This window comes from Brevundimonas sp. 01N35 (assembly GCF_056399785.1).
The window spans coordinates 1-42,885 of record NZ_JBFTRZ010000016.1 but is presented as its reverse complement, the minus strand read 5'-3'; the positions used below and the strand labels follow the sequence as shown (position 1 = coordinate 42,885).

The following is a 42,885-nucleotide window of genomic DNA, read 5'->3' as shown; positions in this document are numbered from 1 at the left end:
ATGTCGGCGTAGTTCATCGCCTTCGCGCCGCCGGCCTTCGCCAGCGTCATCGTGATCGCAGCCGTCAGCGTCGTCTTGCCGTGGTCAACGTGGCCGATCGTGCCGATGTTGCAGTGCGGCTTGTTACGTTCGAACTTTTCCTTGGCCATTCTCTAGCTCCTGGGTCCCCGAACCGGGGGTCCTATTGGTTGGGGGATGAAGGCGGGCGGTCTGCGCGCAAACCGCCCGGGTTTCAAGTGCGCCCGTCGCGAACGACGGGTTGGCGATGGGTTAGGCGTACTTCTTGATCACTTCGTCGGCGACGTGTTGCGGCACCGGATCATAGTGGTCGTACTGCATGGTGAACTGGGCGCGGCCCTGCGACATGCCCCGGAGGGTGTTCACATAGCCGAACATGTTCGCCAGCGGGACGAAGGCGTTCACGACAGTGGCGTTGCCGCGCATGTCTTGACCCTGGATCATGCCGCGACGGCCGTTCAGGTCGCCGATGACCGAGCCGAGGTATTCCTCGGGGGTCACGACCTCGACCGCCATGATCGGCTCGAGCAGCTTCGGAGCGCCCTTTTCCTTCAGTTCGCGGAAGGCGGCGCGGGCCGCGATTTCGAACGCCAGCACGCTGGAGTCGACGTCGTGGTACTTGCCGTCCGTCAGGGTCGCCTTGAAGTCGATCAGCGGGAAGCCGGCCAGCAGACCGTTGTCCTTGACGGACTCCAGACCCTTTTCGACGCCCGGGATGTATTCCTTCGGCACGGCGCCGCCGACGATCGAGTTTTCGAACACGAAGCCCGAACCCGGTTCACCCGGTTCGAAGGTCAGCATGACGCGGGCGAACTGGCCCGTACCGCCGGTCTGCTTCTTGTGCGTGTAGTCGATGTCGACCTTGCGGCCGAGCGATTCACGATAGGCCACCTGCGGGGCGCCGATCGTGGCGTCGACCTTGTAGGTGCGGCGCAGGATGTCGATCTTGATGTCCAGGTGCAGCTCGCCCATGCCCTTCAGGATCGTCTGGCCCGACTCGTGGTCGGTCGAAACGGTGAAGGACGGATCTTCCGAAGCCAGCTTGGCCAGAGCCACGCCCAGCTTCTCTTGGTCGGCCTTGGTCTTGGGCTCGACCGAGATCTCGATCACGGGCGCCGGGAATTCCATCTTCTCGAGGATGACGGGCGACTTCAGCGGGTCGCACAGGGTGTCGCCGGTGCGGGTTTCCTTGAGGCCGGCCAGGGCGACGATGTCGCCGGCGTAGGCTTCCTTGATGTCCTGACGGTCGTTGGAGTGCATTTGCAGCATCCGGCCGACGCGCTCTTTCTTGTCGCGGCTGGAGTTCAGCAGCGACATGCCGGTTTCCATCTTGCCCGAGTACAGGCGGCAGAAGGTCAGCGAGCCGACGAAGGGGTCGTCCATGATCTTGAACGCCAGAACCGACAGGGGCTCGTCGTCCGAAGCCTTACGGGTGACCGGCTCTTCCGTCTTGTAGTCGATGCCCGGGGTGGCCGGGATGTCGACGGGCGACGGCAGGTAGTCGATCACGGCGTCCAGCAGCGGCTGAACACCCTTGTTCTTGAACGCCGAGCCGCCGAGGATCGGATAGAAGGCGCCGGTCAGGACGGCCTTGCGGATGCACTTCTTCAGGACTTCGACCGAGGGCTCTTCGCCGTTCAGGTAGGCTTCCATGGCGTCGTCGTCGAGTTCGACCGCGTTGTCGATCAGGTACTGACGAGCGGCGTTGCACTCCTCGACCATGTCGGCCGGGATTTCACGCACGTCGGCGTCGGCGCCGACGGTGTCCGTTTCCCAGATCAGGGCCTTCATCTCGACCAGGTCGACGACGCCCTTCAGGAAGTTTTCAGCGCCGATCGGCAGCTGGATCGGCACGGCCTTGGCGCCCAGACGGTCGCGGATCGACTCGACCGAAGCGTTGAAGTCGGCGCCGATCTTGTCCATCTTGTTGACGAAGACGATCCGCGGAACCTTGTACTTGTCGGCCTGGCGCCAGACGGTTTCGGTCTGCGGCTCGACGCCGGCGTTGCCGTCCAGCACCGTCACGGCGCCGTCGAGCACGCGCAGCGAACGCTCGACTTCAATGGTGAAGTCCACGTGGCCCGGGGTGTCGATGATGTTCAGGCGCTTGCCGCGCCAGAAGGCGGTCGTCGCGGCCGACGTGATGGTGATGCCGCGTTCCTGCTCCTGGTCCATCCAGTCCATGGTGGACGCGCCATCGTGCGTCTCGCCCATTTTGTGGTTCTTGCCGGTGTAGAACAGGATCCGCTCGGTCGTCGTCGTCTTGCCCGCGTCGATGTGGGCCATGATGCCGAAGTTGCGGTAGTCTTCGATGTTATGCGTGCGGGGCATTGGAGTTGCCTTCGGGGTGCTTCGCGGACGCGACGAGCGCCCAAGGTGATATCGGATAAGACAGCGCGGGCGATTTAGCTCAAACCGCCCGCGCCGGATAGTCTCAGATAAGCGCGCCGGATGGCGCTTTGAAGACGCTTACCAGCGGTAGTGGCTGAAGGCGCGGTTGGCTTCGGCCATCTTGTGGGTGTCTTCGCGCTTCTTGACCGCGGTGCCGCGGTTGTTCGAGGCGTCCAGCAGCTCAGCAGCCAGCTTTTCCGTCATGGTGTTTTCACCGCGCTTGCGCGCAGCGTTGACCAGCCAACGGATGGCCAGGGCGCGGCGACGGTCCGGACGGACTTCGACCGGCACCTGGTAGGTGGCGCCGCCGACGCGACGCGAACGGACTTCGACCGACGGCGCGACGTTGTCGAGAGCCGTGTGGAAGGTCTCGACCGCAGTGTGGTCTTTCTTCTTCTCGGCCAGGATATCGAAGGCGCCATAGACGATGTTCTCGGCGACGGCCTTCTTACCTTCGTACATGACGTAGTTCATGAACTTGGTGACGATCAGATCGCCGAACTTGGGATCCGGCAGAACTTCACGCTTCTGGGCGCGGTGACGACGCGACATGGATTATTCCTTGCAGTGCCCGGCAGACGCCGGGAAAATCTCTGTGGGTCCAGGCCAGCAGGCCTGAAGACGGTTCGCTTACTTCGGACGCTTGGCGCCGTAGTGCGAACGACGCTGCTTGCGGTCCTTGACGCCTTGCGTATCGAGCACGCCGCGCAGGATGTGGTAACGCACGCCGGGCAAGTCCTTCACGCGGCCGCCGCGGATCAGAACAACCGAGTGCTCTTGCAGGTTGTGGCCTTCGCCGGGGATGTAGCAAACGGCTTCGTAGCCGTTCTTGGCCAGACGGACCTTGGCGACCTTACGCAGAGCCGAGTTCGGCTTCTTCGGGGTCGTCGTGTAAACGCGGGTGCAGACGCCGCGACGCTGGGGCGAACCCTCCAGAGCCGGCACCTTGTTGCGGGTGGGCTTGGGCTTGCGCGGCTTGCGGATCAGTTGGTTGATCGTGGGCATTTCGAATTCGTCTCTTTTCGATGTGGAGGCGTGTGCCTTTCGGCCGGAGCGCCTCATGAGCCTTCTTTTGGACGCCGCCGAAGCGCCGCCCGGGTGTTGATCGAGCGAGCCGTGGCGCCCAAACGAAAAAGCCGGAACGCGCGCTTTGGGCGTTCCGGCGGGCACAGCCCGTCCGCTCGATTGTCACGATCTCAACGGACGGCGAACCGCCCACGTCTCGAAAGTGCGCGCCGTTTACGCGGGATGTGTGAACGCGTCAAGTGATTCACCCCCGCCCCGCCTCGCGGTCGGCCGCGACGGAAACCCCTGACGCTCCCGTTCATTCTCTGACACGTCTCGTCTCGCAGCCACAAGGCCGCCGTTCCATGACCGCAGCGCCGCCGCTCAACGACCCGTTGATACAGCCCCGGCGTCGCCGATGGGCCGGCAAGCGTCTGGCGTTGGGTCTGCTGGCCCTGCTGCTGGTCGCCGTGGCCGTGTGGTTCTTCTTCCTGCGCGGCGGCGAGACGACCGCTCCCTATCGCACCGAGGCGGTTCAGCGGGGCGATATCGTCACCAGCGTCTCGGCCTCGGGGACGCTGGAGGCTCTGGTCACCGTCGAGGTCGGATCGCAGATTTCGGGCCAGGTGACCCAGGTGCTGGTCGACTACAACGACCGGGTGAAGAAGGGCCAGGTGATGGCCGTCCTCGACCCGCAGAATCAGCGCTCGGCGGTCGACCAGTCCCAGGCGGCGATTCAGGCGGCCCAGGCCCAGGTGGCCACGGCCCAGGCGCAGGTCGCCCTGGCCCAGGCCGACTATGAACGGCAGAAATTCCTCTTTGACCGGGGCATCGTCGCCCAGGCCGTGCTCGACACCGCCAGCGCCACCCTGCGCACCGCCAACGCCGGCGTGCAGCAGGCCCGCGCCCAGGTCGCCCAGCAGCAGGCGTCTTTGCGCGCCAATCAGGCGACGCTGGGCCGCACTACCATCGTGGCTCCCATCGACGGCGTGGTCATCGACCGCAAGGTCGAGCCGGGTCAGACCGTGGCCTCCGGCCTCAACGTGGCCGTCCTCTTCACCCTGGCCCAGGACCTGTCGCGGGTTCAGGCTCTGATCAGCGTGGACGAGGCCGACATCGGCGCGGTCAAGGTCGGCCAGACGGTCAAGTTTACGGTCGACGCCTTCCCCAATGACAACTTCGTCGGCCAGGTCACGCGCATCCGCATGTTGCCGACGACCGCATCCAGCGTCGTCGCCTACACCGTCGAGGCCGAGGCCGAGAACCCTGGCGAGAAGCTGCTGCCCGGCATGACCGCCAACGCCGAGATCATCCAGCAGCAGTTGACCAACGTCCTGCGCGTGCCCAACGCCGCCCTGCGCTTCACCCCCGCCAGGATGCAGGCCCCGTCCGGTCAGTCGACGGGCGGCTCGCCCTTCGGCGTCGCGGGCGGTGGGCAGCAGCGCCAGGGCCAGGGTCCGGGTCAGGCCCAGGGCGGCGGACAGGGCGGCATGGCGGTCCGCATCGCCGATCAGCTCAACCTCGACGCCGACCAGAAGCGCAAGATCGAGCCGATCCTTCAGGCCGCCCAGGCCGCGACCCGCGCCGGAGGGCGTACGGCCGCAGCCGGTCGGAACGGCCCGTCCGGCCAGCGGCGCGGCCCTAGTCCGGCTACGGCCGCCGCCTTCAACAAGGCCTTCGACGAGATCAAACCCCTGTTGCGCCCCGACCAGCAGACCCAGCTCGAGACCCTGCGTGGTCGGTTCGCGGGCGGCGGCGGGCGCGGCGTGGTCTGGGTCCTGGTCGGCGACAAACCGGTCCAACGCTCGGTCCGCACCGGCGCCACCGACGGCAGCTATACCGAGATCACCGACGGCGACCTCAAGCCGGGCGATCAGGTCATCACCGGCGGCGGCCCGCGTCCCACCGCCCCCAGCGCCCAGGCCCAGCAGCAGGCCCAGCGTCGCGTCGGCGGCGTCGGCGGCATCGGCGGCGGCGGCGGCGGCCCGCCGCGTTGAGGACAGGTGCATGATCGAGATCGAACGCCTGACCAAGACCTACGTCATGGGCGACGACGTCATCAACGCCCTGGGCGGCGTCTCCATGGCTGTCGACCGAGGCGAGTATATCGCCATCATCGGCCCCTCAGGCTCCGGCAAGTCGACGCTGATGAACGTGCTGGGCGGTCTCGACCGGCCCTCCTCCGGCGCCTATCGGTTCGAGGGCGAGCCGGTGGCCGAGTTCGACGACGACCAGTTGGCGGGGTTTCGCAACCGGCGGATCGGCTTCGTCTTCCAGTCGTTCCAGCTGCTGCCGCGCCTCAGCGCCGTCCAGAACGTCGAACTGCCGATGATCTATGCCGGCATCCCCCCCGCCGAGCGCCGCGCCCGCGCCGTCCAGTTGCTGGAACGGGTCGGCCTGGGCCACCGGCTGAACAACAAGCCGACCCAGATGTCGGGCGGCCAGCAGCAGCGCGTCGCCATCGCGCGAGCCCTGGCCAACGCTCCCGACCTGCTGCTCGCCGACGAACCCACCGGCGCCCTGGACACCGCCACGGGGCAAGAGGTTCTGGAGCTGTTCGACGAGTTGAACCGCCAGGGCCTGACCCTCTGCATCGTCACCCACGACACCGAGGTCGCCGCCCGCGCCCGGCGCCGCGTAGCCTTCCGCGACGGGCATATCGTCAGCGATGAAAGGGGGAGCGAATGACCTTCCAACTTCCGCTCATCCCCCTCTCCCACGTCGTCATCCTCGGGCTTGCCCCGAGGATTCAGCCGCCCGCGCCCTCGACACCCACGCCCCTCCCGCCCCGCACCATTCAGCCCCTCGCCAGCCCCGCCCTCCGCGCGTGGGTTTCACAAACCGCTAGGTTCATTGCCCTGCGCGGAATCCCCTGACATGGACCAGCAAACCCACCCCGGCGCCGCCTCGATGCTCAAGATCACGACCGGCGGGATGAGCCCGTTTGAACTGGTCCGCTTCGCCATCGGCGCCATCGCCGCCCACCCCATGCGCTCGGCCCTGACGTCGCTCGGGGTCGTCATCGGCGTGGCGGCGGTCATCATGATGACCTCGGTCGGCCTCGGCGCGCAGCAGAACGTCGAGAAGGCCCTGTCCAGCCTCGGCACCAACATGCTGGTGGTGCGCTCGGGCGCCCCGCGCGGCGGGGGCGGCGGCTTCGTGCGCGGCGCGGGCGGCAGCGGCACCACACTGACGGCCAAGGACGCCGCCGCCATCGCCGAACTGGACGGGGTCAAGGCCGTCTCCCCCTCGGTCAACGGCGGGGCGCAGTTGATCTATGAGGGATCAAACTGGTCCACTCGGATCGAGGGCGTCACGCCCGACTACCTGATCGCCCGCGACCTCACCCTGTCGTCCGGCCAGATGTTCGACCAGGCCGCCGCCGATAGCGGGCGCAAGGTCGCCGTCCTGGGGCAAACCGTCGTCGGCAACCTGTTCGGCGAAGGCGTTGATCCCGTCGGCCAGCGCATCCGCGTCGGCCCCATCCCCTTTACCGTCATCGGCGTCCTGTCGCCCAAGGGCCAGTCGGGCTTCCAGGATCAGGACGACATCGTGGTCGTGCCTCTGGACGCCGCGCGTTCCCGCATCATCGGCCGCGGCCTGTCCGGCGACCAGATCAACCAGATCTACGTCAAGGCGACCGACAAGGACGCCCTCTATCAACTGGAGCAGGACGTCACCAACCTGCTGCGCGAGCGCCACCGCATCCAGCGCGGCGCCGACGACGATTTCAACGTCCAGAACCTGACCTCGATCCAGGAAGCCGCCCAGGCCTCGACCGCCACCTTCACCATCCTGCTGGCCGCCGTGGCCGGGGTGTCGCTGGTGGTCGGCGGGGTCGGCATCATGAACATCATGCTGGTCAGCGTGACCGAACGCACCCGGGAGATCGGCCTGCGCATGGCCATCGGCGCCCGGCGCAGCGACGTCCTGACTCAGTTCGCGCTGGAGTCCGTGGCCCTGTCGCTGCTGGGCGGGCTGATCGGCCTGGTCCTCGGCGTCGGCGGCGCCCTGTTGATGTCCAAGTTCGGCGACTGGCCCGCCGCCATCCCGGCCTGGGCCGCGCCCCTGGCCATCGGCTTCTCCACCTTCGTCGGGGTCGTCTTCGGGGCCTACCCCGCCTGGCGTGCGGCGCAACTGGATCCGATCGAGGCCCTGCGGCGAGAGTAGCGCCCATGCAACCCTATCTGTGAGATCGACGTTCCGCGATATTGGAGACTCGCCCCGATATTGCCATGCTTGCCTTGGCATCTTTCGCGACGAGGGTTGGGGGAAGCCGCTATGACCGTTGCAGTCCTGGCCGGAGCGCCGGCCCATCGTCCGCGTCCAGGCGTGCGGCGCGCCCTGATGGCGGGCGCTTCGGTGCTGCTGCACGTCGGCGTCCTGGGGTCCATGATCCTGCTGGCGGCCAGCGAAGACCAGGCCGTCCGCCTGCCCCCGCCGCCGCCCATCATCCAGTTGGAGATCGAGCGGCCACCGGTCATGCCGGAACGTCTGCGTCCGGTGGCTCCGATCCCGGTCCCGGTCCCGACGCCAGAGCCCCTGCCCGCGCCCACGCCATCGACCGAGGCGGCCCCGTTGGCCACGCCGATCCCGGCGCCGCAGGTCACGCCGACCCCGGCGGCGCCACAGCCGACGCCACAGGCTGCGCCCCAGACGACGGCCCAGGTGACGCCCGCGCCGACGCCTGCGCCGACGCCCATTCCGGCTCCGATGCCGATTGCGGTTCCGGTTCCGGCTCCGGTTCCGATTGCGGTTCCGGCTCCGGTTCCCGTGCCGGCCCTCAAGCCCATGCCGATGCCGCCGGCCGCCGCCGAACAGGCGACGCCCGCCCCGGCGCCCGTCGCGCCGATCCGTTCGCGCAAGAAGGACGAGGATGAGGCTCTCGACGGACCGCCCGCGGCGCCGGCCCCGCGCATCGCTGCTCCCGCGCCCGGCGCGCCCTCGGCCGCCGCCGCCGGCGTGCCGGGCGTTTCCGACGCCTGGCGCTTCGCCCCGGAAGGTCAGGACTCGCGCAACGCCCGCGCCTTGCGCACCTCGCCCGCGGGCTGTCGCTCGACCGAGATCCTCTCCCGCGGCGAACAGGCCATCTGCGACGAGCGTTTCAACGCCCGCGCGGCCGAGGGCGCGGCGCGCGGCGCGATCAGCGGCAGCGGCAACGCCCAGCGCGATGCCCGCTTCGCCCGCGAAGGCGCGCGCGAGATGCAACGCTATGAGGTCCAGCGCCGCCCCGTGTCGGGCGGCGTCGGCGTCTTGCCGCCCCAGGAATGCTACGGCTCGAACTTCGGCGTGGGCTGCGCCGGCGCCCACCTCCCTCCGTCCATGCGCCACGAAGCTACGACCAACATCAAGCAGGACAGCAACAAGCTTGAAGACCCGCGCTAGTCCTAGAGAGGGCGCTGCTTTCCTCCCCACTCTGTGGGGAGGGGGACCGCGTAGCGGTGGAGGGGCCTACGCCCCGCAAAGCAACAAGACGCCCCTCCGTCACGGACGCTCACGCGCCCGCGCCGCCTCCCCATCCGCTCCGCGAATAGGGAGGAGAACCGCCAGCGCGAAGGCGCGGTAAGCCCCAATCCGGCCTCAAGCAGCGCGAAGCGCGATAGGCCCAAAAGAAAAGAGCGGCGCTGTTTCCAGCGCCGCCCTCTTCAGTCTTCGGTTCCGAAAACGGATCAGCCTTCCGACTGCTCCAGTTCCAGGGCCAGATCGGCCGGCAGCGGCTCGATCGCATCTTCGCGGGCCTGGGTCAGTTCCGCGTCGCGCTCGTTCGCCAGCTTCTGCAGAGCCCGCAGATAGGCGCCCGTGCCCGCCGGGATCAGGCGGCCGACGATGACGTTTTCCTTCAGGCCTTCCAGCATGTCCTTCTTGCCGTGGACCGAAGCGTCGGTGAGGACGCGGGTGGTCTCCTGGAAGGACGCCGCCGAGATGAAGCTGCGCGTTTGCAGCGACGCCTTGGTGATGCCCAGCAGGACGGGCTGCGTGGTGGCCAGACGACCGCCGCGCTTCTCGACCTTCTGGTTTTCCAGAACGGCTTCGGCCACTTCGACGGTGTCGCCACGGATCAAGGTGGTTTCACCCGAATCCAGGACTTCGACCTTCTGCAGCATCTGACGGACGATGACTTCGATGTGCTTGTCGTTGATCGGCACGCCCTGCAGTCGGTAGACCTCCTGCACTTCGTTCACCAGATACTCGGCCAGCGCCTCGACGCCCTGGATGCGCAGCAGGTCGTGCGGATCCGGGTTGCCGTCGATGATGTAGTCGCCCTTCTGGATCAGATCGCCGTCGTGGACGGAGATGTGCTTGCCCTTCGGGATCAGGAATTCGACCGCCTCGGCCTGGTTGCCGTCGGCGTCCAGTTCCGGGGTGATCTTGATGCGGCGCTTGTTCTTGTAGTCGCGACCGAACTCAACGCGGCCATCCATTTCGGCGATGACGGCGCAGTCCTTCGGACGGCGGGCTTCGAACAGTTCGGCGACGCGCGGCAGACCGCCGGTGATGTCGCGGGTCTTGGCGCCTTCGGTCGGAACACGAGCGATGATCTCGCCCGGCTTGACCTCGTCGCCGTTGGACACGGACAGAACGGCGCCCACGGGCAGCAGGTAGCGGGCGTCAGAGCCCGAGGCCAGCTTGGCGTAGGTGTCGCCCAGGGTCACGCCCATGGCCGGACGCAGGTCCGAACCGCGGGGGCTGGCGCGCCAGTCGGAAACCACGCGCTGGGCGATGCCCGTCGCTTCGTCGGTTTCTTCGCGGACCGACAGGCCCTCGACCAGGTCTTCAAAGCGGATCACGCCGCCGACTTCGGTCAGGATCGGGGTGGTGTAGGGGTCCCACTCCGCCAGACGCTGGTTCTTCTTGATCTCGGCGCCTTCCTTGACGCGCAGACGGGCGCCGTACGGGACCTTGTGGGTCTCGCGGTCCTTGCCGTCCACGACCACGGTGACGACGACGTTGCGGCTCATGGCCACCAGGTCGCCGTGCGCGGCGGTGACGGTCGGGCCGACGATCTTGGCCTTACCGGCGTTGGTCGCCTCGTAGAACGAGGTTTCCGCCACCTGGGCCGTACCGCCGATGTGGAAGGTCCGCATCGTCAGCTGGGTGCCCGGTTCGCCGATCGACTGGGCGGCGATGACGCCGACCGCTTCGCCGATGTTGACGTTGGTGCCGCGCGCCAGGTCACGGCCGTAGCACATGCCGCAGATGCCCGCGTCGGCTTCACAGGTCAGGGCCGAACGGACCTTGATCGACTGGACGCCGGCCGCGTCGATGACCTCGATCTCTTCTTCCTGCAGGTAGGAATCCGCGGGGAACAGGATCTTGTCGCCGCCCGGCTCCTTGATGTCCTCGGCCGCATAGCGACCCAGGACGCGTTGGCCCAGCGAGACCAGCACGTCGCCGCCTTCGACCACGGCGCGCAGGGTGATGCCGCGCGTCGAGCCGCAGTCTTCCTCGGTGACGATCGAGTCCTGCGCCACGTCCACCAGACGACGGGTCAGGTAACCCGAGTTGGCGGTCTTCAGCGCGGTGTCGGCCAGACCCTTACGGGCGCCGTGGGTGGAGTTGAAGTATTCAAGGACGGTCAGGCCTTCCTTGAAGTTCGAGATAATCGGCGTCTCGATGATCTCGCCCGAGGGCTTGGCCATCAGGCCGCGCATGCCGCCCAGCTGCTTCATCTGGGCCTGCGAACCACGGGCGCCGGAGTTGGCCATCATGAAGACGGAGTTGATGTCCGGCTCCTGGCCCTTGATCAGGACGCGGGGCTGGGCGATCTCGGCCATCATCTCGTCGGCGATCTTGTCCGTGGCCTTGGCCCAGGCGTCGACGACCTTGTTGTACTTCTCGCCCTTGGTGATGAGGCCGTCAGCGTATTGCTGCTCGTACTCTTCGACCTGAGTGCGCGTTTCAGCGACCATCTGTTCCTTCTTGGCGGGGATGACGATGTCGTCCTTACCAACGGAAATGCCGGCCTTGGCGGCTTCGCGGAAGCCCAGCTGCATCATCTGGTCGGCGAAGATGACCGTCGCCTTCTGACCGCAGTGACGATAGACCTGATCGATCAGGTTACCGATTTCCTTCTTGGTCAGGTTCTTCTCAAGCAGGCGGTAGCCGATGTTGGCGTTGTGCGGCAGCAGCGCGCCCAGCTTCATCCGGCCCGGGGTCGTGTCGATGACCTTGGTGACGACTTCGCCTTCCGCATTCATCTCGGTCCAGCGCGCCTTGATCTTGGTGTGCAGGCCGACGACGGCCGCATCCAGAGCCGCGTCGATTTCCCCCATGTTGGCGAACAGCTTGCCTTCGCCCGGCTGGTTCTCCTTGACCAGCGACAGGTAGTACAGACCCAGGACGATGTCCTGCGACGGCACGATGATCGGCTTGCCGTTGGCGGGCGACAGGATGTTGTTCGTCGACATCATCAGGACGCGCGCTTCCAGCTGGGCCTCGAGGCTCAGCGGGACGTGAACGGCCATCTGGTCGCCGTCGAAGTCGGCGTTGAACGCGGTACAGACCAGCGGGTGCAGGCGGATGGCCTTGCCCTCGATCAGCTTCGGCTCGAACGCCTGGATGCCCAGACGGTGAAGCGTCGGCGCGCGGTTCAGCATGACCGGGTGTTCCCGGATCACTTCTTCCAGGATGTCCCAGACCTGCGGCTGCTCGCGCTCGACCATGCGCTTGGACTGCTTGACGGTGCCCGACAGGCCCTTGGCGTCCAGGCGCGCATAGATGAACGGCTTGAACAGCTCGAGCGCCATCTTCTTCGGCAGGCCGCACTCGTGCAGCTTCAGTTCCGGACCCACGGTGATGACCGAACGGCCCGAATAGTCGACGCGCTTGCCCAGCAGGTTCTGACGGAAGCGGCCCTGCTTGCCCTTCAGCATGTCGGCCAGCGACTTCAGCGGACGCTTGTTGGCGCCCGTGATCACGCGACCGCGACGACCGTTGTCGAACAGGGCGTCGACCGATTCCTGCAGCATCCGCTTTTCGTTGCGGATGATGATGTCGGGCGCGCGCAGCTCGATCAGGCGCTTCAGGCGGTTGTTACGGTTGATGACCCGGCGATACAGGTCGTTCAGGTCCGAGGTCGCGAAGCGGCCGCCGTCCAGCGGCACCAGCGGACGCAGTTCCGGCGGGATGACCGGCACGATCGTCAGGATCATCCACTCCGGCTTGTTGCCGGATTCCAGGAAGGCCTCGATCAGCTTCAGGCGCTTGGACGCCTTCTTGGCCTTCATTTCCGAAGGGCTGTCGGCCAGTTCGCCGCGGTGACGCTCGGCTTCCGCGTGCAGGTCGATGCCCATCAGCAGGTTGCGGACGGCCTCGGCGCCGATTTCAGCCGTGAAGCCGTCGTCGCCGTACTCTTCCTGGTAGCGGTAGAACTCGTCTTCCGTCAGCAGCTGGTTCTGCTTCAGCGGGGTCAGACCCGGCTCGGTGACGATGTAGTTTTCGAAGTAGAGGACGCGTTCCACGTCCTTCAGCGCCATGTCCAGCATCAGCGAGATGCGCGACGGCAGGGACTTCAGGAACCAGATGTGGGCGACCGGGGCGGCCAGGTCGATGTGACCCATGCGCTCGCGGCGAACGCGAGCCAGGGTGACTTCAACGCCGCACTTCTCGCAGATGATGCCCTTGTACTTCATGCGCTTGTACTTGCCGCACAGGCATTCGTAGTCCTTGGTCGGGCCAAAGATACGGGCGCAGAACAGGCCGTCGCGCTCGGGCTTGAACGTCCGGTAGTTGATGGTTTCCGGCTTCTTGATCTCGCCAAACGACCACGACCGGATCTTCTCCGGCGAGGCCAGGGCGATCTTGATCTGGTCGAAGGTCGGAGTGACCGGAACCGGGTTGAAGATGTTCAGGACTTCCTGGTTCATCTTTTTTCCTTCTGCGGGAATGCCCCGCGAAAATTCATTCAGAGAGGAGAACAGGCGGACCGCCCTCCCCCGCCGGAGCGAGAGAGGGCGCTTGATCCGATCAGCTGTTTTCCAGCTCCACGTTCAGGCCCAGCGAGCGCATTTCCTTGATGAGAACGTTGAAGCTCTCGGGAATGCCGGCTTCGAAGCTGTCGTCGCCGCGGACGATCGCTTCATAGACCTTGGTGCGGCCCGCCACGTCGTCGGACTTCACCGTCAGCATTTCCTGCAGGGTGTAGGCGGCGCCGTAAGCTTCCAGAGCCCAGACCTCCATTTCCCCGAAGCGCTGACCGCCGAACTGCGCCTTGCCGCCCAGCGGCTGCTGGGTGACGAGCGAGTACGGGCCGATCGAGCGGGCGTGGATCTTGTCGTCGACCAGGTGGTGCAGCTTCAGCATGTAGATGTAGCCGACCGTGACCGGACGCTTGAACTGCTCGCCCGTCTGACCATCGAACAGGATCGACTGACCCGAACGATCCAGACCCGCCGATTCCAGCAGGTTCTCGATGTCCGAGATGTGCGCGCCGTCGAAGACCGGGGTCGCGAAGGGCACGCCCTTGGACAGGTTCTTCGCCAGTTCGATCAGATCGTCCTCGTCCTGCGGCAGAGGGGTGTCCTCGCCGTAGATCTCGGTCAGACGCTGAACCAGCGCCTGCTTCTGACCGCCGTGCTGCCACGCTTCCAGCAGAGCGGAGATCTGCTTGCCCAGACCGGCGGCGGCCCAACCCAGGTGGGTTTCGAAGATCTGGCCGATGTTCATGCGCGACGGCACGCCCAGCGGGTTCAGAACGATGTCGACGTGCGTGCCGTCTTCCAGGTGCGGCATGTCCTCGATCGGCAGGATCTTGGAGATGACGCCCTTGTTGCCGTGACGGCCGGCCATCTTGTCGCCGGGCTGAAGCTTGCGCTTCACGGCCACGAAGACCTTGACCATCTTCATCACGCCAGGCGGCAGCTCGTCGCCGCGCTGCAGCTTCTCGACCTTGTCTTCGAAGCGACGGTCGAGCGCCTTACGGGCGTCCTCGAACTGCTTCTTCATGGCCTCGAGCTCGCCCATCGCCTTCTCGTCGTCGAGGGCGACCTGCCACCACAGGCCCTTGGACACTTCGGCCAGCTTCTCTTCGGTCACGTCGCCGCGGCCCATGCCCTTCGGGCCCGAGACGGCGGACTTGCCGAGCAGCAGCGGCTTCAGGCGGCCATAGACGTTGCGCTCAAGGATCTTGAGCTCGTCGTCGCGGTCCTTGCCGAGGCGTTCGATTTCGGCGCGTTCGATCGCCATGGCGCGCTCGTCCTTGTCGACGCCGTGACGGTTGAAGACGCGCACATCGACGACCGTGCCGGCGACGCCGGGCGGCAGACGCAGGCTGGTGTCGCGCACGTCCGAAGCCTTCTCGCCGAAGATGGCGCGCAGCAGCTTCTCTTCCGGCGTCATCGGGCTTTCGCCCTTCGGCGTGACCTTGCCGCACAGGATGTCGCCCGGCTGGACTTCGGCGCCGATGGCCACGATGCCCGCTTCGTCGAGGTTGCGCAGGGCTTCCTCGCCGACGTTCGGGATGTCGCGGGTGATCTCTTCAGGGCCCAACTTCGTGTCACGCGCCATCACTTCGAACTCTTCGAGGTGGATGGAGGTGAAGACGTCGTCGCGCACGATGCGCTCCGAGATCAGGATGGAGTCTTCGAAGTTGTAGCCGTTCCAGGGCATGAAGGCGACGAGGGCGTTGCGGCCCAGAGCCAGTTCGCCCAGGTCCGTCGACGGGCCGTCGGCGATGACGTCGCCGGTCTTCACTTCATCGCCCACGCGCACGATCGGGCGCTGGTTGATGCAGGTCGACTGGTTGGAACGCTGGAACTTCGACAGGCGGTAGATGTCGACGCCCGAACGGCCGGCGTCCAGTTCGTTGGTCGCACGGACCACGATGCGGGTGCCGTCGATCTGCTCGACCACGCCGTCACGACGGGCGACCACGACAGCGCCGGAGTCCACGGCCACGACCGCTTCCATGCCGGTGCCGACCAGCGGCGCGTCCGACTGCACCAGAGGCACGGCCTGGCGTTGCATGTTCGCGCCCATCAGTGCGCGGTTGGCGTCATCGTTTTCCAGGAAGGGGATCAGGGCGGCGGCGACCGAAACGACCTGCTTCGGCGACACGTCCATCATGTCGACGTCGGCCTTGGTCAGCAGCTGCGATTCACCGTTGATCCGGCCGGGGACCAGGTCCTCGACGATCTCGCCGTCACGCAGTTCGATGTTCGACTGGGCGATGACGTGCTTCGCCTCTTCCATGGCCGAGATGTAGACCACCTCGTCCGTGGCCTTGCCGTCCTTCACGCGACGGTAGGGGCTCTCGATGAAGCCGTACTTGTTGACGCGGGCGTGGGTGGCCAGCGAGTTGATCAGGCCGATGTTCGGGCCTTCCGGCGTTTCGATCGGGCAGATGCGGCCGTAGTGGGTCGGGTGAACGTCGCGGACTTCAAAGCCGGCGCGCTCACGCGTCAGACCGCCAGGGCCAAGCGCCGAAAGGCGACGCTTGTGGGTGATCTCCGACAGCGGGTTCGTCTGGTCCATGAACTGCGACAGCTGCGAGGAGCCGAAGAATTCACGAACAGCGGCGGCGGCCGGTTTGGCGTTGATCAGGTCGTGCGGCATGACCGTGTCGATATCGACGCTGGACATGCGCTCCTTGATGGCGCGCTCCATGCGCAGCAGACCGACGCGGTACTGGTTTTCCAGCAGCTCGCCGACCGAACGCACGCGACGGTTGCCCAGGTTGTCGATGTCGTCGATCTCGCCGCGGCCGTCCTTCAGGCCGACCAGGATCTGCAGCACCTTCAACACGTCGTCCTTTTGCAGGACGCGGATTTCGTCGGAAACCTCGGGGGTTTCCAGACGCATGTTCATCTTGACCCGGCCAACGGCCGACAGGTCGTAGCGCTCCGAGTCGAAGAACAGCGAGTTGAACATCGCTTCGGCGGCTTCCGGGGTCGGCGGCTCGCCCGGACGCATGACGCGATAGATGTCGAACAGGGCGTCTTCACGGCCCGTGTTCTTGTCCACGCGCAGGGTGTTGCGCATGTAGGCGCCGACCGTGACGTGGTCGATGTCCAGCACGTCGATGGTGGTGAAGCCGTGCTCTTCCAGCAGGGCGATCGACTCGGCGTCCAGCTCGTCGCCGGCCTCGGCGTAGATCTCGCCGGTTTCGTAGTTGACCGCGTCGGCGGCCAGATACTTGGTCAGCAGGGCGTCAGCCGCCAGCGACAGCGAGGTCAGGCCGCCATCGGCCAGCTTTTTGGCGGCGCGGGCGCTGATCTTCTGACCGGCTTGGGCGACCACTTCGCCGGTGTCGGCGTCGACCAGGTCGAACTCGGGCTTCACCCCGCGCCAGCGTTCCGGCTTGTAGGGCGTGACCCAGCCTTCGCCGCGCTTCTCGAACGGGACGGTCTCGTAGAAGGTCTTGAGGATTTCCTCGCCGTCCATGCCCAGGGCCAGCAGGAAGCTGGTGGCCGGCAGTTTACGACGACGGTCGATACGGACGAAGACCACGTCCTTGGCGTCGAACTCGAAGTCGAGCCACGAACCGCGGTACGGGATGACGCGGGCGGCGAACAGCAGCTTGCCCGACGAGTGGGTCTTGCCCTTGTCGTGGTCGAAGAAGACGCCCGGCGAACGGTGCATCTGCGAGACGATCACGCGCTCGGTGCCGTTGACGATGAAGGTGCCCTTGTCCGTCATGAGCGGGATATCGCCCATGTAGACGTCCTGCTCCTTGATGTCCTTGACCGAACGGGCGCCCGTTTCTTCCTCGGTCTCAAAGACGATCAGGCGCAGCTTGACCTTCAGCGGCGCGGCATAGGTCATGTCGCGCTGGATGCATTCTTCGACGTCGTACTTGGGGTCCTCGAACTCGTAGGACACGTACTCCAGGACGGCGCGCTCGTTAAAGTCCTTGATCGGGAAGACCGACTTGAAGACCGCCTCGATGCCCTGGTCCCGACGCACGCCGCTGCGCACTTCGCGCTGCAGGAACTGCTCGTAGGAAGCGCGCTGAACCTCGATCAGGTTCGGCATCTTCACCGCTTCGGGGATGCGCCCGAACGAGTGACGAATGCGCTTCTTTCCGGTGAACGAGGTGGCGGAGGCGATCTTACCCAGGGCGAGACCGTCAGTGGAGTTTGCCATTCTGTTTTCCCAATCGCGGACCGATGAGGGCCCGACGTCAATGCAGCAGCCACGGCCCGCCAACCCGGCGATCCGTGACCGTAATTCTCTCGGCGCCCACCCTCGACCCGCCAGGGGATCAGGGCGCCTCATATGCTCGCTCCTTGGGAAAGGAGCGACGCCTGCGCACCGGTCGGAGGGCGACAAACCGGGCCTCGGCGCTTTCGCGCGGGATTCATGGAATCTGCGGAGCGGCATATATACGCTGATCTTCGGCGAAATAAAGGCCTTCGACACAGTAAAACCAGCCGTCATCCCGGGGCGGCGCAGCCGAACCCGGGACCCAGGCGGCGGCCTACCGGCGCCGTCCTGCCAGGGTCAAACGCCTGGGTCCCGGCTCTTTGCTTCGCTGCGGCCGGGATGACGGCACGACCTCGTCGACACCGCCGTTCGTTATGCTAAGCCTAGCCTTATGAACCGCATCGTCCCGCCCGCGCTTGCCGCCGCCGCCTTCGCCCTGACCCTGTCCGCCTGCGCCACCATGCCAGCGACGACCGCCCAGGTCGCCCCGCAAGGCCCCGCCACCCAGGAAAACTGGGAAGTCGGCCAGACCGCCTACCTGATGTGGAACGGCCAGCAGCGCGGCTGGAGCGTCACCCCGTCGGGCCTGCAGTACCGCCGCGTCGGCAAGGCCAGGCCGAATGGCGTCCAGCCGACCGCCACCGATACGGTCAAAGTCCACTATCGCGGCACCTTCATCGACGGGCGCGAGTTCGACAGCTCCTATTCGCGCAACCAACCCGCCAGCTTCCCGCTGAACCGCGTCATCAAGGGCTGGACCGAGGGCGTCGCTCTGATGCGCGTCGGCGAGACCTATGAGTTCGTCATCCCCGCCGACCTCGCCTACGGCGCGCGCTGGGTCGGCGGCGAGATTCCGCCGAACTCGGCCCTGCGCTTCACCGTCGAACTGCTGGAAGTGAACCCGGCGGGCTGATCCCGCGCGAGGTTCCCGCCTCATAAAGCCCTCCCCCTCGATGGGGGAGGGTTGGGTGGGGGTGAAGGCCGGTCGTTTCAGAATATGGACGCGGGAGGCATCGCCGCGCCTCAGGCGCCACATCCTCAAAACGGAGCGCCCACACCCCCATCCCCGCCCCTTCCCCCATCGAGGGGGAAGGGAGACAATCGACACCCTTTTCCGCCCAGCCATCCTAACCGAGCCGTCCACTCCCTTGCTGCACAAGGGAGTGCCGTCGCGCCACGCCCGTTCAACGCACCCTGGCCGGCGCCGCGCCTACTCTTGCGGGCATGAGCATTCATCCCGAAACCCCGCCTCAGGCCCGCACCCGCCGCTCCGCCGATCTCTGGGCTCTGGCCCGCGCCGACTACCTGGCGGGCGGCAGCGCGCCCGAGGTGTGCGAGCGCCACAACCTCAGTCTCTCGACCTTCCGCCACCGCGCCCGCGTCGAGGGTTGGCGGCGCGTCGATCAGGTCGAAACGCCCGTGGACGCGCCCTTCACCGAGCCGCCCGTCACCTATGAGCGCGAATACGACCCCGGCGATTGGCGCAACTTCGCCGAGGAACTGGACCGCCCCGCCCCCATCGAGGGGATAAGGCCGCCGCACGACGACTACGAAGTCCACGACGGCTTCGGCACCCGGCCTCCCCGCGCCATGCCCGCAGCAGCACCCGATCACCCGAACTTCGACCTCCAGGGCCCGTGCGAAGTCCTGCTCGAGGCCTACGCCACGCCCGGCGAACTGGCCGACCTCGCCTGGCTCAACGCCGAGCAGGCCATCCGGTCGGGCCGCATGATCGAGGCGCGGGGCTGGACCCGAATCCACCGCGACCTCGCCGCGACCAGCCGCCACTCCCCCGAAACCCGCCTCGCCCATGCGCGCAGCGACCTCCTGCGCGTCGACAAGGAAAAGCGAAAGGAACGCGCCCGTCTGGAGGATCTCCAGCATCAGGTCGCTCTCGCCCGGCAAGCGGCGGAAAGGACCTGAATCGCCCCGAACCGCCCTGGTCATTGCACCAATTGCACTGTTTTTTTCGATGCACGGTGCAATCCCGCCCTCCCTCGCTTGACGCAGGGGGCGACACATTGTGGTCTGCGGCCCAGTTCGAGCCGCGCTGGGGCGGCCCTCGGGGAATTCCTGTCCATGAAGCGTTTCGTCCTGGCCGTCAGCGCCTCCGCTCTTCTGGTTTCGATGGGCGCGCCTGCCCTGGCGCAAGTCGGCACGCCCGCCCTGCCCGTCGCCCTGGCGCCGATCCCTCAGGCCAAGGACGTGGCCTATCCGGGCGTGATCAGCCTCGACGTCGACGCCACCGACATCGGCCGGCGGCTGGTGCAGGTGCGCCAGACCATCCCCGTGACCCAGGCGGGTCCGATGGTCCTGCTCTACCCGCAGTGGCTGCCGGGCAACCACAGCCCCTCCGGCCCGGTCGCCAATGTCGGCGGCCTGACCTTCACCGCCAACGGCCAGCGGCTGGAGTGGGTTCGCAACACGGCCAATCCCTGGGCCTATCAGATCGACGTCCCCGCCGGCGTCAGCCAGATCGAGGTCGCCTTCCAGTGGCTGACCCCGGTCGAAGCCCCCCAGGGCCGGATCACCGTCACGCCTGAGATGCTGAACATCCAGTGGGAGAAGGCCCTCCTCTACCCTGCCGGCTACTACTCGCGTCAGATCACCTTCAGGCCGACCCTGAAACTGCCCGCCGGCTGGAACTACGGCGCCGGCCTCGACACCGTCAGCTTCGAGAACGGCGTGGCGACCTTCGCCCCCATCACCCTCGACCATCTGGCGGACAGCCCGGTCTTCGCCGGCCAGTACTACCGCCAGATCGACCTCGATCCGGGCGGCCGCTCGCCCGTCCGCCTGAACGTGGTGGCCGACACCGCCAAGATGCTGGAAGCCACCGACGAGCACATTCAGCTGCACCGCAACCTGGTAGCCCAGGCCGACCGCCTGTTCGGCGCCCGCCACTACAACCACTACGATTTCCTGCTGGCCGTGACGGACAAGCTGGGCGGCATCGGCCTGGAGCATCAGCGCTCGTCCGAGAACAGCGTCGACGTCAAATACTTCACCGACCGCGAAGCCACCCTCGCCGACCGCGACCTGCTGGGCCACGAATACACCCACAGCTGGAACGGCAAGTGGCGCCGCCCCGCCGACCAGATGACGCCCAACCTCAACGAGCCGCTGCAGAACTCCCTGCTCTGGGTCTATGAGGGCCAGACGCAGTACTGGGGCCTGGTCCTGACCGCCCGCGCCGGCCTGATGACCAAGCAGCAGGCGCTGGACGTCCTGGCCATGACCGCCGCCAGCTTCCAGAACATCCCGGGCCGCCAGTGGCGCGCCATGCAGGACACCACCAACGACCCCATCATCAGCCAGCGCCGGCCCCAGCCCTGGGGCAGCTACCAGCGCAGCGAGGACTACTACCGCGAAGGCTCGCTGATCTGGCTCGACGCCGACACCCTGATCCGCGAGCAGACGGGCGGCAAGAAGTCGCTGGACGACTTCGCCAAGGCCTTCTTCGGCGTCGAGGACGGCAACTGGAACCCGGCCCCCTACACCTTCGACACCGTCACCTCGACCTTGGCCGGGGTCCAGACCAAGGACTGGGCCGCCTTCCTGCGCGAGCGTCTGGACGCGGTCGGCCCGACCTCGCGCGGCCCGCTCGACGGCATCGAGCGCGGCGGCTACCGCCTGGTCTTCAAGGAGCAGCCCTCCGGCTACATGGGCGCCCTCTACAAGGAGCTGGGCCGCAACGACTTCACCTATTCGCTCGGCTTCATGATGAACAAGGCGAACAAGATCACCTCGGTCCTGTGGGGCGGCCCGGCCTTCGAACAGGGCCTGACCTCGGGCTGGGAAGTCGTCGCCGTCGGCGGTCGCGCCGCCTCGGCCGACGCGCTCAAGGACGCCGTCACCGCCGCCAAGGGAACATCCGAGCCGATCGAGCTGATCCTCAAGAACGGCGACGTCTTCAAGACCGTCCGCTTCGACTACCACGACGGTCTGCGCTACCCGCAGTTGGAGCGGATCGAGGGCACGCCCGACCGTCTGGGCGACATCCTGTCGCCTCGCCGTCGATAGGAAACACCCCCAAAGCACCCTTCTCCCCTCGGGGGAGAAGGTGGCTCGCGGAGCGAGACGGATGAGGGGGCCGTCGGCTTCACACACGGCGCCAGCCGCCTTGCCGTTGATACCGCCCCCTCATCCGAGCGGCTCCGCCGCCCACCTTCTCCCCCAAGGGGAGAAGGATCAAAGGAACCAAGAGACCCATGACCCGACGCCTGCCCGCCGCCGCCCTCGCCCTGTTGCTGACCTCGGTCGCCTCGACCGCTCTGGCTCAGGACGCCTGGACCGGCCCGCAGGCGCCGGCGTCGCCCACGCCCCAGAACACGCCCCTGGCCCTGCCCCGCGCCCTGCCGCCGATCCCGGCCCCCACGGCCGCCGCCTACCCCGGCGTCATCCGCTATGAGGTCGACGCCACGGACGTGGAGCGCAAGATCGTCCGCGTCCGCCAGACCATCCCGGTCGCGGCCGGGCCTCTGGTCCTGCTCTATCCGAAATTCCTGCCGGGCAACCACGCCGCCACCGGCCCGATCCAGCTGATCTCCGGCGTCACCGTGACAGGCGGCGGAAGCCGTATCGACTGGCTGCGCGACACCATCGACCCCTACGCCTTCCACCTCGACGTCCCCCAGGGCGTCAATGAGATCGTGGTCGAGTTCCAGTGGCTGACCCAGCCCGACAACGCCACCTGGCGCGTGACCATGACGCCCGAGATGGTCAACCTGCAGTGGGAGAAGGCGCTGCTCTATCCCGCCGGCTACCGCTCGACCGGCATCACCTTCGCCCCGTCGATCCGCCTGCCGCAGGGCTGGAAATACGGCGTGGCGCTGGACACCGACAGCTTCACGGACGGCCTGGCGACCTTCAAGCCGACCGACCTCTACACCCTGATCGACAGTCCCCTGTTCGGCGGCGTCAACTTCCAGCGCATCGCCATCGATCCGCACCGGGGGAACGGCGAGGGCGCGGTTCACCTGAACATCGTCGCCGACGAGGCCAAGAACCTAGCCCCCACCGCCGAGCAACTGGGCTGGTTCGAGAACCTGGTCACCCAGACCGACCGCCTGTTCGGCGCCCGCCCCTATGACCGCTACGACTTCCTGGTCGCCGCCACGTCGAAGCTCGGCGGCATCGGCCTGGAGCATCACCGCTCGTCCGAGAACGCGGTCCCGGCCGACTTCTTCACCAACTGGGGCAAGAACCTGGGCAGCGTCGGCCTGCTGCCGCATGAGTTCACCCACGCCTGGAACGGCAAGCGCCAGCGCCCGGCCGACGAACTGACCTCCAACCACAACATCCCCACCCAGAACACCCTTCTCTGGGTCTATGAAGGCCAGACGGAATACTGGGGCGACGTGCTGACCGCCCGCTCGGGCCTGGCGTCCAAGGCCGATATCCTGACCAGTTTCGCCGAGGTCGCCGCCTTCTACGACAACCAGCCCGGTCGCGCCTGGCGCCCGCTGCAGGACGTCAACAACCACAACCTGCTCGGCTACCGGACCAGCAACCCTTACGCCTCGTGGATGCGCGGCACCGGCGACTATTACCGCGAGTCCCTGCTGATCTGGCTGGACGCCGACACCCTGATCCGTGAGGCCACAGGCGGCAAGAAGTCGCTGGACGACTTCGCCAAGGGCTTCTTCGGCGGCGACGACGGTTCCTACGCCCCGCGCGGCTATATCTTCGACGACGTGGTCGCCGCCCTGAACGCCGTCCATCCGCACGACTGGGCCGGCTTCCTGCGCACCCGCCTGGACGCGACCGGACCCGACGCCAAGGCCCCGCTCGACGGTCTGGCGCGTGGCGGCTACCGCCTGACCTATACCGACAGCCTGACCGCCGCCGAGAAGCGCATCCAAAGCGGCTGGGACAAGGACTTCCAGTACTCGCTGGGCTTCACCCTCTCAGGCGCGACGAACAAGCTGACCGGCGTCCGCTGGGGCGGCCGGGCCTTCGAGGCCGACATCGGGCCCGGCTGGGAACTGGTGGCCGTCAACGACGTCGCCGCCTCGGCCGAGATTCTGCGCGACGCCGTCACCGCCGCCAAGGGCACGGACGCGCCCATCGCCCTGCTGCTCAAGAACGGCGACCGCTACCGCACCGTCGTCTTCGACTACCACGACGGCCTGCGCTACCCGCGCCTGGAGCGAATCCCCGGCACGCCGGACCGGCTGGGCGACATCCTGACGCCCCGCCGCCGCTAGGAAACAGAAACGGCCCGGGAGCGATCCCGGGCCGTTTTCATATGGCTTAGGCCTTCAGCAGCGCCAAAAGCGCCTCGGCCGCCTCGCGCGACGAGGCCGGGTTCTGGCCCGTGACCAGCGTCCCGTCGGTCAGAACATAGGAGCCCCAGTCCGCGCCCTTGCTGAAGCGCCCGCCCCTGGCGGTCAGAACGTCCTCGACCAGGAAGGGCACGACCTGGGTCAGGCCCACAGCCTCTTCCTCGCTGTTGGTGAAGCCGGTGACCGGCCTGCCCTTGACCATCGGCTGGCCGTCGGCGCCCTTCACGTCCTTGAGAACGCCCGGCGCATGGCAGACGAAGCCCGTCGGCTTGCCGGCGGCGGCGAAGGCTTCGATCAGCGCGACCGACTGCGGATCATTGGCCAGATCCCACAGCGGGCCGTGGCCGCCGGGATAGAAGACCGCATCAAAGTCCCCGGCCTTCACCTCGGCCAGGCGTTGCGTGCTCGCCAGGGCGGCCTGCGCCTCGGCGTCGGCCTTGAAGCGGCGGGTGTCGTCGCTCTGGGCGTCCTCGGCGTCGCTCTTGGGGTCGACGGGCGGCTGCCCGCCCTTGGGCGAGGCGATGACGATCTCAGCCCCTGCATCCTTGAGCGCATAATAGGGCGCGGCGAACTCCTCGAGCCAGAAGCCGGTCTTCTGGCCGGTGTCGCCGAGCTGGTCGTGGGACGTCAGGACCATCAGGATCTTCATGGCGTCATCCTTTTCAATTGGGGACGCCACAGATGGGAGGCGGACAGCCGGTCCGCCACGCCCAAAAGAAAACGGGCCGGAGGTTTCCCTCCGGCCCGCTCGCTTGAAGTCTGCCTCCGGCCGAGGCCGGAAACCAAAACCCAGTCTTACTTGACTTGGATCTTGGCGCCGGCTTCTTCCAGCTTCTTCTTGATCTCTTCAGCGATCTGCTTGGAGACGTTCTCGACGACGTTCTGCGGAGCGCCTTCGACCAGGTCTTTAGCTTCCTTCAGACCCAGGTCGGTGCGGACGCCGCGGACTTCCTTGATGACATTGATCTTCTTGTCGCCGCCGTCGATCAGGACAACGGTGAACTCGGTTTGCTCTTCAGCAGCTTCAGCCGGGGCAGCAGCGGCAGCAGCCATGGCGACGGGAGCAGCAGCCGAGACGCCCCACTTTTCTTCCAGCAGCTTCGACAGCTCAGCGGCTTCCATGACGGTCAGAGCCGACAGTTCTTCAACGATCTTGGCGAGGTCAGCCATAGGGATATTCCTTCGGTAGGATGAGGTTCAGAGAGATTTGCAGAGATGACCGGGGTGCGGCTTAAGCGGCTTCTTTTGTCGCGTATGCGTTGAAGACGCGGGCCAGTTGGCCAGCCGGGGCTTGCAGGACGCCAGCAACCTTGGTCGCCGGGGCTTGCAGCAGGCCGATGAGCTTGCCACGCAGTTGGTCCAGCGACGGCAGTTTGGACAGTGCGTCCACAGCCTTCGCGTCCAGGACCTTCTCGCCCATGAAACCGCCGATGACGACGAACTTGTCGTTGCCCTTGGCGAATTCAGCAGTGACCTTCGCAGCGGTGACGGGATCCGAAGCGTAGGCGATGCCCACCGGACCCTTGAACAGATCGTGGTAGGCGCTGCCTTCCTCGAAGCCCAGCGCCTTAAGCGCCAGACGGTTCTTCACCACCTTGAATGCTCCGCCTTCTTTACGAAGGCGCAGACGCAGGTCGGTCATTTCCGCAACGGTCAGACCCAGGTTGTGGGTCACGACCACGGCGCCCGCGTCGGCGAACACGCTTTTCAGCGATTCGATCGACTCGGCTTTTTGTGCGCGGTCCATTGCGGTCTCCAGTTTGGTATTCGCCGCCAGGCTTATTCCCGGCGACGGATTGGCCAAAGCGCCGCGCATTGCTGCACAACGTTCAGGCCGGTCTAATTGTCCGAAGGAAGCAGGCCCCGTCCGCCCATGGCCGGATGAACCGGAACAGGCTGACCAAAGGTCTTTGCATCCCCATCTCCCCACGGCGTCAGAGGGCTCTCTGACGATTATGACGCAGGTGGCCCCCACGTCCCGAAGTTCTCGGACAGGATCCGCCGAGGCCGAAGCCTTAGCGAGAAGCCGCGCTCTATACACGGCCTGACGAGGAAAGCAACGGCGGGAGCCCCGAAGCCGGCCTTTCCACGCCGAACCATCAGGAAATCAGCGGCGGGGGCTGAAAGGCGCGGATCAAATCGGACAGGTCGGCCTCGTCCACGGCCGCGGCTGCGTCGCCCTGATTCATCCAGCGGCGCTCGCGCTGCAAATCTTCGGGCCAGGCCCCCAACTGGATCAGGACCTCCAGCGGATAGACGGCGACGATGCAGGCCTGGGTCGCGCCGGACTTCATCCGCTTGGCGTAGCGGAAATGGCCGACGGGCGTCTCCAGGGTCTCGCCCTGGATGCCCGCCTCTTCATAGGCCTCCTGCGCCGCCGCCTGGGGGTCGGTCTTGCCGACCATGCGGCCGCCCTTGGGAATCACCCAGCGACGCGTCTCGCGCGAGGTGATCATCATCACCTCCACGCCCGCCTCGCCACGGCGCCACGGCAGGGCCGCGACCTGGCGGGTCTCCGAGGCTTCGGTTCTGGGCTTCCCGGTCACGTCAGAAACAGGCCGCCAACGAAGTAGAAGATCGCGCCGATGGCGGCGGCGGCCGGCATGGTGATGAACCAGGCGGTGACGATGCTGCGCGCCACGCTCCAGCGCACGGCTGAAACCCGCTTGGCCGCGCCCACGCCGATGATGGCGCCGGTGATGGTGTGGGTGGTCGACACCGGAATGCCCAGGCTGGTCGCCGCAAACAGGGTGATGGCCCCGCCCGTCTCGGCGCAGAAGCCCTGCTGCGGGCTCAGGCGCGTGATGCGCGATCCCATGGTGTGGACGATCTTCCAGCCGCCGAACAGCGTGCCCAGAGCGATCGCCGCCTGGCAGGTGATGACCACCCAGAAGGGCACGTGGAAGCCGCCCTCCAGCATCCCGCGCGAGTACAGAAGGATGGCGATGATCCCCATGGTCTTCTGGGCGTCATTTCCGCCGTGGCCCAGCGAATAGGCCGAGGCCGAAACGAACTGCAGCCCCCGGAACACCCGGTCGGCGAAGGCCGGATTGGCCCGCACGAACAGCCAGGACACGATGAGCACCAGCAACAGCGCCAGCAGAAAACCGATGGCCGGCGACAGGAAGATGGCGCCGACCGTCTTCACCACGCCGCCGATGACCACGGCCCCCGTCCCCGCCTTGGCGATGCCCGCGCCCAGCAGACCGCCGACCAGGGCGTGCGAGCTGGAGGACGGAATGCCCGCGATCCAGGTGATGATGTTCCAACTGATCGCCCCCATCAGGGCGCCGAAAATCACCTGATCCGAAATCACGTCGGCCGAGATGATCCCGCGCCCGATCGTGTCGGCCACATGCAGGCCGAAGAACAGGAAGGCGATGAAGTTGAAGAAGGCCGCCCAGCCCACCGCATAGATCGGCGGCAGCACGCGCGTGGCGACGATGGTGGCGATGGAGTTGGCCGCGTCGTGCAGGCCGTTCAGGAAGTCGAACAGCAGGGCGACGCCGATCAGGAAGACCAGGATCAGGAGGGCGTGATCCATCGGACGCTACAGGTGCTCGACCAGGACGCCATTGATGCGGTTCGCCACATCCTCGAACCGGTCGATGATCTTCTCGAGGTGGTCGTAGATCTCGCCGCCGATAATGAACCACAGCGTATTGCCGCCGGTCATGTCGTGACGGTGCAGTTCATAAAGCGCCTTCATCCCCTCGTCGTAGAGGGTGTCGCTCTGGCTCTCGAGACCGGCAATCTGCTCGGTCAGGACGTTCAGCCGCTCGTGGTTCTTGCGCATGGCGGGCAGCAGGGACACCGCCTCCGCCGTCAGGGCGGCGCACTGGACGGCGATGTCGGCCAGTTCGCGCATCTTGGGGGCGAACTCGCGCAGTTCGTACAGGGTCACGACCTTGGCGGTCTTCTGCATCTGGTCGATCGTGTCGTCCAGCGAGTCGGTCAGGCCGCGAATGTCCGCGCGGTCGAACGGGGTGATGAAGCTCCGGCGCACCGCGAACAGAACTTCGCGTGCGACGTCGTCGGCCTCATGCTCGTGATCGACGATCTTCTGGCACCAGTCGGGCGTAGCCTCGCCGCCGTCCATCATCCGACGCAGCGCCTCGGCGCCGTGAACCAAGGTGGCGGCGTGGGCGTCGAACAGGCGGAAGAAGTTGTCTTCCTTGGGCAGAAGCGCCTGGAACCAGCTCAGCATGGATCGTCTCCGAAACGGCCGCGCAGGGCGACTGCGCCCCAAGACCGGATTTAGCCCCTTGCCGTCAAGTCGTCCGCACACGGAAATCATGGTTTCCCACAATCGCCGTTGACGCTGCGTGTTGCCATGCAACATTACCTTCAGTTCATGTCTGTGTCCGCATTTGGGGGAGTGCGCTTGACCGATAATCGTGCAGCTCAGGAACAGTTTCTGATTCAGGCCGGCCAGGCTTTGGCGCGACGGGATCCCCGTCAGGCTATTGCGTTGCTCGATCAGGCGGACGCCTTGGGGCGGACCCACAACGGAACCCTGAACAGGGCTGTCGCTCTGCGCCTGCTCGGCGACTTCCAAGCTTCGCTGCGCGTTCTGGACGATGCGTTGGACATGAAGCCCTATGATTTCACGGCCTTGCTGGCGAAAGGGGCGATGCTCGAGAAGATCAGCCAGCCCAAGGCAGCGGTCGAGGTCTATCGCAACGCCCTGAAGATCGCGCCTCCGCGCGCCCACTGCCCGCCCGGAGTCGTGGCCCAGATGGACTATGCGGCCCGCATGGTCGAACAGCACGCCCAGGCGCTCGGCGACTTCATGCGCGAACGCCTTTCAGGCCTGCGGGCCGATGTGGGCGAAGCCGCGCTGGACCGGTTCGACGAGGGTTTGGAGATCTACGCCGGGCTGAAACAACCGCCGAAGCAGGAGCCCCTGCTGCTCAACTATCCTCGCCTGCCTGCTATTCCCTTCTACGACCGCAGCCTGTTTCCCTGGCTGTCGACCCTCGAGGAGGCCACGCCCGTCATTCAGGACGAACTGACCGGCCTGCTCGCGACCGCCTTTGACGAGTTCGCGCCCTATATCGCCTACCCCAAGGGCGCGCCGGTCAACCAATGGGGTGAACTGAACCACTCGCGCAAATGGAGTTCGCTGTGCCTGTGGAAGGACGGCCGGCGCCAGGATGCGGTGTGCGCCCGCTGCCCGCGCACCGCCGCCCTGCTGGAAAGCCTGCCGATGGCGGACCAGGACAGCTTCGCCCCCACAGCCATGTTCTCGGCCTTGCAGCCGCACACCCACATCCCGGCCCACACCGGGTCGTCCAACGTCCGCCTGCTCGTCCATCTGCCGATCATCCTGCCCGGCCCGGCCCGCTTCCGCGTCGGCAACCGGGAACGGGCGTGGGAGATGGGCACGGCCTGGGTGTTCGACGACACCATCGAGCACGAGGCCTGGAACGACGCCGACGAACTGCGTGTCATCCTGATCTTCGACATCTGGAACCCCTATCTCGACGAGAAGGAAAAGGTCCTGATCACAGAGATGATGAAGGCGCAGCGCGACTTTCTCGCCGCCTAGGCCGTGCGCCGCGTGACCAGATGAGATCTCTGGCGCCGCCATGCATGGAACTTCCTAACACCCGGTTTCCATTGGTATCTTACTGGACGCCATCGCCATGGTCGACGAGATCGAAGCGCCGAAGCACAGCCGCGCGCGCTTCACCGTCGGCTACTGAACAAACAAAAACGGCGGGGATTGCTCCCCGCCGTTTTCTCAGATCTCAAACCGCGTTGAGCGATCAGGCGCCCAGCGAAGCCGGGTCGATCTTGAAGCCCGGGCCCATCGTCGACGACAGGGTGATGCGCTTCACATACGTACCCTTGGCGCCGGCCGGCTTGGCCTTGTTCAGGGCGTCCACGTAAGCCTTGACGTTGGCTTCCAGGGCGGCCTGATCGAAGGAGGCCTTGCCGATGCCGCCGTGGGCTATACCGGCTTTTTCGACGCGGAACTCAACGGCGCCGCTCTTGGCGTCCTTGACGGCTTGCGCCACGTTCGGGGTCACGGTGCCGACCTTCGGGTTCGGCATCAGGCCGCGCGGGCCCAGCACCTTACCGAGGCGACCGACCAGAGCCATCATGTCCGGCGACGCGATGACGCGGTCGAAGTCCATGAAGCCGCCGGCGATCTTTTCGTACAGATCTTCAGCGCCCACGATGTCGGCGCCGGCCGCCGTGGCTTCAGCAGCCTTGGCGTCCTTGGCGAAGACGGCGACGCGAACGTCGCGGCCCGTGCCCGACGGCAGGTTGACGACGCCACGGACCTGTTGGTCGGCGTGACGCGGGTCAACGCCCAGGTTGACGGCGATTTCGATCGACTCGTCGAACTTGGCCTTGGCGTTGTCCTTGACCAGCTTGATGGCGTCCGAGAACGACAGCAGAGCTTCACGGTCGCCGGTGCGGGCTTTGAAAGCCTTGGTTTGCTTAGCCATGGATTAGCCCTCCACCACTTCGATGCCGATTGCGCGGGCCGAGCCTTCGATGATGCGCATTGCTGCGTCCATGTCGTTGGCGTTCAGGTCTTTCATCTTCGCTTCAGCGATCTCGCGGACTTGCGTCTGCGTGACCTTGCCGGCGAACTCGCGACCGACGAGCTTGGAGCCCGACTTAATGCCAGCGGCCTGCTTCAGGTAGAAGGTAGCCGGCGGGGTCTTGGTGATGAAGGTGAAGGACTTGTCCTGATAGACCGTGATCACGGTCGGCAGGGGCGTACCCTTGGCCACCTTCTCAGTGCGTGCGTTGAACTCCTTGCAGAAGCCCATGATGTTGACGCCGCGCTGACCCAGTGCAGGGCCGATCGGGGGCGAAGGCGTGGCCGAACCGGCCGCAACTTGCAGTTTGATATAGCCGAGAATCTTCTTGGCCATTGGTCTCTCCTATCGATGACCCCAGGCCTGAGCCTCGGAGCCGGTGAGCCGTGGTGCGGCATGGCTGCCTTCCACGGATTTGCCGCCCGTCGACTCGAAGGCCGTCGGATGGAGGCGGGCATGTAGCAGGAGGCCCCTGGAAAGGCAAACCAGGGCGGCGCAGGGACGACTGCACTTGCACTGTGCGAAGAAAAAAACAGTGCAATTGGTGCAATCGACGCCGAACAGCAGCGACCGCCACGTTTCCGGGGCGACGAAGAACGGGAAGCGGGGCGCGAGGCGCAGCCGGGGTCCTGAAGCGGACGCTGGCGGGCTGTGATGTCAAAGACCATGCCGCGCAGTCTGGCCCAAACCACAGCTATGGCGCGCCAACGGCGTCAAGCCTCAGCCGATCTCCGATTTTTACAGGGATTGGCGCGTGGGGTTGCGCACGAGGTGACGCGGATCGCGTGCGGGATCATCAGACGCCCGGGATCGCCCAGGGGGCCAAAGACGGTGTGACTGGCGGTCCCGGATAGCGGCTGCGCCGCTTCCGGGATGACGGAAAGGCCATGGCCCAAACGCAAAACGGCGACCCGAGGGCCGCCGCTGCACGTCGTTCAGGCGATGATCGAGGCGATCAGCCGCCCGTCTTCTCGACCTGATTGTATTCCAGATCCACCGGAGTCGGGCGGCCGAAGATGGACACGGCCACGCGCAGGCGGGCGTTGTCCTCGTCGACGCTCTCGACCTGACCGTCGAAGCTGGCGAAGGGACCGTCGACGACCTTGACGGTTTCGCCGATGTCGAAGCGGATCGTGGGCTTCGGACGTTCGACGCCCTCTTCCACCTGACCGATGATGTTCTGGACCTCGCGTTCCGAGACCGGCAGCGGCTTCGTACCGCCCGCGGCGCCCAGGAAGCCCGTGACCTTCGGCGTGTTCTTGACCAGGTGATAGGCGTTGTCGGTCATCTCCATCTTCACCAGCACGTAGCCGGGGAAGAATTTGCGTTCCGAGTTCACCTTGCGGCCGCGACGGATCTCGACGACTTCCTCGGTCGGAACCAGGATTTCGGAGAAGCTGTCTTCAAGGCCTTGCTGCTTCGCCTGCTCTCGCAGTTGCTCCGCGACCTTCTTTTCGAAGTTCGAGTAGGCGTTGACGATATACCATTTGTGGCGGGGATTGGCCGCCGGCTTGGGCGCTGCATCAGTCATGTGCGCGTCTCCTTTATTGGCCAAGGCCGAGAATGAAGCGGGACGCAAAGCCCAGGCCCGTATCGACAATCCAGAAGAAGGCCGAGGCGATCAGCACCATGATGAAGACCATCACCGAGGTGATCCAGGTCTCCTTGCGGCTGGGCCAGACAATTTTGCGGGCTTCAGCGCGAACCTGGCTGGCGAATTGCGGGATGGACGTCTTTTTCTTGGACGCAGGCGCGTCCACGGCGACCGTTGCTGCGCCTTGGGCGGCGGCTGCGGTCTGGTTTCCCACGGTGCGGCGACCGCCGGGGGTCTTCGCCTTGGCCATATGACGTCTCTTCAACCTCTGGAACCTGTCGCCTCACATGGGAACTCCCAGGCGACTGCGACAGGGGGAATGGCAGGAGCGGAGGGACTCGAACCCACGACCCTCGGTTTTGGAGACCGATGCTCTACCAGCTGAGCTACACTCCTAGTGTCCCGGACAAAGATCAATGCGCCGTGAGCAAGCTCGACGGCGCTAACCTCGCCAGAGGGGCGCATATGCCTGACGCCCGAGGGCATTTCAAGGGGCGTTTCGCTATAACCACCGACAGATGCGCAGGTTTGTTCAGAACAGCCGCGCTACCGCGCTCGCTTCATAGCCGACGCCCTGCACGACACGCTCCGGATCGCCGATCGAAAAGGTCTGGGCGCGGCTGCGGCCCTCCATCACGGCGACCGCTTCGACCTGCTCGGGAATCACCTTCACCACCGCCACCGAGTCGCCGCCCGGGGCATAGGGGCTGACATCCGGCGAGCGGGCGATGATCAGATCATTCAGCCGTTGGACCTCGGCGCCGTCGGTCACCTCCTCGGCCCGGCCGTCGATGGAGACGCCGACCGCCTCCCCTTCTGCGCCCACGCCGCGAATGGCGACGCCCACGCGCGGGTCGGCGATGATGTTGCGCAGCTTCTGGCTGTCACGGGCCGTGACGAAATAGAGATTCAGCCCATCGTTCATATAGCCCAGGGTGCTGGCCTGAGGCCGCCCGTCGGCGCGATTAGACGCCAGGGTCATTAGCCGCTGTCCGTCCAGCAGCTTGAGAATCGCGACCACGGCCGCGCCGTGGATCGGGGTCCCGCCCGATGTAGCGGGTGATGAATCGGTCATGGCCTGTCCTCCGTCCTTATGACCCTGCTGTGCAGACGCCGGGATCACCTTGACACAGATCAAGGCGATTTAGCCGCCGCGGCGCGAAATGGTTCCATGACCGAGCCTCGCCTCATGCCGGACGCCCCTCGTCTGGACGTCGTCCCCCTGACGGAGGGCGAGGCGCCGGCCGAGTTCGTCCTCGCCCAGTTGTGGCGGCCCGATCTCGGCGCGAACCAATGGCGCACCTTTCTGCACGACTGGCGCGCCGCCCCGGACAGCCGCGGCATTCTCAGCGCCCGCAATCAACGCGGCGGCGTCCTGGGTTTCGTCACCTGGTGGCGGCAGCCGGATCTGGAATACGGCGAGACCCTGTGGGCCGGGCCATTCGTGGTTCGAGAAATGGGCGTGCGGCCGCTGGTGCGGCAAAGCCTGGCCGTGGAACTGACCGCGCTCGCTCACCGGTTGGGCGCCAAGCTACGCTATGCCGAAGACGCCAGCTAGGACAGGCTGCCCTATTCGAAAGCTGTCCCCGGTCAGCTAGACTGCAGCGGAACGCTGGAGTCGACCATGCCTGCCCAGACCGCCGCCTTGGCCGCCGTCCTGCCCGCCGCCCTGTCCCAACCTGCCGATGTCCGCCTTGAGGACGTCCACCCCTGCTCGACCTGCGGGGCGCGTCCGCTGGGCGTCTGCGCCGACCTGAAGGGCCACGAGCTGCACAACATGGCCTGCGCCAGCGAAACGGTGGCGGCCCAACCGGGGCAGGCCCTGTTCCACGAGGGCGATCCCAACCCCTTCGTCTTCAACGTCGTCGAGGGGGCGGTGAAACTGTATCGCCTGCTGCCTGACGGGCGACGTCAGATCACGGGCTTCCTGTTCCAGGGCGACTTCCTCGGCCTCGGCGGGCGCGGCCCCTCCAGCTTTACGGCCGAGGCCCTGACGCGGCTCAGCGCCTGTCGCTTCCGACGCAACGAGTTCGACCAACTTCTGAACGCCCTGCCCGCTCTCGAACATAGGCTGGTGGCCATGGCGGGCGACGAGCTGATGGCGGCGCAGGAGCAGATCGTCCTGCTGGGGCGCAAGACGGCGCGCGAACGGATCGCCAGCTTCCTGACCCGCCTTTCGGCGCGCCAAGTCCAGCTGGGCGGCCCCGAAGGCCGCGTCCACCTGCCGATGACCCGCCTCGACATCGCCGACTATCTGGGCCTGACCATCGAGACGGTCAGCCGAGTCTTCACCCAGTTCAAGACCTCCGGCTTGATCCAACTGCTGCCGAACAACGAGGTGGCCCTGCCCGACCCGGCTGCGCTCAAGGCCCTCGGCGAAGGCGCGGGCTGAACCGGCCCAAGCTTCCGGGCCCCAGCGTAAAAAAGCCCCCTCGGTCGAAACCAAGGGGGCTTTTCTTTGATCGAAAACGTCAGGGCTCGGAGCGGCCCTCGTCGCCTTCGTCGAACAGTTGGAACTCGTGCCAGACGCCGTTCAGCACGCCGAACGCCACCGCCAGGCCGAGGCCCAGGATCCAGGCGAAATACCACATGAGATGATCTCCTTTCGCGGGATCAGTAGAGGTCGGGGTTGATCTTGAGGGCGGCGGTGCTCGTCCGGCCCCACAGCACCTTGTAGACCCAGGCGGTGTAGAGCAGCACGATCGGCATGAAGACCGCGACCACGATCAGCATGATGAACAGGGTCAGGTGGCTGGACGAGGCGTTCCACACCGTCAGGCTGGACTGCGGATTGATCGAGCTGGGCAGGATGAAGGGGAACATCGACAGGCCGACGGTCGAGATGATCCCCACCGCCGAAACCGAGGAACCGCCGAAAGCCAGGGCCGGCGACCGGCGCCACATGCCGATCAGACCCGCGCCCGCCCCGAGGAAGCCCAGAACCGGGGCGATGATCATCCACGGATAGAGGCCGTAATTGTCCATCCAGGCGCCGGGCGCCGCTTCGACCGTGGTCCGCAGGGGGTTGGAAAAGCCCGCCGTGTCCAGAGCGCCGGTGATGCGGAAACCGATGTCGCCAAAGGCGATGAACAGGCCGCCGATCGCGAACAGCGCCAGGCTGAGCAGGCCTGCAACCGTGCCGAAGGCCCGCGCCCGGTTCAGCACCGGCCCTCGCTCGCCCTTGATCGACAGCCAGGCCGCGCCGTGCAGCACCAGCATGCAGACCGACAGCAGGCCGCAGATCAGGGTGAAGGGCGAGAACAGGCCCAGCAGCGTGCCCTCGTAGAAGGAGCGCAGGTCGCCATCCAGACGGAAGGGCGCGCCCAGCAGGACGTTGCCGACGGCGACGCCGAACACCAGGGCCGGGACGAAGCTGCCGATGAACAGACCCCAGTCCCACATGGAGCGCCAGCGCGGGTGGGGACGCTTGGACCGGTACTTGAACGACACCGGCCGCAGGATCAGCGCAGCCAGCACCAGGAACATGGCCAGATAGAAACCGGAGAAGCTGACGGCGTAAACGAAGGGCCAGGCGGCGAAGATCGCCGCGCCGCCGACGATGAACCAGACCTGGTTGCCCTCCCAGGTCGCGCCGACGGTGTTGATGACCATGCGGCGCTCTTCGTCCGTCTTGGCGACGAAGGGCAGGAGGGCGCCGACGCCCATGTCGAACCCATCCGTCAGGGCGAAGCCGATCAGCAGCACGCCCAGCAGTCCCCACCAGATCAGGCGGAGCGTGGTGTAGTCGAGGGGAAGTTCCATCTCTCTTGTTTCCTTGAACGACCGGGGTCAGGCGACCGCCGGCTCGCCTTCCGCCTGAGGTTCGTCGGGGATGTCGTGCTGGGCGAAGGGGCCTTTCTTGACCGCCTTCAGGATCAGACCGACCTCGATCACCGCCAGGGCGCCGTACAGGACGGTGAAGCCGATGATGGTGGTCCACAGTTGCGGCACGCTGAGGCTGGAGGCGCCCAGGAAGGTCGGCAGGACGCCTTCCACGGCCCAGGGCTGACGCCCCACTTCGGCCAGAACCCAGCCGAACTCGATGGCGATCCACGGCAGCGGCAAGGCCAGAACCGCCAGACGGAGGAACCATTTGGTTTCATGCCTGCGCAGGGTGCACAGCACGAAGGCCGTGGCGAACAGGCCGATCATCAGGAAGCCGATCCCTGCCATGACGCGGAAGGCCCAGAACATCAGCGGCACGTTCGGCACCGTCGACCAGGCCGCTTGCTTGACTTGATCCGGCGTCGCCAGACGCGGATCGGCGACATAGCGTTTCAGCAGCAGGCCGTAGCCCAGGTCGTTGCGCACGCTTTCGAACTGCGCCCGCGCGGCCATGTCGGTGTGGTCCGCCTTGACCTTCTCCAGTGCGTCATAGGCGACGACGCCGCGTTCGATGCGGTCCTCGGCGATGGCGACCAGTTCGAGAATGCCGATGACCGGCTTGTCGATGCTGCGCGTCGAGATCAGGCCCAGGACATAGGGAATCTTGACCTCGAAATGGGTGTGGCGATCTTCCAGACTGGGAATGCCGAAGGCGGTCAGGCCGGCGGGCGCCGGCTCGGTGCGCCACATGGCTTCCAGCGCGGCCAGCTTCATCTTCTGGTTATCGGTCAGGGCATAGCCGCTCTCGTCGCCCAGAACGACGACCGACAGCGACGACAGCAGGCCGAAGGCGGCGGCCACGGTCATCGACCGCTTGGCGAAGCCGACGTGCTTTCCCTTCAGCAGGTAGAAGGCTGAAATGCCCAGCACCACGACCGAGGCGCAGACATAGCCGGCGCTGACCGTGTGCACGAACTTGGCCTGGGCCACCGGGTTGAACAGCACGGCCATGAAGTCCACGACCTCCATGCGCATGGTGTCGGGATTGAAGGCCGCGCCGACCGGGTTCTGCATCCACCCGTTGGCGATCAGGATCCACAGGGCCGACAGGTTGGTGCCCAGCGCCACCATGAAGGTGACGAACAGGTGCCCCACGCGCGGCAGCTTGTCCCAGCCGAAGAACATCAGGCCGACGAAGGTCGCTTCCAGGAAGAAGGCCATCAGCCCTTCGATGGCCAGCGGAGCCCCGAAGATGTCTCCGACATAATGGGAGTAGTAGGACCAGTTCATGCCGAACTGGAATTCCATGGTCAGGCCCGTGGCCACGCCCAGCACGAAATTGATGCCGAACAGCACGCCCCAGAAGCGGGTGATGGTCCGCCAGATGGGCCGGCGCGTCATCACATAGATGCTCTCCATGATGACCAGCATGAAGGAGAGGCCCAGCGTGAGGGGCACGAATAGAAAGTGGTACAGCGCCGTCAGTGCGAACTGAAGGCGTGACAGGTCTACGACCGCCAGGTCGATCATGGGCTCAGGCTCCTGACCGCCAGCCCCCATCGACCGGCGTTCTACTTTAACCTAAAGCTTGCCTTCTCGGCAGGCCTTGATCCTGATCAAAGCTGAAGCCGGGCGGCGCGCTCTAGACGGCGTTTCGCCCAAGGCTGTTTCGCCGCAAGGACGATTCGCCCAATGCGCCTTCGCGATGGTCTATGTCTGGTCGCGCGAATGGAGCAGGAGAGACGATGACGGCCCAGCCGATCGATGCAGACGCCGCGCCCGCCAAGTGGCTGAAGGCGGCCCTGTCGCCGCGCAAGCGCGTCATGACGCTGGCCAGCGGTCTGGTGATCGCCGACGCCATCCCGGCCGTGGGTTTCGCCGCCGGTCTGGCCCTGGCCGTCGGCGCCCTGCCCCAGGGGATCAGCCAAGCGACGCCCGGCGCGGCGCTGGCGATCGCCTCACTGCTGGCGCGCGGCGTCCTGGCCCAGTGCGCCACCGTCGTCGGCGCGCGCGCCGCCCGGGCGGTCAAGGGCGACCTGCGCCGTCAGGTCCTGAACGGCGCCTTCTCTGGCCGTTTGTCCGACGCCGAAACCATGACGGCGACCAACGAAGGGGTCCAGGCGCTGGACGGCCACGTCTCGCGCTTCCTGCCGGCGCGGCTGGCGGCGGGCGTCACGCCCCTGCTGCTGATCCTCGCGGCGGCCGTGGTCAGCCCCTTCACGGCCGGCATTCTACTCTTCACCTTGGCGCCCTTCGTCATCGGCATGGCCTTGACCGGCATGGCGGCGGGCGCCGAGAGCCGGCGTCAGTTCCAGGCGCTGGAGCGGCTGTCCGGCCTCTTCCTCGATCGCATCCGCGCCCTGCCCGCCATCCTCGCCTTCCAGGCGGAGACCCAGCAGACGGCGGTGATCGCCCGCGCCTCCGACGATCTGGCCCGCCGCACCGGCAGCGTCCTGAAGATCGCCTTTCTGTCGTCGGCGGTGCTGGAGTTCTTCTCGGCCCTGTCGGTCGCTCTGGTCGCCGTCTATTGCGGTTTCAACCTGCTGAAGCTGCTGCCCTTCCCCGCGCCCGATCAACTGGACCTGACCCGCGCCTTCTTCCTGCTGGCCCTGGCGCCCGAGGTCTATGCGCCGATGCGCCGTCTGTCCGCCGCCTATCACGACCGGCAAGCCGCCGAGGCCGCCGTGCCCAGCCTGCGCAACCTGATCGACGCCGCCGAGGCGACGCCAAACCGGCCGCCGGTCCCCGCGAGCGCGCCCGCCATCGCCTTCCGCGCCGTGGCTGTCGCCTATGACGTCGGCGCGCCCGTCCTGACCGGCTTCGACCTTGAGGTCCCGCCCGGCGCGACCGTGGCCCTGCTCGGCCCCAGCGGTTCGGGCAAGAGCAGTCTGCTGCACCTGTTCCTGGGCCTGTCTCCGCTGAGCGGCGGCGAGGTCGAGGTCGGCGACATGCGCCTGTCCGACCGTCCCGACCTGACCGCCTGGATCGCCTGGGCCGGTCAGGCCCCGGTCGTCGTGCCCGGAACCCTGGCCGAGAACATCGCCCTGGCGTGGCGCGGCGCGGCCTCCGAGCGCGTCATGGAGGCCGCCGCCCGTGCGGGCTTCACCGGCGACCTGAACCGCGTCATCGACGAACGCGGCGGTGGATTGTCGGGCGGCGAGCGACGGCGGCTGGGTCTGGCCCGCGCCTTCCTCAAGCCCGCGCCCGTCCTGCTGCTGGACGAGCCGACCGCCAACCTGGACGCCGCGTCGGAGGCCGCCCTGCTGCCGATCATCCGCGCCGCTGCTGAAGGACGCACCACCCTGATCGCCACCCATTCCGAGGCCGTCGCCGAACTGGCCGACATCGTGGTGCGGCTGTGAGCGCCGTGAAGGCCACCGGCGGCGCCCGTCTCAAGACCCTGATCCGGGCGCAGGAACGCCGTCAGGGCGCCCGCCTGCTGGCCGCCGCCGTCACCGCCGCCCTGGTGTCCGCCGCCGCCGTCCTGCTGTTGGGCGTATCGGGCTGGTTCATCACCGCCTCGGCCCTGGCCGGGCTGGCGGGATCGGCGGCGGCCTACAGCTTCAACTTCATGATCCCCAGCGCCCTGATCCGCTTCCTGGCCATCGCCCGAACCGGCGGTCGCTATGGCGAGCGCGTCACCGGCCACGACGCCGCGCTCAAGGCTCTCGCTGCTTTGCGCCCGCAGTTGTTCGAGGGCGTGGCGCGCGGCCCCGCGACGCGCGCCCTGACGTTGGCCGGAGGCGAAGCCTCGTCGCGGATGGTGCAGGACGTCGACGCCATCCAGAACCGTTTCGTGCGCCTGTCCGCCCCATGGGGCGCCGGCGCGGGCATGGTGGCCGGCGTGGGTCTGGCGGCCCTGGCTGGCTGGCCCACCGCGCTTGTCGTCCTCGCCGCCAGCGCTCTCGGCGTCGTCGCAGCCGCCCTCGTCGGCCGCAGCATGGCCGAACCGGCGGGCCGCGCGGTGCAGGCCGCCTCGGGCGATCTCAAGACCCAGTTCGCCGCCTTCGCAGCCGCCGCGCCCGAGCTTCAGGCCTATGGCGTCAAAGGCTGGGCCGTGGATCGGCTGGCCGAGCGCGGCGCGGTGCTGGAAGGCGCCACCGAAAGGCTGGCCTCGGCTGGCGGCTGGATCATGCTGACCCAGTCGGTCGCCATGGCCCTGGCCGTCCTCGGCGTGTTGGCGACGGCGCGGTCCGCCGCCCCGCCCCTGATCGCCCTGGCCATTCTGGCCGCCGTCACCACGGTCGAAAGCGCTGGCGCCCTGCTGACCGCCTTCCGCCACAACGGCGCGGTCAAGGCGGCGGCCGAACGTCTGGGCGATCTGCTGGACGCCGAAGAACCGAGACCCGCCCAATCCCTGTCGCCCACGCTCGGCCTATCGGCTGTGGACCTGACGCTGACGCCGCCGCAGCGCCTGGCGGTCACCGGCCCGTCGGGCGGCGGCAAGACCACGCTAATCGAGCGGTGGATGCATCTGCGCGCGCCCCTGCCCGGCGAATCGACGCTGGGCGGCGTCGATGCCGTCGCAGCCCCGCCCGACGCCGCCCGCACCCTGTTCGCCTACGCCCCCCAGCAGGCGACGCTTCTGGCCGGGACGGTGCGCGAAAACCTGCGGCTAGCCCTGCCGACAGCCGACGACGAAACCCTCTGGGCCGCGCTGGAAGACGCCGATCTAGCCGAGCGCATCCGCGCCGCGCCCGCCGGGCTGAACGCGCCGCTGGGCGAGAACGGCGCCCGGCTGTCGGGCGGCGAGCGCCGCCGCCTGGGTCTGGCCCGCGCCTACCTGCGCCCGGCCCCCTGGCTGGTGCTGGACGAACCGACCGAGGGTCTGGACGCCGCCACCGAGGCGCGGGTTCTGGATCGTCTGGCCCGCCGTCTGGAGCGCACCGGACAGGGGCTGATTCTGGTCAGCCACCGCCCCGCCCCGCTGGCGCTGTGCGAAACCACCCTGGCCGTCTCGGGCCTGTCGTCGTCCGGCGCGGTGCAACTGTCGTCGCCGTCGGAACGCGCAGCGGCCTGAGCCGCCGCCTCTCCTTTGATCTCGATCAAGGCATGGCCGGGCGCAAACGGCTTTGCTGGGATCAAAGGAGATCACACATGCCCGCTGACGTCGTTCCCGCCATCGCCGCCATCGTTTCGGCCTTCCTCGTCTTCATGGCCGCCCTCGGCTTCGCCTCGCTCTGGAGCAACACGGACGGCGGAAAGAACTAGCCAGGGCGACGCGTCAGACCGCCCCATGGACGAAGCAGCCTGAAATCTTGCCGGATCGACGTCCCCCGTCTCAGTGAGAGTCCGTCCGGCCCTCCTGCCAGCCGGGAATGACGGCGCGGAACAGCAGCTTGTCGATGCGCCGGTCGTCCATGTCGATTACTTCGACCTCGAACCGACCCAGCTGAAGAATATCGCCCTCGTCAGGCACCCGCGACAGGTGGTGCAGCACCATCCCCGCAACGGTGTGGAAGCCCTCGTGTTCGCCGAAGTCCTCGCCCAGCACGTCGCCGAGTTCGTCCAGATCCGTCTGGCCGTCCACGGCCCATGAACCGTCTTCGCGCTTGCGGATCGAGACGTCGGCTTCGTCGTGGCTCTCGTTGAAGTCGCCGGCGATCATTTCCAGAATGTCGGTGGCCGTGACCACGCCTTCAAAGGCGCCGTATTCATCGACGACGAAGGCCATGTGAACCCGCGACCCCTTGAGGATCTCCAGCGCTTTCAGCACCGAGGTCGACTGCGGGATGAAGGCCGGTTCGGCCACCAGCTTCTCGATATTGAACTCGCCGTCGGTCAACAGGCTGTCCAGCAGGTCCTTCTTGTGGACCACGCCCAGGGGATTATCGACGTCGCTCTCGCGCGCCACGACGATGCGCGAATAGGGGCAGCTGCGGATCTCGTCGCGCAGCACTTCCTCAGTGTCGTCCAGGGCGATCCAGAAGACCTCGTGACGCGGCGTCATGGCCACGCGCACAGCGCGGTCGCCAAGGCGGAGGATCTCTTCGATCATCACCTGCTCTTCGGGCTCGATCAGGCCGGCCGACGTGCCTTCGGCCAGGATGCTCTGGACCTCTTCCTGGGTGACGTCCGAACCGTCGCGGTCCTTGACGCCCATCAGCTTCAGAATGCCCGAGGTCGAGGCCGTCAGCAGCAGCACGAAGGGCTTCATCGCCAGCGCCATGGTCGAGATCGGCGCGGCCATCTTGGAGGCGATCGTCTCGGGGAAGATCAGCGCCAGCCGCTTGGGCACCAGTTCGCCGACGATCAGCGAGACATAGGTGATCAGAACGACCACCAGGGCTGTCGAAAAGAATTGCGAATAGGGGGCGAAGGCCGGAAAGGCGGCTTCCAGAATCCGGTCCAACTCGCCCGCGATGGTCGCCTGACCATAGGCGCCCGCCAGAATCCCGATCAGGGTGATGCCGACCTGAACCGCCGACAAGAACTGCGTCGGCTCCTCGGACAGCTTCAGCGCCGCGCGGGCGCCCCGGTCGCCGCGCTCGGCACGGCTTTGAAGTTTGGACTTACGGGAAGACACGACCGCAAGCTCGGTCATGGCGAACAGGCCGTTCAGCACCACAAGCAGCAGCACGACGACGATAGCGATGGTCAACATCGAAGGGGGAAAGACCCGCGGCGCGGCGCGACAACCGGCGTCCGCTTGCGAATAGTAAGGCTGATCGGCCCGCTGCGCCAGTCATTCATGAGGCTGGCTCCCCGTTCAGCCCGACCGACCGACGCCCACCGAGCCATAAACGCCCGACGATGGACGCCCTGAATCGTCATAGGAACTCGCGCAAGCGCTCATCCCGACGATCACGCCGATGAACAGTCCCAGTCTGATCGCGCGCCGCATTTATGGTTACCCGTTTCCTAACGTCGACTTCCGAACGTGGGGCTGAGACGGCGGTTCCCCAACCCCGGATGCAGAAACGGCCCCCGGATTTCTCCGAGGGCCGCTCTGTTACGCTTGCTCTATGCAGGCCTATCGCGCTTGCGCGCTGCTTGAGGCCAGCACTGTTCGGGTCCGAAGACCCGGATCAATCGCTTAGGCGATGATCTTGGACACCACGCC

Annotated in this window: 34 protein-coding genes and 1 tRNA gene; 13 read left to right on the top strand and 22 right to left on the bottom strand. The window is 66.5% G+C overall.

The annotated features are described in order from the left end of the window. From AC1DJ5_RS14050 to rpsL, 4 genes are all read right to left on the bottom strand, one after another. Positions 1-149, bottom strand: a 149-nt coding sequence (locus AC1DJ5_RS14050; protein WP_477020639.1) for a GTP-binding protein, incomplete at its 3' end; no start/stop codon positions are given. 121 nt (positions 150-270) lie between these two features. Then, complete coding sequence (gene fusA, locus AC1DJ5_RS14045; RefSeq protein WP_477020994.1) at positions 271-2,349, bottom strand: elongation factor G; 2,079 nt, start codon at positions 2,347-2,349, stop codon at positions 271-273. A gap of 138 nt (positions 2,350-2,487) precedes the next feature. Beyond that, entirely contained in the window at positions 2,488-2,961 is a 474-nt protein-coding gene (gene rpsG, locus AC1DJ5_RS14040) for a 30S ribosomal protein S7 (protein ID WP_201100533.1), read from the bottom strand. A 78-nt stretch (positions 2,962-3,039) separates the two neighbouring features. Continuing rightward, positions 3,040-3,414 (bottom strand): 30S ribosomal protein S12, encoded by a 375-nt coding sequence (gene rpsL, locus AC1DJ5_RS14035; RefSeq protein ID WP_008260482.1) that lies wholly within the window; start codon positions 3,412-3,414, stop codon positions 3,040-3,042. Positions 3,415-3,779: 365 nt separating this feature from the next. Here rpsL and AC1DJ5_RS14030 point away from each other — a divergent pair, with 365 nt between their 5' ends. From AC1DJ5_RS14030 to AC1DJ5_RS14015, 4 genes are all read left to right on the top strand, one after another. Beyond that, on the top strand, positions 3,780-5,411 hold the full coding sequence (locus AC1DJ5_RS14030) for an efflux RND transporter periplasmic adaptor subunit (protein ID WP_477020993.1): 1,632 nt from the start codon (positions 3,780-3,782) through the stop codon (positions 5,409-5,411). Between the two features lie 10 nt (positions 5,412-5,421). Further along, on the top strand, positions 5,422-6,102 hold the full coding sequence (locus AC1DJ5_RS14025) for an ABC transporter ATP-binding protein (RefSeq protein WP_441456365.1): 681 nt from the start codon (positions 5,422-5,424) through the stop codon (positions 6,100-6,102). A 189-nt stretch (positions 6,103-6,291) separates the two neighbouring features. Beyond that, positions 6,292-7,584 (top strand): ABC transporter permease, encoded by a 1,293-nt coding sequence (locus AC1DJ5_RS14020; RefSeq protein ID WP_477020992.1) that lies wholly within the window; start codon positions 6,292-6,294, stop codon positions 7,582-7,584. A gap of 111 nt (positions 7,585-7,695) precedes the next feature. After that, positions 7,696-8,799, top strand: a complete 1,104-nt coding sequence (locus AC1DJ5_RS14015; protein WP_477020991.1) for a hypothetical protein — start codon at positions 7,696-7,698, stop codon at positions 8,797-8,799. Positions 8,800-9,083: 284 nt separating this feature from the next. Here the strand turns inward: AC1DJ5_RS14015 and rpoC are convergent, their stop codons facing one another. Further along, positions 9,084-13,280 (bottom strand): DNA-directed RNA polymerase subunit beta', encoded by a 4,197-nt coding sequence (rpoC, locus tag AC1DJ5_RS14010; protein ID WP_441456362.1) that lies wholly within the window; start codon positions 13,278-13,280, stop codon positions 9,084-9,086. A 100-nt stretch (positions 13,281-13,380) separates the two neighbouring features. Continuing rightward, on the bottom strand, positions 13,381-17,496 hold the full coding sequence (rpoB, locus tag AC1DJ5_RS14005) for a DNA-directed RNA polymerase subunit beta (protein WP_441456361.1): 4,116 nt from the start codon (positions 17,494-17,496) through the stop codon (positions 13,381-13,383). A gap of 451 nt (positions 17,497-17,947) precedes the next feature. Here rpoB and AC1DJ5_RS14000 point away from each other — a divergent pair, with 451 nt between their 5' ends. The 4 genes from AC1DJ5_RS14000 (at position 17,948) to AC1DJ5_RS13985 (ending at position 23,765) form a co-directional block, all read left to right on the top strand. Beyond that, entirely contained in the window at positions 17,948-18,469 is a 522-nt protein-coding gene (locus AC1DJ5_RS14000; protein ID WP_441456360.1) for an FKBP-type peptidyl-prolyl cis-trans isomerase, read from the top strand. A 311-nt stretch (positions 18,470-18,780) separates the two neighbouring features. Then, complete coding sequence (locus tag AC1DJ5_RS13995; RefSeq protein WP_477020990.1) at positions 18,781-19,479, top strand: hypothetical protein; 699 nt, start codon at positions 18,781-18,783, stop codon at positions 19,477-19,479. 156 nt (positions 19,480-19,635) lie between these two features. Continuing rightward, the gene (locus tag AC1DJ5_RS13990) at positions 19,636-21,579 is read left to right on the top strand and encodes a M61 family metallopeptidase (RefSeq protein WP_477020989.1); all 1,944 of its coding nucleotides are present in this window, start codon (positions 19,636-19,638) and stop codon (positions 21,577-21,579) included. Positions 21,580-21,767: 188 nt separating this feature from the next. Further along, positions 21,768-23,765: a M61 family metallopeptidase gene (locus AC1DJ5_RS13985; protein WP_477020988.1), complete on the top strand. Its 1,998-nt coding sequence runs from the start codon at positions 21,768-21,770 to the stop codon at positions 23,763-23,765. Positions 23,766-23,811: 46 nt separating this feature from the next. On the opposite strand, the gene AC1DJ5_RS13980 is transcribed toward AC1DJ5_RS13985, so the two are convergent. From AC1DJ5_RS13980 to AC1DJ5_RS13955, 6 genes are all read right to left on the bottom strand, one after another. Then, positions 23,812-24,492 (bottom strand): type 1 glutamine amidotransferase domain-containing protein, encoded by a 681-nt coding sequence (locus AC1DJ5_RS13980; protein WP_477020987.1) that lies wholly within the window; start codon positions 24,490-24,492, stop codon positions 23,812-23,814. Positions 24,493-24,638: 146 nt separating this feature from the next. Next, positions 24,639-25,013 (bottom strand): 50S ribosomal protein L7/L12, encoded by a 375-nt coding sequence (gene rplL / locus AC1DJ5_RS13975; protein WP_441456355.1) that lies wholly within the window; start codon positions 25,011-25,013, stop codon positions 24,639-24,641. Between the two features lie 61 nt (positions 25,014-25,074). Continuing rightward, complete coding sequence (gene rplJ / locus AC1DJ5_RS13970; protein WP_477020986.1) at positions 25,075-25,590, bottom strand: 50S ribosomal protein L10; 516 nt, start codon at positions 25,588-25,590, stop codon at positions 25,075-25,077. 352 nt (positions 25,591-25,942) lie between these two features. Next, positions 25,943-26,389 carry an NUDIX hydrolase gene (locus tag AC1DJ5_RS13965; RefSeq protein WP_441456353.1) on the bottom strand — a complete coding sequence of 149 codons (447 nt, stop codon included), beginning with the start codon at positions 26,387-26,389 and terminating at the stop codon, positions 25,943-25,945. After that, a complete protein-coding gene (locus AC1DJ5_RS13960; RefSeq protein ID WP_477020985.1) occupies positions 26,386-27,387 on the bottom strand; it encodes an inorganic phosphate transporter in 1,002 nt (333 codons plus the stop codon). Before AC1DJ5_RS13960 ends, AC1DJ5_RS13965 begins: the two co-directional genes overlap by 4 nt. Before the next feature lie 6 nt (positions 27,388-27,393). Next, on the bottom strand, positions 27,394-28,050 hold the full coding sequence (locus AC1DJ5_RS13955; protein ID WP_477020984.1) for a DUF47 domain-containing protein: 657 nt from the start codon (positions 28,048-28,050) through the stop codon (positions 27,394-27,396). 177 nt (positions 28,051-28,227) lie between these two features. Here AC1DJ5_RS13955 and AC1DJ5_RS13950 point away from each other — a divergent pair, with 177 nt between their 5' ends. Next, positions 28,228-29,394, top strand: coding sequence for an aspartyl/asparaginyl beta-hydroxylase domain-containing protein (locus AC1DJ5_RS13950; RefSeq protein ID WP_477020983.1), 1,167 nt, complete (start codon positions 28,228-28,230; stop codon positions 29,392-29,394). A 220-nt stretch (positions 29,395-29,614) separates the two neighbouring features. Here AC1DJ5_RS13950 and rplA read toward each other — a convergent pair whose 3' ends face one another. The 6 genes from rplA to AC1DJ5_RS13920 all read right to left on the bottom strand — a co-directional run bounded on the left by rplA (position 29,615) and on the right by AC1DJ5_RS13920 (position 33,072). After that, positions 29,615-30,304 (bottom strand): 50S ribosomal protein L1, encoded by a 690-nt coding sequence (gene rplA / locus AC1DJ5_RS13945; RefSeq protein WP_441456441.1) that lies wholly within the window; start codon positions 30,302-30,304, stop codon positions 29,615-29,617. Between the two features lie 3 nt (positions 30,305-30,307). Next, positions 30,308-30,739, bottom strand: a complete 432-nt coding sequence (gene rplK / locus AC1DJ5_RS13940; protein ID WP_441456440.1) for a 50S ribosomal protein L11 — start codon at positions 30,737-30,739, stop codon at positions 30,308-30,310. Positions 30,740-31,358: 619 nt separating this feature from the next. Next, positions 31,359-31,934, bottom strand: coding sequence for a transcription termination/antitermination protein NusG (gene nusG, locus AC1DJ5_RS13935; protein ID WP_441456439.1), 576 nt, complete (start codon positions 31,932-31,934; stop codon positions 31,359-31,361). 13 nt (positions 31,935-31,947) lie between these two features. Next, the gene (gene secE, locus AC1DJ5_RS13930; RefSeq protein WP_441456438.1) at positions 31,948-32,247 is read right to left on the bottom strand and encodes a preprotein translocase subunit SecE; all 300 of its coding nucleotides are present in this window, start codon (positions 32,245-32,247) and stop codon (positions 31,948-31,950) included. Between the two features lie 70 nt (positions 32,248-32,317). Continuing rightward, a tRNA-Trp gene (locus AC1DJ5_RS13925) sits at positions 32,318-32,393 on the bottom strand. Positions 32,394-32,529: 136 nt separating this feature from the next. Further along, positions 32,530-33,072 (bottom strand): pyridoxamine 5'-phosphate oxidase family protein, encoded by a 543-nt coding sequence (locus AC1DJ5_RS13920; RefSeq protein ID WP_477020982.1) that lies wholly within the window; start codon positions 33,070-33,072, stop codon positions 32,530-32,532. Positions 33,073-33,168: 96 nt separating this feature from the next. On the opposite strand from AC1DJ5_RS13920, the gene AC1DJ5_RS13915 reads away from it, so the two are divergent. Together AC1DJ5_RS13915 and AC1DJ5_RS13910 are read left to right on the top strand one after the other, a co-directional pair. Further along, entirely contained in the window at positions 33,169-33,555 is a 387-nt protein-coding gene (locus tag AC1DJ5_RS13915) for a hypothetical protein (protein WP_441456436.1), read from the top strand. Positions 33,556-33,621: 66 nt separating this feature from the next. Continuing rightward, positions 33,622-34,389, top strand: coding sequence for a Crp/Fnr family transcriptional regulator (locus tag AC1DJ5_RS13910; RefSeq protein WP_477020981.1), 768 nt, complete (start codon positions 33,622-33,624; stop codon positions 34,387-34,389). Positions 34,390-34,468: 79 nt separating this feature from the next. On the opposite strand, the gene cydX is transcribed toward AC1DJ5_RS13910, so the two are convergent. The 3 genes from cydX to AC1DJ5_RS13895 are packed head-to-tail and all read right to left on the bottom strand — an operon-like array spanning position 34,469 to position 37,349. Beyond that, on the bottom strand, positions 34,469-34,588 hold the full coding sequence (cydX, locus tag AC1DJ5_RS13905) for a cytochrome bd-I oxidase subunit CydX (protein ID WP_114818411.1): 120 nt from the start codon (positions 34,586-34,588) through the stop codon (positions 34,469-34,471). Between the two features lie 22 nt (positions 34,589-34,610). Beyond that, positions 34,611-35,759 (bottom strand): cytochrome d ubiquinol oxidase subunit II, encoded by a 1,149-nt coding sequence (cydB, locus tag AC1DJ5_RS13900; protein WP_477020980.1) that lies wholly within the window; start codon positions 35,757-35,759, stop codon positions 34,611-34,613. Positions 35,760-35,786: 27 nt separating this feature from the next. Beyond that, complete coding sequence (locus AC1DJ5_RS13895; RefSeq protein WP_441456442.1) at positions 35,787-37,349, bottom strand: cytochrome ubiquinol oxidase subunit I; 1,563 nt, start codon at positions 37,347-37,349, stop codon at positions 35,787-35,789. Positions 37,350-37,567: 218 nt separating this feature from the next. On the opposite strand from AC1DJ5_RS13895, the gene cydD reads away from it, so the two are divergent. Beyond that, positions 37,568-39,184 (top strand): thiol reductant ABC exporter subunit CydD, encoded by a 1,617-nt coding sequence (gene cydD, locus AC1DJ5_RS13890; protein WP_477020979.1) that lies wholly within the window; start codon positions 37,568-37,570, stop codon positions 39,182-39,184. After that, the gene (locus tag AC1DJ5_RS13885; protein WP_477020978.1) at positions 39,181-40,842 is read left to right on the top strand and encodes an amino acid ABC transporter ATP-binding/permease protein; all 1,662 of its coding nucleotides are present in this window, start codon (positions 39,181-39,183) and stop codon (positions 40,840-40,842) included. Before cydD ends, AC1DJ5_RS13885 begins: the two co-directional genes overlap by 4 nt. 261 nt (positions 40,843-41,103) lie before the next feature. On the opposite strand, the gene AC1DJ5_RS13880 is transcribed toward AC1DJ5_RS13885, so the two are convergent. Continuing rightward, the gene (locus AC1DJ5_RS13880; RefSeq protein ID WP_441456431.1) at positions 41,104-42,426 is read right to left on the bottom strand and encodes a hemolysin family protein; all 1,323 of its coding nucleotides are present in this window, start codon (positions 42,424-42,426) and stop codon (positions 41,104-41,106) included. Positions 42,427-42,885 lie beyond the last annotated feature (459 nt).

Excerpts from the sequence above, each read along its gene's own strand:
- cydB (WP_477020980.1), bottom strand. The coding sequence starts at position 35,759 with ATGGAACTTCCCCTCGACTACACCACGCTCCGCCTGATCTGGTGGGGA.
- AC1DJ5_RS13985 (WP_477020988.1), top strand. The coding sequence starts at position 21,768 with ATGACCCGACGCCTGCCCGCCGCCGCCCTCGCCCTGTTGCTGACCTCG.
- AC1DJ5_RS13915 (WP_441456436.1), top strand. The coding sequence starts at position 33,169 with ATGACCGAGCCTCGCCTCATGCCGGACGCCCCTCGTCTGGACGTCGTC.
- AC1DJ5_RS13920 (WP_477020982.1), bottom strand. The coding sequence starts at position 33,072 with ATGACCGATTCATCACCCGCTACATCGGGCGGGACCCCGATCCACGGC.
- AC1DJ5_RS14020 (WP_477020992.1), top strand. The coding sequence starts at position 6,292 with ATGGACCAGCAAACCCACCCCGGCGCCGCCTCGATGCTCAAGATCACG.
- fusA (WP_477020994.1), bottom strand. The coding sequence starts at position 2,349 with ATGCCCCGCACGCATAACATCGAAGACTACCGCAACTTCGGCATCATG.
- secE (WP_441456438.1), bottom strand. The coding sequence starts at position 32,247 with ATGGCCAAGGCGAAGACCCCCGGCGGTCGCCGCACCGTGGGAAACCAG.
- cydX (WP_114818411.1), bottom strand. The coding sequence starts at position 34,588 with ATGTGGTATTTCGCCTGGATCCTGGGCCTCGGCCTGGCGGTGGCGTTC.
- rpoB (WP_441456361.1), bottom strand. The coding sequence starts at position 17,496 with ATGGCAAACTCCACTGACGGTCTCGCCCTGGGTAAGATCGCCTCCGCC.
- AC1DJ5_RS13980 (WP_477020987.1), bottom strand. The coding sequence starts at position 24,492 with ATGAAGATCCTGATGGTCCTGACGTCCCACGACCAGCTCGGCGACACC.
- rplK (WP_441456440.1), bottom strand. The coding sequence starts at position 30,739 with ATGGCCAAGAAGATTCTCGGCTATATCAAACTGCAAGTTGCGGCCGGT.
- AC1DJ5_RS14030 (WP_477020993.1), top strand. The coding sequence starts at position 3,780 with ATGACCGCAGCGCCGCCGCTCAACGACCCGTTGATACAGCCCCGGCGT.
- rpsL (WP_008260482.1), bottom strand. The coding sequence starts at position 3,414 with ATGCCCACGATCAACCAACTGATCCGCAAGCCGCGCAAGCCCAAGCCC.
- AC1DJ5_RS13910 (WP_477020981.1), top strand. The coding sequence starts at position 33,622 with ATGCCTGCCCAGACCGCCGCCTTGGCCGCCGTCCTGCCCGCCGCCCTG.
- AC1DJ5_RS13880 (WP_441456431.1), bottom strand. The coding sequence starts at position 42,426 with ATGTTGACCATCGCTATCGTCGTCGTGCTGCTGCTTGTGGTGCTGAAC.
- rplJ (WP_477020986.1), bottom strand. The coding sequence starts at position 25,590 with ATGGACCGCGCACAAAAAGCCGAGTCGATCGAATCGCTGAAAAGCGTG.
- AC1DJ5_RS14025 (WP_441456365.1), top strand. The coding sequence starts at position 5,422 with ATGATCGAGATCGAACGCCTGACCAAGACCTACGTCATGGGCGACGAC.
- AC1DJ5_RS14000 (WP_441456360.1), top strand. The coding sequence starts at position 17,948 with ATGAACCGCATCGTCCCGCCCGCGCTTGCCGCCGCCGCCTTCGCCCTG.
- rpoC (WP_441456362.1), bottom strand. The coding sequence starts at position 13,280 with ATGAACCAGGAAGTCCTGAACATCTTCAACCCGGTTCCGGTCACTCCG.
- AC1DJ5_RS14015 (WP_477020991.1), top strand. The coding sequence starts at position 7,696 with ATGACCGTTGCAGTCCTGGCCGGAGCGCCGGCCCATCGTCCGCGTCCA.
- cydD (WP_477020979.1), top strand. The coding sequence starts at position 37,568 with ATGACGGCCCAGCCGATCGATGCAGACGCCGCGCCCGCCAAGTGGCTG.
- AC1DJ5_RS13955 (WP_477020984.1), bottom strand. The coding sequence starts at position 28,050 with ATGCTGAGCTGGTTCCAGGCGCTTCTGCCCAAGGAAGACAACTTCTTC.
- nusG (WP_441456439.1), bottom strand. The coding sequence starts at position 31,934 with ATGACTGATGCAGCGCCCAAGCCGGCGGCCAATCCCCGCCACAAATGG.
- AC1DJ5_RS13995 (WP_477020990.1), top strand. The coding sequence starts at position 18,781 with ATGAGCATTCATCCCGAAACCCCGCCTCAGGCCCGCACCCGCCGCTCC.
- AC1DJ5_RS13960 (WP_477020985.1), bottom strand. The coding sequence starts at position 27,387 with ATGGATCACGCCCTCCTGATCCTGGTCTTCCTGATCGGCGTCGCCCTG.
- rplA (WP_441456441.1), bottom strand. The coding sequence starts at position 30,304 with ATGGCTAAGCAAACCAAGGCTTTCAAAGCCCGCACCGGCGACCGTGAA.
- AC1DJ5_RS13990 (WP_477020989.1), top strand. The coding sequence starts at position 19,636 with ATGAAGCGTTTCGTCCTGGCCGTCAGCGCCTCCGCTCTTCTGGTTTCG.
- rplL (WP_441456355.1), bottom strand. The coding sequence starts at position 25,013 with ATGGCTGACCTCGCCAAGATCGTTGAAGAACTGTCGGCTCTGACCGTC.
- rpsG (WP_201100533.1), bottom strand. The coding sequence starts at position 2,961 with ATGTCGCGTCGTCACCGCGCCCAGAAGCGTGAAGTTCTGCCGGATCCC.